Origin of the sequence: Nostoc mirabile CHAB5784 (genome assembly GCF_020829645.1) — a bacterium.
In the GTDB taxonomy this organism is placed as follows: domain Bacteria; phylum Cyanobacteriota; class Cyanobacteriia; order Cyanobacteriales; family Nostocaceae; genus Nostoc; species Nostoc mirabile.
In genome coordinates this window covers 115,344-158,187 of record NZ_JAIVFS010000008.1, presented here as the reverse complement: position 1 = coordinate 158,187, position 42,844 = coordinate 115,344, and the positions used below count along the sequence as shown (strand labels likewise).

The window sequence follows — 42,844 nt, the reverse complement described above, 5'->3', positions numbered from 1 at the left end:
CGGATATATTTGATTACTTCTCAATATTTCCGACATAGCAGCGCCTGTATTGTTCACAGTCTTCAAGGAATTTCAAAAATCTCAGCAAATCAGAGCATTTTTCTCTCACCAGAGACATAAAAGAGCGCTAATGACAACCCTCACGAGTAAATATACAACTTAAATGCGTAACAGCTTATCAAAAGATGAAGCACTAAAATATTATCAATCACTAAAAGAAGAAAATGTGGCAAGTTGAATATACTAAAAGGTTCTTGAAAGAACTTGCTGCTTTACCAATTGAGATTTAAAGCCGCATAGAACCTATTGTCTTTCAAGAACTTGAATCAGAGAATCCCTTTGAATTAGGATATCTTGAAAAACTGAAAGGCTATAGTGATAAATATAAAATTCGAGTTGGTGATTATCGGATTGGCATTACTCTTGATCAAGCAACAAAAACATTAATCTGCCAACGAGTTGCTCACCGCAAAGACATCTACAGAATTTTTCCTTGAAGCACTGTAAAACTTGTTAGCATTAATGTATACACACACTAATAGCAGGAAAGCGGCAAATGCTGTGTAATATTTGTGGAAATAAAGGTGTCAAAATCCGCCAAATTACTAGAACCTATGGTAAGGGTAAAGACCTGCTAGTAATAGAAAATATTCCAGTGATAACCTGTACTCATTGCGGCGAAACTTATTTAACTGCTGAAACTCTTCACAAAATTGAACAAATCAAAACTAACCGTAAAAAATTAGCTGTTGAACGTCCTGTAGCTCAAAATGATACCACACTTTGAGTATATCAAGGTACTCGCCTTTGAAAAAACACCAAATACTGAGCCAAAAATGTATTTTATAAAACATGATGTTTACTCGTAATTAAAGATAAATGTTTTCTTCACAAGTTCCTCAAATTGTTTTGCTATAAACATAGATAAGGGGCGAAAACCTTTAAGAAATTTAAAATTCACAAGTCGCTAAACATAGTTGAGGGATTAGTCGTTTTTGACAATCCAGCATTTGGAAACCCGAAACCGTAAAGACCAATTACCAATGAAATCGGAGGTCTATTATGATGTTTAAAAAGATTCTAGTTGCATTAGATCGCTCAGAAATAGGGCAACAGGTTTTTGATGAAGCGTTGGGTTTAGCAAAGTTAACACAAGCTAGCTTAATGCTACTGCATGTCCTATCTCCCGAAGAAGAAGGCAGTCCTTACGGCCCTATGCTGTCTAATTTGGACTACTATCCGGGATTGAGCAGTCAAAGCTTTGAATTATACCAAACGCAGTGGGATACCTTTAAAAATCAAGGCATCCAGATGTTGCAATCTTTCTGTGCCCAAGCTAACACAGCAGGTGTAACTACGGAATTTACACAAAATATTGGTAATCCTGGTCGCATCATTTGTGATTTAGCCCGCAGTTATGGCGCTGACCTAATTGTCATGGGGCGTCGGGGTCGTTCTGGGCTAATGGAAATATTTCTCGGTAGTGTAAGTAACTACGTTCTTCACCATGCTGCTTGTTCAGTGCATGTTGTGCATCTTTCACTTACTCCTCTAACAGATGAACTTGTCAAAAAAACTACAAACACTTTCAAGGTTAACTAACTACTAACATTACATAAATCTTAGCGAACCAAATTCTGAATTTGGTTTATTCTCGCCTACCTATTTACCTGACTGATGACTTCTATAGAGTCTAGGACTTACACAGAAGAGATCCCCCAACCCCCTTAAAAAGGGGGCTTTTCAGATCCCCCCCTTTTTAACCCTGTTTTGTCACTCTCGGAAAACAATAATCGAAGTCAAACTCTGGGACTTTGATTTCATCAAGATTTGATGCTTTATTTTCTAATATCAACTAAAATTTATAGACCAAAACTCGAAACTAAAGCCCCGTAACCCTTTGGGCTATTGCATTCTCCCAAAGTGACAAAACAGGGTTAAGGGGGATCGAGGTTTCAGGTTTTCAGTGCGTAAGTCCTAGAGTCAATCTTCACAACCGATCCTTAACTGCACGGTATTGGGCTAAAATTGAGCGATGCCTACGGCGGGGCAAAGCCCAACGCTTTTTCAGTGAAAAAGAAAAAGTCCCCTACCTAAAATTAGAGTTGAGAGCGAAAAGTGGATCTATGAAAGAAGATACTATCGAGATCACTGGTTTTCACGCTCATGTTTACTTCGATCCTGCCAGTAGGGACGTAGCTGCGCGTGTACGTGAAGGATTGGGCGCTAGGTTTGATGTGCAACTCGGACGCTGGTTTGACAAGCCCATCGGGCCGCATCCAAAAGGAATGTATCAAGTTGCTTTCTTACCGAATCAGTTTGATAAAGTCGTTCCCTGGTTAATGCTTAATCGTCACGGATTAGATATTCTCGTCCACCCTGAGACAGGCGATGCTGTGGCTGACCACGCGGTTCATTCTTTGTGGTTAGGAGAAAAGCTAGATTTGAATATTGAGTTTCTTCGACAGCTTAATTCGACTTTATCTAATTAAGAGAAGTGGCCCACTTTATTGGGTAAAAGTTATTGCCTGGGGCGTAGTACTTTTTCTGTTGATTTATTTTAAGGAATATTAAACCGATTGGGGTTGAACAAAATTTAAATTATGAATTATAAATTATGAATTATGAATTATGTTGACTTTAATATTTAGTCAATCGGCACTTGCTTGAGTAAAGCTATCCACATATCGGACGGATCTGAGTAATAATCAACTTCCTCAACTTGATATTGATAAGATTCACAACCTTCTTGTAAAATAATGCGATCGCAGGGTTTAATGCCTTTCCCGATTCCAGTCATATACCCGATCGTTCCTTCATTGAGGCGCTCAAATACGTAGTCGCTTCCATAAACTAGTTGGCTATAATCGTGTACTTTATGCTTTTGTTTTAATTCGTTTACTGGAAAGCTAACTAGGGGTAACTTACTTAAAAAACTAAAACTTAAGTTCATACCTGTTCTGATCAAAGACATAAGTGAGTTCTCCCCAAGAAGAAATCTATAACGAAGAATTCTGGACTCTAAGTGAATCTCAATTCCTTTCAATCACCAATCCAGAATTGAACAGGTGGACAATCTAGTTAGTAATCAACCACATTGACAGCTAGTAAAGGCAATTTATCACCCAATGTCTAATTAAGCAGTTCGTTGAGAAGATAATTAATAATAATTTTAAAATAAGATCAATGATTTTCAATTATTTTTTCTTAAATCTTAATTTTTAATTATTAATGTTTGAATTAATGTTTGAATTAATGTTTGATTTTACTCCATGATATCTTTTGCCCAACAACTATTTAAATTTACAGTACCATCAATTGCAGCTTCAACTGTAAAACCACCGAATTATTGGACAAGAATAGGTCAGATATGACATTCTTTTACTTAACTAGATAATCCTAAAATTTATAAAGCTTTTATGTCTTGAGAATGTCATCTATGTATCTTTTTTAAGATAAATAGCATCTAGTCCTTACTAATGGTTTTTAGGGCTACATCTACCTGCTCTAGTAATACTTCTAGGGTGGAGGAGTTATCTAAAACGACATCTGCATGAGTCACTTTTTCTTCGATAGATAATTGGCTGTTGATCCTGGCTCGTGCCTGTTCTCTATTGAAATGGTTTCGTTGTATCAATCTTTGTAGCTGTTGTTCTTGAGAACAACGCACTACCCAGATTTCTGTAACTAAATCAGTCATCCCAGCTTCAAATAATAGAGGCACTACTAACACGAGTGTTTGTGAGGAAGATAGGGCGATCGCTTTCTTGAAGCGATCGCGCACATCAGGATGAATCAAATTGTCTATCCAGTTGCGTTCATCTTGACGATTAAAGATAATTTCCCCTAGCTTTTGGCGGTTGAGGCTGCCATCTGGTAGTAAAATTTGTTCGCCGTAACGTTGAGCGATCGCATCAAGAATAGGCGAACCTAAAGATACTGCCTCTCTAGCATAAATATCTGCATCCAGAATCGGCAGCTTATAAGCGCTAGCCAAATAATTAGTGACAGTGGTTTTGCCTGTGGCAATACCTCCGGTTAAGCCGATTATACGTTTAGTCATTAGTCAGTAGTCATTAGTCATTAGTCATTAGTCATTAGTCATTAGTCATTAGTCAAGAGTTACTCTCCCCCTGCTCCCTGCTCCCTGCCCCCTGCTCCCTGCCCCCTGCCCCCTGCTTCCTCTGCTCCCTCATCTAAGAATTTGTCGCCCATGTTATCAATGCTTGGGTTAAACCATCTAAAGTATATTCTTGGGCTTCTACATCCACACGCCTAAATAAAAAATGACAGGTTTTGGAGGTTTGCGGCCCGATAGAGGCAATACAAACGCCCTCTAACAATTGACTAGGATCAGAGTTGTTGGAAAATATCTTGTCAGTAAGTTGACAGAAAAATTGCACAGTTTTAGAACTGGCAAAAGTAATCACATCTATTTTGTGGTTTTGGAGAGCTAACTGTGCCTCTGGTGGAATACCACTAGGACAACAAGATTGATATGCGGCAACTTCTATCACCTTCGCTCCCTTGAGAGTTAATTCCTTAACCAAAATTTCTCTGCCGCCGCTTTCAACTCTAGGAAATAAAACCTTTTTACCATCCAGAACCTCTGGAAAATTTTCTACTAAAGAATCGGCAACAAAGTTGGGGGGAATAAAATCTGGCTGGAGAGAGTGTTGTTTGAGACAATGTGCTGTTTTCTCACCAACGACGGCAATTTTGACGCCTGCTAAGGCACGGCTATCTTTACCTTGGGCGTTTAGCCTTTCAAAAAAGTAGTCTATGGCATTGGTAGAAGTGAGAATTAACCAGTCGAAGTCAGATAAATGAGCGATCGCATTATCCAAAGCTTCCCAACTGGAGGGCGGGCCGATTTCTAAGGTAGGCATTTCGATGACTGTTGCACCTAATGCGATGAGGCGATCGCTAAATTGGCTCGATTGTCCAACTGAACGTGTCACCAAGATTGTTTTGCCACTGAGAGGAAGAGGAGATAAGGGGAAGTTACTTAACATAGGTTGGGGTATAAAAATACTCTCGTTCACAGCCGGAACCTGAGAATGCTTTTCTCCAGACTCCTGCTTGATAATTTGGTCTAAATATATATTCTCAGGTTGTAAGTACTTCCGTAGCCCAACAACTTCCCCAATAACAATTACTGCTGGAGAAAGGGATAATTCGGTGGTTTGTTCTACAATATTGCCCAGTTGCGCTGTCCAAATTTGTTGACGAGGAGTTCCTGCCCAACGAATGATCGCAATGGGTGTTAAGTGCGATCGCCCGTGTCGCACCAGTTGATGTACAATTTCTGGCAGATGTTGCCCTCCCATCAAAATTACCAGTGTCTCTAGCCGTGAGAGTGCCTCCCAGTCTAAAACTTCTGGTTCATGAGCTGTAAGCACTGCAAAAGTGCGACTCAACACCGGATCTGTGAGGGGAATTCCTGCTAACAAAGGTGCTGCAAGGGCTGAGGAAATTCCTGGTACTAGTTCAAAATCACAACCAGATGCTTTGAGCGCTTCAATTTCGGAAGTACAACGCCCAAAAATCAACGGATCGCCTGATTTTAGCCGTACAACTTGTTTCCCTTGCTGGCAATGCTTTACCAGTAACTTGTTAATCTCAGCTTGGCTTGTACTGGGTTTACCACCGCGTTTGCCGACATCCAACTTCAAGCAATCAGGTGGTACGCACTGCAATAATTGAGCATCTACCAGGGCATCGTAGACTAAAACCTGAGCAGCAGCTAAGAGATTGTAAGCTTTTACCGTCAGGTATGCCACATCTCCAGGCCCAGCACCTACGAGGTAGACTTTACCCTTTTGTTGAGTCATGGTCATTTGTCAATTGTCATTGGGCATGGGGAAGAGGTAGAGGGGCAGAGGAGATATGTTTTAGAATACAACTTGGTGTCAACATAGTTTTATGACTCTTTGATACTCATTAATGAGGTTCAGAACTCCGTTAATCAGTCTTTGATACTCATTAATGAGGCTTAGAACTCCGTTAATCAGTCTTTGATACTCGCGGACGAGTCTTTGATACTCGCGGACGAGTCTTTGATACTCGCGGACGAGTCTTTGATACTCGCGGACGAGTCTTTGATACTCGCGGACGAGTCTTTGATACTCGCGGACGAGTCTTTGATACTCGCGGACGCAGATCAGAACTCCACTCCTCTGCTGCCATGCCCCATGCCCCATGCCCAATGCCCAATTCCCAATTCCCTTTATTCAATTCGTTCGGGTATTAATTTTTTGGATTAGCTGATTAACTTGCTCAACCATCTCCTTGTTTTCCTCAGCTTGGAATAACTCTCTGGCTTTTTTGAGATTAACGATCGCTTCTTCTAGCTGTTGTTCTCTTCCCAAAGTAATCCCCAAATTATAGTAAGTGAATGCATCGTTGGGTACAAGGCTAATGGCTTTTTTGTAATGTGCGATCGCTTCTTGTGGTTTACCTTGATCGTCCATCGCATTTCCCAAACCCGTGTAAGCTTGTGCATGTTTGGGATCGAGGCGAATCGCTTCGGTATAGTCGGCGATTGCTTCTGCTAGCTTGCCTTGAGCGTAAAAAGCGCTTGCTAAATTATAGTGAGCGTCTGCATAGTTAGGAGCGAAGCTGATGGCTTTTTGGTAATGTGCGATCGCTTCTTCTAGTTTGCCTTGAGCGTACAGAGTATTTCCCAAGGCATTATAACCTGCGGGATTTTTTGGAGCGAGGCGAATAGCTGCTGTATATTCGGCGATTGCTTCGGCTGGCTTTCCTTGAGCATACAAGGCGTTCCCTAAGTAATAGTGAGCGTCTGCATAGTTGGGATCAAAGCTAATGGATTTTTTGTACTGAGTAACTGCTTCTGCTAGCTCACCTTGATCGTAAAAAACATTTCCCAGACGGGTGTAAGTTGGGGCATAATTGGGTTTGAGGCGAATAGCTGCTGTATATGCGGTGATTGCTTCTGTTAGCTTGCCTTGAGCGTAGAGAGCATTTCCTAAGTTATAGTGAGCGTCTGCATAGTTGGTTTCAAGGCTGATAGCTTTTTTATATTGTGCGATCGCAGCTTCTAACTGATTGAGTCTTGCTAAAGTCAAACCCAAATTAAAGTATGCTCCAGAGTTTTTCGGATCGAGGTTAATGGCTTTTTTGTAATATGCGATCGCTTCTTGTGGTTTACCTTGATCGTCGAGAGTATTTGCTAAAGCAATATAAGCTTGTGCAAAGTTCGGTTCTAGTTCAATTGCTTTCCGAAAAGCCGCCTCTGCGCCTTTGAAATCTCCTTGTTTGTAAAGATTGGTTCCTTGCTCAAAGTTAGCGACTGCGTTTTTGTTCTTAGCAACTGCGGACTGTGCATCATGAATTTTTGATAAAACAACGCCAACATTTTTACCAAAGGCACTATCCCCATTACTCAAACACAAGCAGATAATAGCTGCTACCAGTAGATTTTTGTTTTTCAGCATTTTTATTACTTTACCTGCTTGGTTTACATGTAATATTGAGTGCGAGTAATTGCCATCATAAAAACACCCCAGACCCTCCCTGTTTGCGGTGCTACACTATACCACACAAGTCTTGCCGCAGCCATATCTTTCTTAATAAACCTCGCACTAATTTTTTATCCCGCCTCGGAATGAATTCCGAGTCTCATAGCTGAAGTCCACTAAGCGTGGACTAAATGATTAATTCAGTCCACGCTTAGTGGACTTTCGCTATGAGCCGCTGAACTTCAGTTCTGGGCGGGATGTCGGTAAATCAATTCATTGTGGCTATGGAGCTTATAGCGCATCAAATTGCAATTTTAAGGACTATGAAGGAAAGGTCAACCCCTTCGGGGAATTCAAAATTCAAAACTTGTACTGAGCTTGTCCTGAATCTCGACTTCGCTCGATTACCGCGTAGCCGACTTGTACTGAGCTTGTCCTGAGCGTAGCCGAAGGGCGGCGTCGAAGTAAGGGCGGCGTCGAAGTATTCAAAATTCTTGCATTACAATCCCCATAAATAAATTTAGTTGCTCTGAAAACTTGGACTTTTTGGGGTTAAAGCTGAAGCATCGCGGCACAATTGTTTTTATATTTTCCATAGATGAATTTACTTGCTCTGTATCCTTTTTGTCTTCGGTCAAAATTGCGAAAATTGCGGATACAGTTGCGGCATAAACTAGTAAGTTGGTAAATTGTAAAACAAAAACCATTCTCCCCATTATGAGGGGAATGGTAAAAAATTAGGAGACGGAACAGGAAAATTTAATCTCCGCAATTCTGATTTAACTTAAGATTGACTTAACTTATTATTCATTTTATCTAACAGTTGAGTTATTTTTTTAGCTTTTTCAGGTTGGCGTTGTTTTTGCAATAAATCTTTAGCTTGTAGCAGGTTAGTTTTGGCTTCCTCTTCTCGCTCTTGCTGCATGAGAATATTTGCCAGACGCAAGTAAGCATCAGGATTTTTGGGACTGCGGCGAATCACTTCCCGGAATAATTCTGTTGCTTCTTCTACTTGGCCTTGTTGGTTTAAAACATCTCCCAAAAACAAGCGCACCACATCATTAGTAGAGTTGAGGGAAATCACTTTACGAAACGCTGCTTCTGCACCTTGGTAATCTTTTGCTTGAGAAAGATTGATTCCTTTTTGAAACAAGTCTGAGGTAATCAAAGTTTTCCAAGCGAAATAGCCCAGAATTGATAGACTAAGAACAACTACAACAGCAGCAATAATAGAACTAGTAGGGAAGGTTTCTAGCATTGTCTAAGCCAAAAGGCAGGCGATAGGGAAAATCAGATATTCGATAAAAAATAGTTTCCAGATAAATTGGTAGAATTGAGCGATCGCACTTTTATCTTGTAAGTCTACTGCTAAACTCCGCAACCACATCCAAACTAGCAACGCTAAATGAGTAATTACCAGAAATATGGGGTTAACTGAAGCCACATGTAGCACACCAACTAGAATTATCCCCAAATAGCAGACAGTTATCACCCAAAGAGCTAGATTAAACACAGCTTGCGAACCGAGTTTGATAGTGAAAGTAGAGATATTATAGAGGCGATCGCCTTCTATATCTGGTATATCTTTAAATATAGCGATCGCAAAGGTAAACACCAAGATAAATAACGTCAGTACCCACACCACAGGCGGAATTACTTGGCTTTGTTTCAGTACCCAACTATAGTGCAAATACAACCCTAGATTAACAATCGTGCCGCGCACCGAAAAAATGCATAGCGCTGCCCAAAATGGGAACTGTTTCAAGCGAATTGGCGGTAAAGAATAAGCAGTACCAATGGCCAAACTAATCGCTACCATGCCCAATAAAAATGGCCCAGTTAGCCACGCCACAACTAGCGCCAAAATCCCAGTAAAAGCAACAATTAATTGCCCCGTCTGTTGGGAAAACTCACCTGATGCCAACGGTAAATGAGGCTTATTAATCTTGTCAATATCAACATCTTCTAATTGATTCAGCCCCACAATGTAGACATTGCCACACAGACAAGCAATCCATGCACCTAAGACAGGGAGTAGGGAATGGGGAGTAGGGAATAAGGAATCAGTATGATTACTAATTGCAATGGCAATAAAATACAAACCCAACACACTCAGACTTGTACCAATAATCGTGTGAGGGCGAGAAAATTTCCAGAAAGCGTATAACCAATGGAAATATGATTGAACGGTTTTGCGTGGCAAAGGGCTGTTTTGAGAACTCTGGCTCATGAGTACCTTAGATTCAGTATTCCGGCTTATTGCTTATTGTTAACCATTGTCACAGAATTTGGTCATAAACAAGAAGCCGGGGAAGCAGGGAAAGCGGCAGCTTGGGCTACCGTACTCCTACTTTTAAAGCTTGATATGCATAGCGGACAGAGAATCAATCTACCTCATGCAAGCCTCATGCAAGACACTACAATCCCAAAAAAATTTCACAACTAACTATGAAATTACCTCTTCCCTGTTCCCTATAACGGTACAATCATCCAAAAAGCAAAGAATATAGCTAAATCCAGAGTGCCATTATGACAGCTGATTTGACATCTAAAACGACATTTGACTTTGTAACCGTGCTATCACAGGCTGCGGCTGCATATCAAGGACACAGAGGCACACCCCTTAGTGCTGAAATATTAGTAAATGCCTTGTTAGAAGCAGAAAAATCTGCCAAGCAGGAACGGTTAACTTATCCGTTTGAGTCTCTTCTGGGCAAATGGCAACTTTGCTTTGCCACTGGCACTAAGAAAGTCAGAGAGCGCGGTACAATTGTATTAGGTAAGGGTTTGTATGTACCCAAGTTTATAACAATCCATGTTTCCTTTAATGCCACTTTGGGACAGGATTCAGACAGAGGCGAAATTAGTAATCAGGTTGAATTTGGCTCCATTTTGTTGAACCTTACGGGGCCAGTGCAATATTTAGGTAAGAAAAATTTATTGGCGTTTGACTTTAACCAGATGCTTATCAGTTTGTTTGGTCGTATCGTTTACAACAGACCAATGGGTTCTGGTAAAGTTAAAGCAGAAGATTTCTACAACCAGCCCATAGCTCAACTGCCCTTCTTTGGGTTCTTTTTAGTGACAGAAGATTTCATTGCAGCTCGTGGCCGTAGCGGAGGATTGGCTTTTTGGATTCGAGAAACTTAAAGACAGTAGATTTCACATTTGTGCCAACCATCAAACTGGACGACAACTAGACAAGGGACTTCCAAATAAAAAAATACTCAAAAAACTCTCTCCTCTTTATTCCTCTGTGTCGCGCCAGTTGCTTCAAGTCGGGGAACCCGCAAGGGCGCACTGGCTTCTCTGTGTCTGGAGTGGTTCGTTTATTTGGATAATTTATTTCTTGGAAGTCCCCAATATATTGTGCATATTTACTACTTGTCCAATGACTGCGATCGCAGGCGCACCAAATCCAGTTTGCTCTACCTGCTCTACAATTGTTTCTAAAGTACCAATCAATTCTTCTTGTTCTGGGCGCGTACCCCAGCGCACTAAAGCAATAGGCGTTTCTAAATTCAACCCAGCGACACTTAACTGTTCCACAATATAAGGCAGATTGTGAATTCCCATATAAATTACAATGGTTTCAGAACCATGAGCGATCGCATCCCAATCAACTTTCGGTTTATACTTACCCGCCGCCTCATGACCAGTAACGAATGTAACTGAAGAACTATATAGCCGATGAGTCAATGGAATACCTGCATAAGCTGCGGCTGCAATCCCCGATGTGATACCGGGCACAACTTCCGTTGGTATTCCCGCGTTGACTAATTCTTCCATCTCTTCGCCACCGCGACCAAAAATAAAAGGATCGCCACCCTTTAACCGCACCACAATTGCATGATCCTGCGCTTTCTCAATCAGCAATTGAGTTGTTTCTTCTTGGAACAGCGAATGTTTCCCCCTCCGCTTCCCAGCGTTAATTTGCTCGGCTTGGGGATTAATCATTGCCAGAATTGGCGGACTCACTAAGGCATCATAGATAACTACATCTGCACATTCCAATAAACCTTTTGCCTTCAGGGTAATTAGTCCTGGATCTCCTGGCCCCGCACCTACTAAATAAACCTTTCCCAAATACTTGTTCTCCTGTTCTTGTTTGCGGTTCATCTATCTGTTAAATCCCAAATTATCTCGGCTAATTCTGCACTTGCTCCCAGTGGCTCCACCATTTGGAAATTCACCGCAGAAAATTGTAATTTTAGCTCCTCTATTGAGGCTGCGATCGCATCGGTTATTCCACCAGCGAATAAAAAGTATGGCAGAATTGCAATTTCTTTATAACCAGCAGCTACCAACTCTTTCACCCGTGATTCTAAACTAGGAGGTACAGACCAATAAGCAGCCACTGCTGGTAAACCCGCCGCCATTGCTTCCACAGTTTCTTTAGAACCTGGGCGACGGCTACCATGAGCTAAGAGAATCCATGCTTCTGCTTTTATAGCAGCTATTTGCTTTGCCAGCAATTTCTCTAAATTTGGGTGAGAGCCTAAGTATGGTTGCAACTCAATCATGATATCCTGACCAATAGCCTGTTGTGCTAGTGCTACTTCGGCGGGAATATCTGTCATTACATGCACTCCCGGCAGCAGAAATAGCGGTACAATTTTGAGGCGATTTTCGTTTTGAGATAATTTGCTTTGGCGTAGCCCGCCGCAAACATCGCCAAAAGCGCTCTTGGCAAATTCTTGAATCTGCTCGTGTAAAGGCTGAGGACTCATTTCCAAAGCAGCTATACCAACCTGATGGGCGCTATTTAATGCGTTGTGGTTTTCTGGCAATTTGTTACATACCAGCTTTGCTAGTTGCTGCATAGCAATTTCTGGGCGCGGGTCACGACTTCCGTGGAATACCAATAGATAGGAAGATGATATTGGCAATGTTTTAACTCTCAGTTGCTATTTTTCTGATCTTAGAGTCTATCCAGAAAAATTGGAGTATCCTACCTTTTTTTTGGCGTTGCATATTTGCGGCATAAATGTTTTTGATTTGTGCTATGCCCTTTTGACGCTCAGCGATCGCCTGTGTGGGCATCTGTTATTTTTTGGCTTTGCTTACGTAATACTTTTAGACTCCAGTTAACAGTAATAATACGATATACTACATATAGGAGTTTTTGTAACAATTATGAAAAAGCTATCAAGTACCCTGAAACATCATCTCTGCAAAGGATTGTCTGTAATTGGATTTATGTATTGTGCTGGTGGCGTGGGTTCACCTGCAACAGCCGCTCTTGCGACGTTCGATAGCTTTACAGAAGGTTTTGATACACCAGTACTTACGGATGGAGGGATTACATTCTCGGATTTGGATCAACGTATATCGGGTTCAACTCCTACCTTTATTATAGAAAGAGCTGACGAATCGCTCAGATCACCTTTCTCTCCACCAAACGTTCTCGGGTTTGGTGGCTATGCTCCTGGCCCGGGTGCCAGTTTTGGACGATTTGGTTCTCTTGCTATAAGCACAGGAGAATTAGCATCGGTTGCGAGTTTAGACATCTTCAACTTGCAGTTTCCTGCGACTGAGAATATTCTGACCCTGGAAGCATATTTGGATGGAACACTTGTTGGTAGTAATTCAGTAAATTTCAAAACTGATGATACAGGGATACTTTATCGGCAGCTTTCTATATCAGATGTTACCTTTGATAAACTTCGACTTGTAGCATCTGGATCTGAAGACGAGGGAGTTTTATTCATTGACATTGATAACGTCCGCATTGATCAGACTGCCATTGTACCTGAACCTTCCTCCCTATTAGGTTTATTAATGCTTGGGGTTTCAGGTGTAGTTTTCATGCTCAAGCGTCAGCCGAAATCACTCAGTAGCATTAATATTGCGAGTATCAAATAGAGGTATAGCAATCCGATTTGATTTTTGAAATTATTTGCGTAGGCAGGGAGACGCGATTAATCGCGTCTGTACTAGAGAATAGGAAATCAGCCGTCTGCCTTATTGTTTTTCGGCAGTGTAAGTATAAAATTGATCAAAAGCTCCCACAGTTTCAAATTTGTAAGAAGGTATCCAAGAGTTGATTTTTAAATCTGTACGGTAAATGCTAAAAATAATATAATTTTGTCTTTCTGTAGTCCTGGCAAGAATTTCTTGGATTTGCGGGTTAGCCGAGTCAACCAACTTATCACAATTAAAACGGATTAAATTTTCTATAAGATTGGTAGTTTTTTTGCACACATCTGTTTTTAAGTATTCTGTCAGCCGTTGCACCGCATATTCTTCATACTCAACCTGACTGGGATTGGTCTTTGCCATTGCCACACCCAAGGCGGCGAGTCCTGCTGCTGCTCCAGTATATGCAATGATCGTTAAAGGTTTCATGTTTGCCAAGTAAAATTCATTATAATTGTTAGATTCCAGAGACTCTAAATCAAATCAGTCCGTTCCTTGAAGAAAAACTCTTGATCGCTTGCCAAATTATTGCTATAATCGAAATTGTTGAATGGCGAGCGTAGCCAAGTGGTTAAGGCAGTGGTTTGTGGTACCACCATTCGTGGGTTCAATTCCCATCGTTCGCCCTACATAATTTAATAGTGATCCATAAGTTCCTATAAAAGATGGGTTGTGGTTCTGAACATTCGTAACCATTACTTTAGCAAGGATCTGCCATCTACGAGTTCATGGACTTGGAAGGGTCGCAAACTCACTATTAATCATTAGATTAGCTTATGATTAACTTTATGTATATAAATAAATCTACTTGCTAAATAAAAGTTAAGTGTGCGATGTCCACTTCTTTACAAAACGCTGCGCGTAGCCTGCTTCTTTGCAGAAGTAGGTTAGGACTCAATACAGTTCAGTTAACGCTAAAAACCTTAAACTATGTAGCGACTGTTTTATCGGCGTCGCACCTGTGTACTTGATCGCGGTGCGAAAAAGTTTGAAGTACTCCAACACGACTTTGAAGTACCTCAACACGACTTTTAAGTACCTCAACACGATGTTGAAGTACCTCAACACGACTTTTAAGTACCTCAACACGATGTTGAAGTACCTCAACACGATGTTGAAGTACCTCAACACGACTTTTAAGTACCTCAACACGACTTTTAAGTACCTCAACACGACTTTTAAGTACCTCAACACGATGTTGAAGTACCTCAACACGACTTTTAAGTACCTCAACACGATGTTGAAGTACCTCAACACGACTTTTAAGTACCTCAACACGATGTTGAAGTACTTCAACACGACTTCGAGGTATCTATTGCTTATATAGCAATACACTTGGCTTAACCCAACCTACAATTTTTCACAAAGCCAAGCGTATTGCTCTAAAGATGATTTGCGTTCACGTGTGCCCCACGGTACAAAGTCCTATCTAACGGTTAAGCGTCTGTAATCAAAAGTAATTATATTTTTTAAATTCCGAGTTTTGGTTAAAATTATATATATTTAGGACTTACGCATTGACAAGAAATATTAAATATGGATCAAGGTTAAAAACCATATCTTTCGTAAGGGCTAAGCATTGCTTAGCCCCTACAGCATGGTCTATTTACGATCGCAGAATAATTAAGAAAAGCCTAAAACAACCTATTTTAGGTAATGCACATCACGATGCATTTGTACAGTGCGTAACTCCTAATATTGTTTAGTTGAGGGCGTGAGATGTTGTACCCTCAGTATAATTATGCAGTTATTTACTAACCTCTATCAAAAGAAATAAAATTGTATTCCTTTAGTTAGAGCAAAAAATACTGAGTCATAGATACTTTAAGTAAAGAAGAACACGGTTTAAGTGCCTGCTGAAAAGTTGATATTTGTAGGTACACAGATAAATTATATTTATCTGTGTTATTTCGTGTTTATATCTGGTATCACAAAAGGTGGAGGCTTATTTGTCTCGCCTTAAAAGTCAACAATGCAAACATCGTCATCTACTGGAGTTGCCATGTCTGAATTGCTTCAAGCAGTCTTAGATAGTGAAGAAAAAAGTGATTTGCGTTCCTTTCTTAGTGAATTACGCCAACAAGAAAAGAAGTATTTGCTGCGGAACGACATACTGAATGTATATAGTGAGTATTGCTCAAAGTCCCAGAAATCAGAGGAATTTTCCACTTCCTCTGAGTTAGGTAAACTGATTTACTATACTCAAGAAATTATTCAGGAGGAATCAAACTTCTGTTTCATCATCCGTTCTAAGATTGCCAGCCAAGAAGTTTATTGGTTGACATCAGACTTGAGCATTGAGCCGATGACGGTGCAGGATTTGTTGGATTTGCGCGATCGCTTGGTGAATAAATATCATCCCAACGAGGGCGACCTGCTAGAATTGGACTTCGGCCCGTTTTATGACTACACCCCAGTCATCCGCGACCCCAAAAATATTGGTAAGGGAGTACAATTTCTCAACCGCTATCTATCCAGCAAAATATTTCAAGATTCCAAACAATTGCTGGAAAGCTTATTGAATTTCTTGCGCCTGCACCACTACAACGGTGTGCAACTGCTGCTTAACGATCGCATTCAATCACAGCAGCAACTTTCCGAGCAAGTTAAGAAAGCTATCAGTTTTGTTAATAATCGCCCCGAAGAGGAACCCTACGAACAATTCCGATTCCAATTGCAGTCAATGGGTTTTGAACCAGGTTGGGGTAACACCGCAGGGCGAGTCCGGGAAACTTTAAATATTCTCGATGAATTGATTGATTCTGCCGATCCCCAGACCTTAGAAGCCTTCATTTCACGGGTTCCGATGATTTTTAAAATCGTCTTGGTGTCAGCTCACGGTTGGTTTGGACAAGAGGGAGTGTTGGGGCGTCCCGATACTGGCGGTCAGGTAGTTTACGTCCTTGACCAGGCAAAGAGTCTAGAGAAGCAGCTACAAGAAGATGTCCTGCTTGCGGGTTTAGAGAAATTGAATGTCGAGCCAAAGGTAATTATTCTCACCCGCTTGATTCCCAATAATGATGGCACCCTTTGTAATCAACGGCTAGAAAAAGTCCACGATACCGAAAATGCCTGGATTTTGCGAGTGCCTTTACGGGAATTTAATCCTAACATGACTCAAAACTGGATTTCCCGGTTTGAGTTTTGGCCTTATCTAGAAACTTTCGCCATTGATTCAGAAAGAGAACTACGGGCAGAATTTCACGGCACACCTGACTTAATAGTTGGAAACTATACTGATGGGAATTTAGTGGCATTCTTGCTGGCGCGACGGCTAAAAGTTACCCAATGCAATGTTGCCCATGCTTTGGAAAAATCTAAATACTTATTCAGTAACCTCTACTGGCAAGAATTAGAGGACAAATATCATTTTTCATTGCAATTCACTGCTGACTTGATTGCAATGAATGCTGCCAATTTTGTTGTCAGCAGCACCTACCAAGAAATTGTCGGAACACCGGATAGTGTGGGACAGTACGAGTCTTATAAGTGCTTCACCATGCCGGAGTTGTATCATGTGACCAATGGCATTGAATTATTTAGTCCCAAATTTAATGTCGTACCGCCTGGAGTAAACGAAAATAATTACTTCCCTTACACCCGGACTAAAGACCGAGTAGAGAGCGATCGCCAACGTCTTGCAGAAACACTCTTTACTCTGGAAGACCCCGCGCAAATCTTTGGCAAACTCGACGATCCTAACAAGCGCCCTCTCTTCTCAATGGCGCGTCTTGACCACATCAAAAACCTCACAGGTTTAGCTGAATGTTATGGTCAAAGTAAACAATTACAAGAGCATTGCAATTTAATTTTGGTGGCGGGTAAATTGCGCGTCGAAGAATCAGGCGACAATGAAGAACGTGACGAAATTATCAAACTCTACCAAATAATTGACCAGTACAATCTCCACGGTAAGATTCGTTGGCTGGGTGTACGCTTGTCTAAAACCGATTCTGGTGAAATTTACCGAGTGATTGCCGATCATCAGGGAATTTTTGTACAACCAGCTTTATTTGAAGCTTTTGGTTTGACAATTTTAGAGTCGATGGTTTCAGGATTACCGACTTTTGCCACACAGTTTGGTGGCCCACTGGAGATCATTCAAGATAAAGTTAATGGCTTTTTGATTAACCCAACAAATTTAGACGAGACAGCCACAAAAATTGTGGATTTTATCACTAAATGCGAACAAAATCCTAACTATTGGAATGAAATTTCCGAGCGAGGAGTTGACCGAGTTTATAGCACCTATACTTGGAAAATTCACACTACCAAGCTGTTATCATTAGCACGGATTTATGGCTTCTGGAACTTTACCTCGAAGGAGAATCGGGAAGATTTATTGCGTTATCTTGAGGCTTTGTTCTATTTAATTTACAAGCCAAGAGCGCAACAGCTATTAGAACAGCATAAATACCGTTAGTTTGTCATTTGTCATTTGTCATTAGCTAAAGACTAAAGACAAATGACTAAGGACAATGGGCAAATGACTAAATTGTTAACGCCCGCCAAGTTTGTTGACCAACTACTCCATCCGTTGCTAAGTTCTGCTGATTTTGAAAGGCTTTAACAGCAGTCTCTGTCAGTGCGCCATAAATCCCATCCACTCTAACGGCATAACCGTTAGCCACTAACAGCCGTTGTAAGGCTCTGACAGCAACACCAGAGCTACCGAAAGAAAGAGTCGGCATAGGTTGGCTACTAAACTTTTGGAACTGCCCTGTAGCCTTTACACGGACTTGATCTCCAGACTGAGAATACTTATTAGACTCACCTAAGTTAAAAGAAGCTAGTCCCGGATTCTTTTTGCTGATTTTCTTAAGTATATGTTTTTTCTCTGGTGCGATCGCCCAGGAAGAACCCTGATAAATCCCATCTGTCTGCATGAATTCAGGTGGTGTAACTTGAGCAGTTATCTCTAACTGACTCTGTTTTGACTGGTTTACGTCATTCTCCATCTGAACTAATTGCTGCTGTGGCAAATTGGCCCCAGATGCTTGTCTTATTGTTAACACGTCCGTCATCATCAGGCCAATTTCAGTCATCGTAATTTATTTTACTTCTTTGTCGTATTCTTGGAAAACGCATAATTTGACCTGAATAAAATAAAAGCGTACAACGTTGTTGCACAGTCTTAAATTTTAACTATAATTTAGATTACTGCATGACAAAATTACACAGTAGGACTGAACATCCTGTCTGTGCAATTCTCTTACCTAACCTGTGTTAAATTTCATATCATTTTTAAATATTTAGAAAGAAGCACCTTAATAAAAAGCGCGACACCTAATAGTATGCTCAGTTGTGGATATTGAAAAAGTTTTTACCTTTTATCATCTCGCCACAAAGCAATACCGCCTAATAAACCAGTGATATTGGGAATGAGTTTGACATTTAACGGTAGCTGGAAATTCACTCTCACAGCTTCACCGCCGCCAATGTAAAGGTAATCATAATTGAACAGATGTTGCAAGGATGCGATCGCTTTTTCTAAACGCCTGTTCCATCTTTTCTCACCAATTTTTTCTAACTCTGCACGCCCCAACTGCTGCTCAAAAGTCTCTCCTTTGCGAAATGGATGATGCCCCATTTCCATATTTGGCACCAGCTTACCATCTACAAATAAAGCCGAACCAAACCCCGTACCCAAAGTAATCACCAGTTCGACACCTTTACCTGCGATCGCACCAAACCCCTGCATGTCTGCATCATTAATCACCCGTACAGGCTTGTTTAAGTGTTTTAATAATGCTGTTTGCAAATCAAATCCAATCCAATCTGGATGTAAGTTTACCGCAGTTTCAGTGACTCCATACCGCACCACACCGGGAAAACCGACCGAAACGCGATGAAATTCACCTTGAGCGGCTGCTAACACAACGATTGCATTAATTACAACCTCTGGTGTTGCAGGTTGGGGCGTATCTAAACGCGCCCTTTCCGTTACAGGATTCCCCGTAATATCCAAAACCATAGCTTTAACGCCACTACCGCCAATATCTACCGATAGGGTACGAATCGATCCGTTTTCGTCAACCATTGAGTTACATCCTTCTTACCGCTTAGTTACTACTTATTACTTCGTTATTATCCTCTGCTGCATCTTATAATATCTGGATGTTTGGAGAGTCTTCACATTGGTGGGAAGCGGGGAGGCAGGGGAGAGTAACTCTTGACTAATGACTAATGACTAATGACCAATGACTAATAGATTTGCTAATGTAGGAATAATGGAAATAGTAGTGGCGTAGCTGCTTAAAATCTATCGGGTAGCAAATTTCTATTAAAAGTAATATAAGAGAAAGAATTATGACGACATTTGAACCCAAGAGCCTCCGCTCTTATAGCCAAGATGATGTCCAACAAATTCTGCAATTAGCGATCGCTCGTCAAGCTGACGACAAAGATACAGAATTTTCTTATGAGCAGATATTAGAAATTGCTGCTGAGTTAGAAATTTCACCTGAGTCTTTAAAGTTAGCAGAACGCGATTGGCTAGTACAACAGGGGCAAGTTCAACAGCGAAAGGCTTTTGACGCTTACCGCATCAGAAGATTTCAGAAGCGTCTAGGGAATTATGCAATTTTTAATGGTTTTTTTATACTGCTAAATTTAATCACTGGTGGCGGAATTTCTTGGTCGCTGTACATTTTGCTGTTCTGCGGATTGCCTGTAGGGCTGGATGTCTGGAATACCTTTCAAATCAAAGGCGAAGAGTATGAAATGGCATTCCAGAAGTGGAATCGTAAGCATGAGATTAAGAAAACCATCAGCACAGTTTTGAATAAGTGGTTTAAGGCATTACAGGCTTAGTAGATTTGCTTGGCTTTAGCGTACCCCCACCCAGAAGCTAGCTTCGTGCAGCATCTCGTAAATAAGCTCGTCGTAAACATTGCTCATTCAAAAAAAAACCCCGCAGGAGAATTCGGGGTAATATTTACCGCAATATTTGTTGTGTAATACCACTAAAAATAAATTTTAATAACCCAGCAATTATCAGGGTTAATATTGATGTTATCTGATTGGTTGAAGTATTATTTCTATCTTTCTACGGATATGACACTCTATCAAAAGTCTGAAAGATGATTTTCTCTAAACAGAATTCAGGAGCAAAGCCGGAGACGTTTCCTGTCTTCTCCGGTCAGAATTCCGTTGGGCAATCAGCCAGTATAAAATAATTGAAGGACAGATTTTTGCTATATACTATAAATGCGCTTTGAGTGGGACGACAACAAAGCTGAGTCTAATTTTCTTAAGCATGGTATTACATTTGAGGAAGCCGTAACAGTTTTTGCCGATGCCTATCTCCTGTTTAGGGAAGACTCCAAGCATTCCGAGCAAGAATAAAGAGAATGGGCAATTGGAGAAGCAGAAAATGGCTCAATGATCGTGGTTGTCTTTACAATGGGCGGCGAACAGATCAGGATAATAAGTGCGAGAAAAGCAACAAAAATAGAGCGCCAAAGATATGAAGAAGGAATCTGAGTTCCCTTTCGAGAGGGCGAGGCGAGTCACACCAGAAGAAAGTGAGAAATTCAAAGAAGCAATTTCTGAACAGTTTGGCATGAAGTTGATAAAGCGGGGTAGACCACCAAAACATGAAGATGAGAAGTATGAATTAATTTCTCTCAGACTTCACCCGAAAATCCTAGCTTGGGCGAAAGAAGAAGCCCAAAAAAGAGGCATTGGCTATCAAACAGTTATTAATGAGGTACTACTACAGCGAATTAGCTGATATGCGATCGCCGTCGTAGTTAACAGCGATCGCTCGCCGAAATATATAATATTAGTCTTGGAATTCTATTCCGAAGCGGCATAGAAACGAAGCGGGGATTGTCATATATAGGTAATCACAAGCCCTACTAGCTTTGGGGAGCAAGATTCAAAGCCTCTGAAAACCTACACTATCCTATTTATTTAAGTTTTTCGTGAGCAGCCAAAATAATTTTTTCGGTTTCTTCCCAGCCAATGCATTTATCAGTTACAGAAATCCCATATTTTAATTCTTCTTTACCAATAATTGGTTGACTACCTTCATTCAAATGCGATTCTAGCATCATGCCAACTATTGATGTATTACCATCTACTATTTGCTGAATAATATTTTCTAAGACAGCACCTTGTAATTTGTAATCTTTATTGGTATTGCCGTGGCTACAGTCGATAACAATCCTCGGTGGTAAATCTGCCTGTTTTAATTTCTCTTCTACCAGTTTGACATTTGCTATATCAAAGTTGGGTTGACTACCACCCCTTAAAATTACGTGACCGTAGCCATTACCTTTAGTTTGAAAAACGCTGACCTGTCCGTTTTGATTAATTCCGATAAAATTATGCGGGTTTCTAGCTGATTGTAGGGCATTCAAAGCTACCTGAATATTGCCGTCAGTACCGTTTTTAAAACCCACAGGCATCGAAAGTCCGCTTGCCATTTCGCGGTGAGTTTGTGATTCGGTCGTGCGTGCCCCAATGGCAGACCACGTAATTAATTCACTAATGTATTGGGGTATGATTGGATCTAATGCTTCTGTACCAGCAGGTAATCCTAATTCTGTAATTTTTAATAATAGATCCCGTGCAATTAATAACCCATTCTCTACATGAAAAGAATCATCCATATCTGGATCGTTAATTAACCCTTTCCAGCCTACGGTTGTTCTTGGTTTTTCAAAGTACACTCGCATAATTAGTAGTAGCTTATCCTGGACTCGCTCGGCCAATCTTTTCAACCTTTGGGAATATTCGAGTGCTGCTTTTGGGTCGTGGATTGAGCATGGGCCAACTACTATAAATTTTCGGCGATCCTGAAAATCCAGAATCTGTTCTATTTCCTGCCTATATGCTAAAACTCTTTGCTCGGCTAATTGTGTTAAAGGTAATTTTGATTTAACTTCATTGGGAGTTAATAAAATGCGATCGTTCTCAATGTTAGCGTTGTCGATATTACTATTAAATAATTTGTTGTGCATGGGATGCTCTGGCAATTTTATATACGCACTTCAAATCAAAAGTGTAACACAAACCCATGAAATTTTAAAATAGCTTATTTTTTACTTGACAAATTTCCCACTAAACTGTATGTAAATTAAGTAATAACTGAAAAAAGGGAAATATTTTCCCCTTTTTTATTTACTATTGGACTACTTACTCAGTAGTATGTGTATATAATTACTGCCATACAAACACTTTAGCTTCGTATGGCCCCAAGTCAGTTATGATACCATCATCACCAGATTCGACATCATAATTACCTGTCCACTCATGCCATGTTCCAGGGCTAGGAAAGTTAGGAACATGATAGCCAGCTAAGAAGTTTTCTGAGAAATTTGCAATTACCACTACACGAGAACCTTCATCATTCCAACGAGTATAAGCTAATACTTTTGCCTCTGCATTTTCGTGGATAAAATCAATATTTTCTGTGTAGAGGGCATGATTGCTTTTACGCAGGTTGGTTAAGCCTTTGTATGAATCAAATAAACTACGATTTAGATCATTACCTAACAGCGTCCAATCGATTTTGGATGATTCAGGTTGTTTAGGTTTGTACTCACCAAATTCCTCTCCCATCCAAATCAAAGGTACGCCAATAGCAGTCATCAGGATGGCTACTCCTAATTTAACCCGCCTAAAGGCTTCTTCATCAAAAATCTCACGGTTTCCCAACTCAACCATGACATGGTTATGGTCATGGTTAGTCAGGTAATTTACTACATTGGTAGCACCCAAGAAGCCTTGGCGCTTGCAGTCAATGACATCTTTTAGACGCTCTAAATCAAATGTATCACCGCAGATATGTTCTAGAATGGAGTGATAGAAACTATCATGCCAGCAACCATCCATTGGCCCGTCTACATTGGTAATGCTGGTAGTTTCAGGAATGTGTTCGGCAACGTTGTAAAAAGGCTTCATGCTAGCAGTTTTTTTGGCTTCCTGAACAATCCAGTGCATGAAATCGTAGTTCGCAATTTGCCGCGCTGCATCATAGCGAATACCATCAAGATGATATTCTGATATCCAGAAACGGATTGTATCACCAATAAATTTCCGCGCTGGATAAATATCTAAATTTTCGTCATAATGTTCATAATTAAACTCAGGCCCCCAGTTATTATCAGGGTCACGAGGTTCATGATGATACCAATAATCGTGGTCAATTTGTGTTAAAGGAGCAGATGCTTCTGAGTGGTTATAAATACCGTCAATAATTACACGAATACCTCTGCCATGACACTCATCAATCAATTTTTTCAATTCAGCAGTAGAACCATAACTAGATTCTGTTGCAAAGAAGTGGCGGGGGTTATAACCCCAACTATAATCCCCAGGATATTCTTTAAGTGGCATCAACTCAATAGCGTTAATTCCTAGTTCGCATAGATAATCTAACTTTTCAATGACGTGTTTGTACTTGCCTCGTGCATAAGGATCATCCTCACCACCAGAAAAATCACCGACATGCAATTCATAAATTACCAATTCGTGGTCAGCAGGTAAAGGTTTCTCATCATGTTGCCAAAGGTATGTATCGGTAATCCTTTCGCCATCTTTGACCCGGATAACACCATCATCTTTTCCACTCAGTTCATCTATATCACTTGCATAGGGGTCAGTAACATCAACCCATTGTTCTGGTTCAAAAAACCATGAATTTGACTGGACGCGGAATTTATATTTATAAACGCCGTCCTCTAGTTCAACACTTGTGCGAAAATAACCATCATCACCTTTTTCCATTGGAATTTCTTGCCAATCAGAAAAAGAACCAATTAATGCGGCTCCCTTGTTGTAAGGTGCAAATAAATTAAATTCAATTGGCTTTGCCATAGAAGTGTTTGTAGTATCAAGGGTTGGTAGGAATATTCTCTGATACTCAATTTAATTTGCAAATCGCTCTAGAGAAATAATTATATAATCACTACCACTATCTTAAGGATGATTTTCTAAAACCCTTATAAATATTAATTATTATTGGGAGATTTTTGACTGTTTTTAGTATTTATTTTTTGGCTCAAATCCAGTTCAGTGTAGTACATATTTTGTTTATATACTACTAAAATTAAAATGTTATCGCATCTAACTGCAAATAATTAATGGAATTTTATGATCTTTTAAATAGCGAATATTAGTTAAAAATCAAATATATTTTTCTATAATAATTCTATTTCATTGGCGATAATTGCAACCCGCAAATCCCCGACTTTTGTGAGAAGTCGGGGATATTATTTCTCAGCGATTATTCAAGATTGCTATAAATATCTGTCGCATAATATTACTCAATTTTGTCGTTGGTTTGTTGCAGATAACTTAACAACCAATTTGCCGCAGTCGCTCTACGAGTTTGCCGAGGCCCAAATTCACCAATTTTGTAACCTTTGAAACCCAGTGTTTCTTTGAGCATTTGTTTATTTTCAGCAGGGATGGAACGAGTCAATTTTACTGTTGCGGGTCGAGATTCAATAAAATTTGGTGGTTGGGGGTAATCATCTTGCCATTCTGGTGCAACTTGGCTAGTGTCCCATTGTGCAGTTGAGGAATCATAGCGATAGCCTAAATAATGCCATAGCAACTGGTTGACTGTGACATCATCAAGTTTTTCGTCAAGAATTGCCCAAATTGTTTCTGTATTGAGTGGTGGCAGGTTAGACATAAGCAATTCAAAATTCCAAGTTGAAAAACTGACTACTGATTAATTAAATTCACTACAGTTAGTAGGTATTGAAAAATACTTTATCACTACTCTGCGACACTCCCAAAGATAGGGATAATTTTATTTTTATCTACACCTGCTGGAAGATTTATCCGCTACAAGCATTAGACAAACTACTAAAGTGACCCTGAATAAGGAGATTCGCTAACTCAGGAGGAAAATTATGGAAATAGGGGATATGTTCAGAAATATAATCGGTGGCAAGCAGAAAAAACGTGATGAAGAATGGGATAATCGCGATCGCCAGTACAAGCATCGTGGCGATGATGACGATGATCGCCAGTACAAACATCGTGGGGATGATGATGACGACGATGACCACCACTACAGACATCGCGGCGATGATGACGATGATGATGACCACCAGTACAGACATCGCGGTGATGATGACGATGATGAAGACCGGGATTAATTTCGCTAGTTGGAGTTAAAAACAGCTTGTGTATACACAAACTAGGTAGACTGGGAATCGTAAAGATTAGACCAGTCTATGCAGAATTCCACAGCACTGCCAAAGATCATCCGCGCCCATGTGTTCATTTCTGGCCGAGTCCAAGGAGTCGGCTATCGCTATTCCACTGTGGATACAGCTACCCAGTTGGGATTAACCGGTTGGGTGCGGAATCTCCCCGATAATCGAGTAGAAGCAGTCTTTGAAGGGGCGCGAGATGTTGTAGATGACATGGTTCGTTGGTGTCATTCTGGGCCACCTGCTGCTGTAGTTAAAGATGTTGTGGTTGAGTACGAAGAACCGGAAGGGTTGCGGGGATTTGAAGTTAAGCGAGTTGACTAATTCCTAATTCCTAATTCCTAAGCTGACGTAACCTTCACCACAGATTCAAATAGAGAACAGATTGAGAACCCTGTGACAGGCGATCGCATGACGATTCTTTGCTCAACTCATGATACCAATGGGGAGTATGTAAAATTCTATTTTGAGTTGCCACCAGGATCGCAAGGTAGCCCTCTGCATTACCACGATACTAAGACAGAAATCTTTGAAGTCTCGTTATCAAGTTTAAAATTAATCTTGGTTTAAACCACAACCCAAACATCGCATACAAACAAAGAAAGCCGCTAAAACTGAGATTATCTCAAATAGCAATTGAAATGACAAAGGAGCTAGAGCAAATCCCCAAACCAGGAAAATTGTCCCAACTACCATAGCCGCAATGCGATGAATTTCCTCTTTAGTCCTTAAAGCAAAGAATAAAGTCCCTAACCCAATTAATAATAAGACTAAGCTACTCATAAAGATATTTCTTAATTAGAAGCTGAAAGTAAATCATCCAAAGCTACAATGCTGACAAAAATCGCAGATGCCAATTCTCTAAAATTTAGCAAGCATATAAAGATTTTACAGCCTAGCCTATGTTCGGAGACATTTTTGATCAAATATCACTAGGCAAACACTAAGATTATTTTAAAATAATAATTAATTATTAATAATTAAAATTTGTTTATCCTGTCCATCCTGAGCTGCAATGAACAGCATCAAACTTTACAAAAGTTACAAGTTAGGCTGTTTTTAAGGAGCGATCGCCCTATCCTGGTAATCTCCTTGTTACCTGCTTTTAAAACTGCGATCGCTTAAATCATACTTTATAGTTTCAAGCGATACAGAAAGCAGTAATTTCCTAGCCTTGCAAACAGTAAAACGTTTATTTGGGATGATTAACACTGCAATTTTTATTACAACATTTGCTCTCTTGGAATTAAGTATTAATTTTTGTTTAATTTAAGTTTAAATTTTAATTAAATAGTGGCATCTACCTATCAATCTCTTTCTTAAGACGCAAGTCATAGAGGTTGAAAGCAGAGTACATTTTTAATGTCTAGTGATGAAGCAATTTCTGAGATTGATTGTATATAAATAAATCACAACTTTTATATCCTAACGCTAAGATTGAGCAAGTTTAAATCAGTTTGAAACTTTTTGTGCAAGATATTAAACTGCTGTTTTGCTTTCCAACATTTGACACACATATTGATTATCAATAGTACTATTCATAATTGAAAAAACAGTTATCAGAAACTATTATGTTCTTAAGTAAAAGTTTAAAAAAAGTGTTGACCGGGATCATTTGGAGTATTATAGTTGCAGCTTTTGTTGTTGCTCCTTCTATTTTAGGAAAGAATTTGCCTTGGTTTGATAGCCCGTTACCACCTTTAGAAATTAGTGTTAATGCTCAGACTCCTGCTGGAGTAGAAGAAGCACAACAGAGAAATAATAAGCACGCTCAGAATTCTGGGGAAGAAACGAAAAATAGTCAACAGGGCAAAAGCGCTGAGTCTAAAGGAGAAGAACAGGGATTAGATATTTTCAAAATCATCACGGGTGCGCTGGCGGGATTGGTGCTGTTTTTGTATGGTGTAACGCGAATGGCTGAAGGACTGGAAGCGATCACAGGCGATCGCGCCAAAAGTTTAATTAGCAAATTCACCACCAATCGCTATGCTGGAGTAGCAACTGGCGCGGTGGCGACAACAATATTAGATTCGTCCTCAGTGACAATTATTATTGTGATTGCAATGGTGAGTGCTGGTTTACTGTCATTTATAGAATCTCTGGGCGTGGTTTTGGGTTCCAATATTGGCACAACTATTGGCGCTCAAATAGTTGCTTTTAAAATTAGTGAGTATGCGCCAATAGCAATGTTTGTTGGTTTATTACTAATTCTTTTGGGTAAGAAAGAACGCTGGAAACAAATTGGATTAGTTACTCTTGGCATCGGCTTACTGTTTTTCGGACTTGATACAATTGAAACCGCAATGGAACCTTTTAAGGATTACAAGCCATTTATCAAATGGATGGAAACCTTGGGGAACAACACGCTCTTAGGTGCCGCAGTTGGGGCGCTGTTTACAGTCTTAGTTCAATCTTCCTCTGCTACCATTGCGATTATTATTATTTTGGCTAGTCAAGGATTAATCTCATTGCCCGCAGGTGTAGCGTTAATGCTGGGTGCTGAAGTTGGCACTTGTGCTGACACATTGGTAGCGACCCTTGGACGCAATCGCTCAGCGGTACGGACAGGTGTTTTTCATTTATTATTTAATCTTGTTTGCGCTGCTGTAGGTATTTTATTTGCCAGTCAATTGGCAGCACTTGCCCAGTGGTTTTCTCAGTTACTCGGTGCAGGGGATGATATTGCTCGTCAAATTGCAAATGCCCAATTGATATTTAACGTGCTGGGAGTGATCCTAGTGATCGCATTTTTGCCCTGGATTGCCCGTGCATTGGAACGGCTAATCCCTGATGAAAAAAACCAAAATCGGCAGACGGAAAGAGTGTAGGCGAACTGCTGACAAAAGTAATGGTAATTTTGAGTTATTCTCACCGACCTAGTTAATTCTACTTGACTTATCAATGTTTCCTGACCTATGTCAGCATTTTTTGTTTTAAAAACCAGTTAAAAAGCGCATTTTCAAGCTCCTAGCTATTTTTTGGGAATTTATTTCTGATTATTTACTCAGATGATCTCCATTTGCGGTGTACTCTCAATATACGGTAACTATCACACTCGACCTTTGAGATAAATTACACCCAGAGGTGAATACCATGAAAAATTATGCTACTCAACAGGAATTTATATTAAGTCAAATCACAAATAAATATTATCAGCGCCGAGATTTCAGTGGATGTGACTTGCGTGGAGTCGACCTGAAAGGAATTGATTTAAGTGGTGTTAACTTCATAGGAGCGGATTTGCGTGATGCAAATTTGTGTGGCTGTATCCTCACTCGTGCTAATTTAAGTGGCGCAAATCTGATGCAAGCTAACTTACGTGAAGCTAATTTGTATGAAGCATCTTTGTGCGAAGCTAATTTGATTAATGCTGATTTAACACGAGCAAATTTGTGTGGAACTTTCTTATGGCGGGCAAAATTCACAGGTAGTAATCTTTGGGGTGCTTCTTTATGTGATGTGGATTTGAGAGAAGCAGACTTAAGTGAAGCCAAATTAATTGAAGCATCACTGATTGAAGCTAATTTAGTTAGAGCTAATCTCACAGGAGCAAAGCTATGTGGAGCAAAATTACTTGAAGCTAATTTAACTGAGGCCAACTTAACTGGTGCAGACCTGACATGGGCAAATTTAACCAAGGCAAACTTGAATAAAGCAAACCTTTGGGAGACAAATCTGATTTATGCAAAGCTTCGGGATACTATTATGCCTGATGGCACAATTGAGCAACCTCAGATAATGATTTATTAGTCATTAGTCATTTGTCATTTGTCATTTGTCAGGAGAGAAGAAGTTTCTGTTTGCCCCAATGCCCAATGACTAAAATTCACGTTGTGAGAAGATAAAAATAGCGATCGCTAACAACATGGCACTATAAAGTAAGCCATAGCCAGCATTTGTAATCAGTGCAGTTGTGTCAGGTAGTGCTTGCAGACCATAAACGGCATTATTTTTCAAATCTAATCGAGATAAATCTGGCAAGATGAGAAACAAACCTTGAGTTAGACGTTCCATACCAGGGTTGCGGCTCAGACGACCAAGTTGCACTAAATCTTGAGTAATATTGCCGATTAAATATACCGCAAAGGTTAAAACAGTCGCCAGTAAAGAAGCCGTGAAAACACCAAAGGTAATAGCCACAGAGGTGATTAATGACAACTGCAAAAATAAGAAAATTGCAGCAATTAGAATGCTCGTCGTTGGATGAGGAATGTTACCAAATTGCAGAAATACCAGATAAATTGCTGTCATTGTGGCGACAAGCACAGCTAATACTGCGGATAAACCCAAGTATTTGCCGACGATAATTTCGCTGCGGCTGACAGGTTTAGCAATTAATACCAAAATAGTGCGTTTTTCAATTTCTTTATTAACCAGTCCCGTACCAATAAATATTGTCACAATTAACCCGATGGCGTTCATCGCCGCCATCCCAAAATCTAAAAACATTTTGTCTTCAGTCGTAGCTGCAAATTCAGGAAGGACGCGGAAGGCAGTGGCGAGCATTAGCGCATAAAAACCAATAATATATAGGATGCGATCGCGTACCACTTCCTGAAACACATTCTTTGCCAATACAAAAATTCTGTTGATAGTCATTTGTTATTAGTCATTGGTCATTAGTCATTAGTCAAGAGTTAGAAATTCTTCCCCTGCTCCCCCTACTCCCCACTACTTCGGCTTCTCTACGAGACGCTACGCGAACGCTCAGTACAAGTCCCCACTCCCCATTCCCTACCTTCACTGTTGCAGAGGCGGTGAGCCAGGAATCAATTTACTGCCGCGATCGCATTCAATTTCTGCAATTGTAATCTTATTGTCTGAGTTGGTAGTTGCTGCAACTGGTTCAATGCGACAAGATTTTTTCAAGTAATAGCCCCGTGGGTTAGAACTCGGGCCCATCCAAATACTTAATAAATCTAATATATATCCAGACTTAGCATTAGCTACACGCGGTTCAACGCGCCATAGTTCCTTTTCTTCATATTTACCCAAGTTCTTTTGAATTACTTCCCTACCCAGAGTTACTACCCGTGGTTCCACATCTTTTTTTAGGATCAACCATTTCTCTACTTCCGACCAAGGTCTTCCAGCTATTTCTTCTACTACTATTGGTTGAAGTTTCTCTAGAATTATAGCGCCGTTTCGGGGAATTTTTAGTCGTTCTTCTGTTCTGACAACAACGGTACTACTTCTAAAAGTATCTGCCTGCAAACTAGGATATTCTTGGAACCAATTATTCATCACAAAGTGAAACTGAATCCAGCAACTTAGCAGCATACTACTAGCAACTAAAATTACGATTCTTTGGCGGTCTTCTGGTTTAGGAATTCGAGCTTTTGCATCGGTATCATTTCCTTCAATAAATTCTGGTATAGCGGTAATTAGCGCTGAAATTGTCGGCCAAAAAACGATTGTTCTTGGTGTAATGACATCCTGTTGATTTCCAAATGCAAAAACACTCACTAAGAATCCAGTGATCACTGCCCCGACTGGCATAAAAGTACCAGGAACCCTCAAAGGGTCTTCAGTTGTATACCAAGCTGTGCCAGCAATTAAAAATAACCAACCGAAAAAGGCAATTATATCTTTGATATAACCTATAGCAAAATATGAAACTATCCAAGAAAAAACACTCAAATAAATAAATGTTTGCCAAGAATAAGCTTTGGGTGGAACTAATACCTTTCTAATTCCTGCATAAAGCCCTTCAGCAAATTTAAAAACCCCAAATACATCTTTAAGTAGCGTATTCATATTCTTACCTCCACCTGATTAATTAACTAGTTCCGTGGGTTTAAGTCCCCCGGTTCAATAAAAATTTTGTTTTGTGTTGGGGTTAAATCCCCATTAGAAAACTTAATTACGAATTACGAATTACGAATTACGAATTATTTAATCACTAGTCTTCCTTTAAATGAAGTAAGTTTTTCCTACTTTGAGCGAAATATTAAAATAATGGTTATAGCACTATAACTCAGAGAATTCGCTATTAATGTAGTAATCACTAAATTGGTATTTTGTAATTTAGCAGTGCTAAAACTACGCCATCGCCGCCGTTGAGATGTTTGAGGCTCCTCTTGTTTTTTAGCAACTGGTTCACTCAATGATAGTAGTAATACTCTTAAAATGAAAAACTTCATTATAAAAGTAGCAAAGAAAATTATACAAGCAGTTAAAATTAATAAACTTTGTGTATTCGCTGATTTAAAATTATTAAAAAACATATAGTTAATTAATTCTGATTTCAGTTGTATCGACAACATTGGTTCTGCTACAAAAAATATGAACCAACCAATTACACTAGAAAACAGATTCATAGAGATAGCATAAAAAATGCTAGTTTTTTTGTCAAATTTTAGTCGATTGTGCAAAACATACGCTTCAATCGGGATGGCAATCAGTACAAATAAAAAGTCAAACAGAATTCCACCAATAGGAAAAATCCTGGGAAGCATCCAATTTTCAGGCATAAATGGTCAAGGGTTAGGGTTAACTGTAGAGAGTATAACTGGGATAGTGAGGGTGATGGGGGAAATTATCTGATTGTTATTGTCTTTTACTATGTTGGTGTGCTAGTATTCCATTTTTGATATTATTTATACATGATACTGATGCATCAGAGGAGCAGTTTCTCTACCTAAGAGTATAAGACGTTAGGTAAGATTAAAGATTGCCACTTATAGCTTTTGAGAAATGACAAGGAACGGTATTGGTATTCGCACGGCGCAAGTGCGACAGGAACGGCTCGTTGGTCAAATTCACGTCTACGATGGCGTGGGTAAAGGTAAGTCCCAAGCGGCTTTGGGGGTGGTTTTGCGCTCTATTGGCTTGGGGATAAATACGCCTAGCAATTCTAACCGCGTTTTACTGCTACGGTTTTTAAAAGGGCCTGAACGTGATTATGACGAAGATGGTGCGATCGCAGCTTTGCAACGCGGGTTTCCTCATTTAATTGACCAGGTTCGCACTGGAAGAGCCGAATTTTTTGGTCATGACGAAATTACCACTTTTGACCGAGATGAAGCGATGCGGGGTTGGGATGTAGCCAAAGGCGCGATCGCTAGTGGTTTATATTCAGTTGTCGTTTTGGATGAAATTAACCCGGTTCTGGATTTGGGTTTGCTAGCAGTAGATGAAGTAGTGCGGACATTAAAATCCAAACCCCAAGAGTTGGAAATCATTGCTACCGGACGCGCCGCACCGCAAAAGTTGCTCGATATTGCAGATTTGCACTCAGAAATGAAACCTCATCACCACCCAACAGCTAAAGCTCTCTTCCTTGAGGGGATTGAAATTTATACTGGTGCTGGTAAAGGCAAGTCTACTAGTGCTTTGGGCAAAGCCTTACAGGCCATTGGTAGGGGAATCAATCATCCTGGGTCTACCCGTGTGCTGATTATGCAGTGGCTTAAAGGTGGTACTGGCTACACAGAAGACGCTGCGATCGCCGCCTTGCAGCAGTCATATCCAGAAGTGGTGGATCATCAGCGCTGTGGTGGAGATGCGATCGTCTGGCGAAATTCCCGGCAAGAATTAGACTACGTAGAAGCCGAACGGGGTTGGGAAATCGCTAAAGTTGCGATCGCCTCTGGTCTATATAAAACTATTATTCTTGATGAACTCAATCCCACCGTAGACTTAGAATTACTCCCCGTTGAACCCATTGTCCAAGCTTTACTCCGCAAACCCCGCGACACCGAAATCATTATTACTGGTCGCTGCCAAAATCCACCCGCATACTTCGACTTGGCTAGCGTCCACTCAGAGGTTTATTGCCACAAACACTATGCTAATCAAGGTGTAGAACTTAAACGAGGGGTAGATTTTTAGGCGTTGCTGATTAGTTGATATCCTAGATTCTCTAGAAACATAACAAATTTATTTACCAAAATGGTAAACTTATATTAGTCTGGTAACGCATGGAAATCACCTTCGCTGACGGCAAACTGCAAAAGCTATGCGAACAACAAAACCTAGCGCAAAGAAAATTGGGTACAAACTGTGCCAAGAAATTGACAGCCCGATTGGCTGACCTTGCAGCTGTTAGCTGTCTCAAGGAATTGTTTGCAGGTCATCCCCATCCCTTAAAAGGAGATAGGGCAGGTGAATTTGCAGTAAACCTAGAAGGTGGTAAACGACTTGTATTTAAACCAGACAACGACCCCATCCTCCTTACCGAGGATGGAAGCATTGATCGGTCAAAAGTTACGAGTCGTGATGCGTAAAGCCGCCTGCCTTTAGGTGGCGGATATAAGCGAACTTTCCTGAATTTATTCATCCGTGATGTGGATCATTAATATACTCCAAGACTTTCTGAGTACTAACTTTTCCAGTGGTGTCAAACATATATGAATGTGTCCTACAACAGCATTTTGGCTTAATCGTGAAGCCCAATATCGCGCTGGTTTAGCACGGATAGAAGAAGAAAACCGCTTAAAGGGGTGGACATCTTGGTTAGATCAGTTACCAGTCAAAGAATTGATGAACCAAGGTGTAATTCCTAAGTGCCGTCTAATTGCCAAGAATAAGCCTGGTTTGGTAAAAAAGTTACTGCAATTTTTCGGTGTTGCCTCGCCGGAAGATTGGCAGAATTATTATGCAGGTATGGAAGTTGCTTTTCGTCGTACACGCGAAGAGCAAAGTGATGTTGGTGCTATTTCCACTTGGTTGCGCTTGGGGGAAATAAAAGCAGAACAACTAGACTCTCCTAAGTACAGTAAACCAAAATTTGAAAAGGCGGTGCGGCAAATTCGCACTTTGACGGTGTTACCGCCAGAGGAGTTTGAACCACAGATGCAAAAGTTGTGCTGGGAAGCAGGGGTTGTGCTTGTTTTAGTACCATCAATAAAGAAAGCGCACGTCAGTGGTGTCGCACGGTGGTTAAACCCGCATAAGGCACTGATTCAACTTTCGCTTTACGGTAAAACCAATGACCGCTTCTGGTTTAATTTTTTCCATGAAGCAGCGCATATTTTGCTACATGATAAAGAAAATATTTTTCTCGATGAATGGAATAGTGGGGAAAGTTGGAAATCGGAGCAGGAACGCCAAGCAGATAAATGGTCGCGGGAATTTTTGATTCCACCTGAGTATGAAGGGGAATTAACGAAGCTTAAATCTGAAAATGATGTGATTGATTTTGCGGAACGTATCAGTATTCATCCTGGTATAGTTGTAGGTCGGCTGCAACATGATCATCTAATTGATCCGTCTTGGATGAATGGTTTAAAGTGAGGAAGAGCATTTTCAAGGGATAGAATAAGCAGACAATAATCCAAGCCGATACGTTTAAAACAGGCTGGAAATGTGTCGATTTTGGCGCACTAGCGGGAATTTTTACTTTGGGGTAGTAGAATATTTTGCACAAAGCGATCGCGTCCTGCTGCCTTTGCTTGATACAACGCCCGATCTGCGGCATAAATCATTTCTTCTAAGTTAGAATCTGGCTGAGGAATTTCTGTCGTAAACCCAGCACTAATGGTTACATGATGACTAACTTGGGAATTTTTATGAGGAATTGCTAGTGTTCGGACAGCATGGCAAATGTTGTCGGCAACATGAGTTGCACCCTCGGTGTCTGTGTTAGGTAAAATCACAGCAAATTCTTCCCCACCATACCGGGCAACTAAATCTCCGGGACGCTTAATAATATCTTTGAGCGCTTTAGCAATTTCTTGAAGACAGCGATCGCCTATCCGATGACCATAGGTATCGTTATATAATTTGAAGAAATCAACATCGCAAAGAATCAGGGAAAGAGGGCATTTTTCCCGTTTCATGCGCTGCCATTCTTGGTTAAAATACTCTTCAAACCGTCGGCGGTTAGCTACTTGAGTTAATCCATCGATAGTAACTAATCGCTGCAATTCCACATTAACGGCTTCCAGTTTTTGCTGTAACTGAGATTGCTCAATCAAGCGTTTTACCCGTTGTCGCAAAACTGGCCAGTGGACTGGTTTGGTAATATAGTCCATTGCCCCCACAGCAAATGCCCGGTCAACAGACTCTTGATCCTCAAGTCCTGTAATCATTAAAATTGGAGCGTGCTTGCTAGAATCAAAATTCTGTAACTGAGTGCAGCACTCGAACCCATCCATATCTGGCATCATGGCATCAAGAAGTACTATATCAGGATGCAATTGCTTAAAAACTTTTATTGCCTCTATGCCATTTTGAGCTTCTGCTATTTGATAGCCTTCCCGCTCTAAGAAATGCCGCAGTATCAGGCGGATAAAAGGTTCATCATCAACAATTAGAACTAAAGATTGGCTTTCTTGAGCATCGGCTTTCATGGTAATTCCTTCGCAAGTTCTTGTTCTAAAGCAGTTTTAACTTGTTCATATTCCTGATATAGTTGTGAGATTAATTCTAGGCTGTTTTCTAATTTACTGCTGCATCCCTGTGCTTCTAACACCTTGCAAAGCTGTGCCAGGGCGATCGCTCCAACAGAAGCACTGCTAGACTTAAGTTGGTGGGCTGTGTACCATAGAGTCTGGGCATCCTGAGTTGTGATAGCTGTGCTGATATCTTGTACCAGTCTGGGTGTCTCTGTAAGATAACACTCAATCAGTTCAACAAATGCCACACGATCTCCTCTGAGCATATTCTGCAAGGATTGGAGAATTTTGGCATCGATTTTAGCGGTTTTTAATGTCTGGTTTTGCTCTGACTGGATGATATTTTGCAAAGGTTGCAATTCTAAGGACATCACTTTACCTTGTTTTCCTCTCGAAGTAAATTCAAAACTTCTTTGAGGTGGGCATTTGCTGAGTGCCTCGGCTAACTCTTGAAGCTGAATTGGTTTGCTAATGTAGTCATCCATACCAGCAGCAAGACAGACTTCGCGATCGCCCCGCATTGCATTAGCAGTTATCGCAATGATATGGGGACGAAAGCCCACTCCCCATTCTTGATAGATTCTCCGAGTTGCTTCTAACCCATCCATTTTGGGCATGTGGACATCCATCAACACTACGTCATAGGGTTGTTTTTGCAAAGCCTTGAGCACTTCTACCCCATTGGCTACGACATCCGCCACATAACCCATTTTCTGTAGCATCCGTAGGGCAACTTTCTGATTGACAACTGTATCTTCTGCCAGAAGAATCCGCAGTGGCAGTCGATGAGCTAAATGCCGATCAACCAATGGAAAATGAGAAATACTCGCTGGGATTGGCTGATTTCCCAAAACACGGGTAATAACATCGTAGAATTGAGACTGTTTGATCGGTTTGCTCAAAGAGGCGGCAAACTGGACATCATTAAAATCAGAGGAAGTTTCTAGTCTACCCAAAGAAGTCAGAATCACCAAAGGCAGATTTTGACAACTAGGTTGCTTGCGGATTTGACGAGCTAGGGTTATACCATCCATTTCCGGCATCTGCATATCTAAAATGGCAATATCAAACTGCGTTCCCTTAGCAAGTTGAGCTAAAGCTTCTTTACCAGATTTGGCAGCATAAGCTTGCATCTTCAAAGACTCTGCTTGTAAGGTGAGAATTTGGCGATTGATCAGATTGTCATCCACAATCAACAGGCGCTTGGACGCAAGCTGCACTGATGAACTGCTTAATTCAGCTTGTTCTAACACAGCAGCCACTTTCGTCGTAATAGTGAAGTAGAATGTTGAACCTTGGGAAAATTTTCCACCTTTCCATAGAGGTTTAGGATTGCCACCGACAAACCCTTGACTTTCCACCCAAAGAGTGCCGCCCATCATCTTACTGAGCCGCTTACTAATGGCCAGTCCCAATCCTGTGCCGCCATAGCGTCGAGTCATGGAAACATCAGCCTGAGTGAAGGGTTGAAACAATCGCTCTATTTTCTCTGGTGCGATACCAATACCTGTATCTTTGATAGCAAATTGAATTTCGCAGAGAAGTTGCGGCTCTCCAACAGGTATAGGCGACTGGGAAGGGTGCAGAAAAGAGGAATTTTCCTCCTGCTTTCCTTGTCCCCAGTCCCCAATGCCCAGATCAACAGAGAGTAGCACTTCTCCATTTTCAGTAAATTTAATGGCATTGTTGAGAAGATTCATCAAGACTTGACGCAGACGTGTCATATCGCCGATGATTTGAGTCGGAACTTGCGGCTGGATCAGGTAAGCTAGTTCGATATCCTTTTGGGCAGCTTTCTGAGCTAATAGAGAAATAGCCTGCTCCACACAAGCTCTCAAATCAAAAGGTTGTTCTTCTAATTCCAGTTTGCCTGACTCAATTTTAGAGAAATCTAGAATGTCGTTGATGATGGTGAGCAAAGCATCTCCGCTACTGCGAACTGTTTCCACTAAGTCTTGCTGTTCAGGCGTGAGGTCAGTATCCAGCAATAAATTAGTCATGCCAATAACAGCATTCATTGGAGTCCGAATTTCGTGGCTCATCATCGCCAAAAACTCACTTTTTGCCCGATTTGCGGCTTCTGCCTGACGTTTTGCCTGCTCTAAGGCAAAGTTTTTCAAGGTAAGTTCTTCACGTTGGCGGGTTTCTTGCTCCAGTAAGTGAGCCTGTGCTAGAGCAATACCCAGTTGAGCCGCCACTGCTTCTAGTAATTCGATTTCGTCTTGTGTCCACTGGCGAAAATAGCTGTACTGATGTAAGCCGATCGCACCATTGGGTTCTCCTTGATAGGAGGTGCGAATTGACAGCATAGACTTCAGCCCAATTTGTCGGCAAATAGGTTCAACCGCCTGGAGTAAAGGATCAACGTACACATTGGGAGAAGCGATCGCTATTTCTTGTGCCATCATCTGCTCCGCATGAGGATTATTGGTCATGGGAACTTCCAATTTCAACATGGAGCAATAACCAGGGAGTGTACTATACTCTGCTACTAAAGGAATTTGGGGTGTGGGGTCGCTAATCGAAGAATGGATCAGACAGCGTTCAACTCCAAATGCTTTGCCAATTTGGGTAGCAGCCGTCTCAAATATTTTTCTGCTATCAAGACTTTGACGAATTTCTTGAGTAATTTGTTCAAGTAGTAGAGTTCGATGTAATTGCCGTTGCAGTGCTTCTTTGGCTCGTTTGTTTTCGGTAATGTCGTGATTAATGCCAACAGTGGCAACAGTTTCCCCCTGTTCATCCTGTAAAGAGATTATGGTTGTTTCGGAAATCCCCTCACTGCCATCTTTGCGAATAAAGTGGATTTCCCCTGACCAGCGTCCTTGCTGGTTGAGTCTTTCAAAAATTTTGTTGGTCAGCACTGCGGCTTCTTCCGGTTTATACAAAATACTGGGAGTTTTAGCTAAAACCTCTGCTTTGCTATAGCCAAACATGCTTTCGGCAGCAGAATTCCAGTCAATAATATTTCCGGTTAAATCTGTGATTATTACGCCATCATGCATGTTTTCAAAGGTGAGGGCTTGCCGATGCAGACTGGCTTCGGCAAGTTTGCGTAAGCTAATATCTGTCTGAATTCCAATGAAGTGGCTTAAGTTACCATTTTCGTCATGGATAGGAGAAATACTCAATTCATTCCAGAATAAAGTCCCATCTTTGCGATAGTTGCGGAGAACAACTTTGCAACTTGTTCCACCTTGAATAGATGAGCGCAGTTCATTGAGTGCTGGTTGCTGGGTATCTGTGCGTTGCAAAAATCGACAGTTTTGCCCAATCACATCAGTAGCACTGTAGCCTGTTATTTGCTCAAAAGCTGAGTTGACGTAAATAACTGGATGATCGGCGAGTCTGGCATCGACAATAATAATTCCATTACTGGTAGCAGCAAGTGCCCTCTCTCTCAGCCTCAAGGTTTCTTCAACCAGCTTCAAATCAGTAATGTCAAACATAAACCCTCTCAGCATAGTAGGACTTCCTGCTTGCTCAATTACGCTAACAACATCTCGCAGCCAAACAACTCGCCCATCGGCCGCTAACATCCGGTATTCAAATTCGTGATTTTCGCACCTAGCAGTTGCTTCTTGGCAAAAACGAAGAGACTTTTCCAAGTCATGTGGATGTAGATGATTGATCCAAAAATTTTCTTCGTACCACTCTGCGATCGGATAATTTAGCAAGTTTACCGCTTGCGGCCCAACGTAAATAAATCGCCAAGTTTTCAAGTCTAATTCCCAAGGGATGACTTTAACAGTTTCCAGCAACTGCCGCAAACGATTTTCGCTGGTGCAAAGGGTAGCTTCTACCTGTTTCAGTTCAAAAATCTTGTGAGTTAAATCCTGATTTTCTGCTGTTATCTGTTGGTTATTTGCCTGCATTATCAAGACAAAATAGATTGATAATGTCAGTGTGACAATAACCAATAACCCTGCAATCAATACTAATTGTGTTAATAACCCCGGAGTTTGGATTAAAAGTCTCTGCCAGAGTAAAACTATAGAAATTGAGAAGAAAATCCCCAGCAACAGCGCTAGTAATTCTCGTTTGCGGAAAAATTTCACAGCTTTGAACCAGTTATATCGGTGCTGTTTGACCACTATTAACCCTCCAGCACTTTCAGGGCTTATTGCGCTAACCTTTACTTTTAAGTAATCTCAAATATCAATAGCAAGGGGGCAATTACGGAGTTTACTTATAAGTTAGATATTTGGATATAATCTTCTCAGGAAAACTTAATAATTTATGGTTATAATTATTGCTTTTTTGATAGCAGGAAATTGTCTGTACTAAGTAGGTGGGCGCGGAAATAAACATACCATTTCAAATGGCGCAAGAGGTTGGAATACAATTCATACAATTATGCGTGAATGCGTGACCAGAAATAAAAAGGTACAGAGCAACTAAATTTATTTATGGGGTTCAAAATTTTTGAATGCGTGAATGCGTGATATCATGTCCGCTTGATTACTTATTAAACCCGAAGAACCCCACACGCTATCCGGCTCCACTTGGGGAGACCCCAAGACCGCACTGGCTCCCCTTAATCCCCTCCTCGCAAGCAGGAGGGGAGACAAAGCGACGATTGTCGGGGTGGGGTGCAATGACTGTGGGAATCATAACTAATTATGCGGACATAATATGACTTCCCCGAACGCGAGTGCGTCCCGTAGGGAAGGGGCTGACTTCCGCCAAGCGGTACTAGGCTTCTGTATGAGACGCGATCGCTAATGTGGTGCTGACGCGAATAAACTTAAAGTTACTGGCTTACCAACACCCTACGCGCAAAGGCTTACTGTCTGCTGAATTGGCAAGGGCGGCTCGGAAACTGGGATTTGAAAACGTAAAATACAAAGGTCGATATGCCAATACGCTTGGCTTTGTGAAAAATTGCTTTGTTGGGTTAAGCAAAGCGCAACCCAACAAAGCCCCGGAAATGTTGGGTTACCCTGCGGGATCTTGCTACGTTCCTCAACCCAACCTACACAGTTTAAGGTTTTTAGCGTTAACTCAACTGTATTGGTCGATATGCTCGTTGACAACATCGAGAATTTTTAAGTGAAGCGTGAATTGCAATCTGGAGTTGTAAGCGATGTCTTTGATGGGCTACGCCTACACATTTTTAATTTTTTTACCGAGGAAGGCAGAGGGCAGTTCGAGCTTACGAAAAACTGCCCTCTTTATAAGATAGGTCTATTGCCTATACTTATACCTTAAATCACAACTTCTTGGCGTTGACAATCAAAAACAACCATGTAGGAAGCATTTGCTCTTTCCTGGGGGAGGTGCCGCATATAGCCTTCGGCATCAGAACGGCTGCGGAAGCGAGCAACAATCTCGCGTTGCGTATTAGGAAGTAGACGCGCGATCGCCCAAGAATTGAGGCGTTCTTTATAGGCAATAGCTTGATTGTCTGATTTGGAAGCTTTGTAATCCGTATTTTCTGGCATAATTATGTTAACCGTATGAAGTTTAATGAAGGGCGTTAATTAGTTTCTAGGTAGGAATGCACTAACGCTTTTTTTAATGCTGCTGCCACCTTGTTATTCGATTCTTGAAAAATTGTCAACACTAAGCGCTATATTTTAGACCAATTAAGTTGGAATTTTTAGCTGGCTATAATCTCAAACCCTGAATTTGCAATTGTTCTAGGGCACAACAATCCTCAAAAAGAAAGTTTGGCAAATATTGGGTTTGTATGATTTGTATGCATACACATAAGTAAAATCTGCATCAGTGTTAAAATGAACGCCAACGTCTTAAAAAATACTATTAAAAAATTTATATCTCAAAGTTCTCAAAGCACTTGAAAACGAGAACAATAGAAAAAAGCGTGCATTCTCACTGAAGGCGGAGAAAGAGTTGCTCCGCCCCTGAATTTTTTTTCAATTTAACCTATCTCTTCACCACTCCTTATCTAGTAAAGATTCAAATTCAGCTTGTAAGGCGGTTATATCCGCCAATCTTGCGACTAGTAAATTATCCTTACCAGCATCAGTTAAACGTACTTTCCAATAACGAATGCTGTCTGAGTTATTCAACCAAAACTGAATCACGGTATCTACCACTTGATCGAGATTCCAATCCCACTTTGCTGGAACTGATTCCACTGATTCTAGAAACGTATCTAGTGTACAGGTATGCATTCCCAAGTATTCCACGCCTTGGTGGGGTGGTTTTTGCCCATTTTGCTGTTGGTGATTAAAAAACTGCAAAAGTGGAGATACTCCGACAATATCAAAAGTGTATTTCATGCTAGCACTCCCAATTTTAAATTACTTGCAGTAAAGCTTTAGTTTTTTCTAACATAACGTCTAATAAATAGCTAAAGCATCTAGAAAAAGTATAGTTTATATCTATATCATAAGCATTAAATCTCAGTCAATAATTAGCACTCAAAGCTTGTTAGTGCTAATTTATTTTAATAGTTTGATTTATTGTGAAGGAGTTTAAGTAATTAATTAATGAGTGGATACAGGAATCGCAAATTATTTTTTAAAATTCCTTTTATTGTGAGTTTATTTGCTGATGGCAATAATAATGCACTAGTTGGCAATTAGCATAATTGTTTTTACCTTTCTTATGACGAAAGACAAAAGCAAAAAAGGAGAGCCACTTGGGTCGCTCTCCAGATCATTACGGTGCATCTTTTTATTACACCATATCACTTTTTGTGTAAGGGTTAATACTTATCTATTCCAATTATTTCTAAAAATTTGATGAAGCTTTTACGTAAATACCACAGAACTCAAATAAAAAAGAGAGCCACTTAGGCAGCTCTCCAGATCATCAGGGTGCATCTACTTAGCACAGCATAGCATTTTAGGTATGCGAGGTGTCACCAGTTTTTATATGAAGATTTGGTGAAGAATCACCGGGAAAATACTTACTTGTGAATTGGTGAAAGACTTACTGCAATTCCCTTCTG

At 40.6% G+C, this 42,844-nt stretch carries 39 protein-coding genes, 1 tRNA gene and 3 pseudogenes; 17 read left to right on the top strand and 26 right to left on the bottom strand.

Going from position 1 to position 42,844, the window contains the following annotated elements:
• Positions 1–556: 556 nt before the first annotated feature.
• From LC653_RS08560 to LC653_RS08550, 3 genes are all read left to right on the top strand, one after another.
• Positions 557–787, top strand: coding sequence for a type II toxin-antitoxin system MqsA family antitoxin (locus tag LC653_RS08560; protein ID WP_229494079.1), 231 nt, complete (start codon positions 557–559; stop codon positions 785–787).
• 278 nt (positions 788–1,065) lie between these two features.
• Entirely contained in the window at positions 1,066–1,602 is a 537-nt protein-coding gene (locus LC653_RS08555; RefSeq protein ID WP_229494086.1) for a universal stress protein, read from the top strand.
• Between the two features lie 524 nt (positions 1,603–2,126).
• On the top strand, positions 2,127–2,492 hold the full coding sequence (locus LC653_RS08550; RefSeq protein WP_229485512.1) for a DOPA 4,5-dioxygenase family protein: 366 nt from the start codon (positions 2,127–2,129) through the stop codon (positions 2,490–2,492).
• 155 nt (positions 2,493–2,647) lie between these two features.
• On the opposite strand, the gene LC653_RS08545 is transcribed toward LC653_RS08550, so the two are convergent.
• The 7 genes from LC653_RS08545 to LC653_RS08515 form a co-directional block, all read right to left on the bottom strand.
• Positions 2,648–2,974, bottom strand: coding sequence for a hypothetical protein (locus tag LC653_RS08545; protein WP_229494078.1), 327 nt, complete (start codon positions 2,972–2,974; stop codon positions 2,648–2,650).
• Between the two features lie 492 nt (positions 2,975–3,466).
• Positions 3,467–4,063 (bottom strand): dephospho-CoA kinase, encoded by a 597-nt coding sequence (gene coaE / locus LC653_RS08540; RefSeq protein ID WP_229494077.1) that lies wholly within the window; start codon positions 4,061–4,063, stop codon positions 3,467–3,469.
• 133 nt (positions 4,064–4,196) lie between these two features.
• Entirely contained in the window at positions 4,197–5,834 is a 1,638-nt protein-coding gene (gene cobA / locus LC653_RS08535) for a uroporphyrinogen-III C-methyltransferase (RefSeq protein WP_229494076.1), read from the bottom strand.
• Between the two features lie 78 nt (positions 5,835–5,912).
• The gene (locus tag LC653_RS08530) at positions 5,913–6,203 is read right to left on the bottom strand and encodes an OmpH/Skp family outer membrane protein (RefSeq protein WP_229494075.1); all 291 of its coding nucleotides are present in this window, start codon (positions 6,201–6,203) and stop codon (positions 5,913–5,915) included.
• A gap of 30 nt (positions 6,204–6,233) precedes the next feature.
• Positions 6,234–7,460, bottom strand: a complete 1,227-nt coding sequence (locus tag LC653_RS08525; protein WP_229494074.1) for a tetratricopeptide repeat protein — start codon at positions 7,458–7,460, stop codon at positions 6,234–6,236.
• A gap of 808 nt (positions 7,461–8,268) precedes the next feature.
• Positions 8,269–8,742 carry a tetratricopeptide repeat protein gene (locus tag LC653_RS08520; protein WP_229494073.1) on the bottom strand — a complete coding sequence of 158 codons (474 nt, stop codon included), beginning with the start codon at positions 8,740–8,742 and terminating at the stop codon, positions 8,269–8,271.
• 3 nt (positions 8,743–8,745) lie between these two features.
• Complete coding sequence (locus LC653_RS08515; RefSeq protein ID WP_229494072.1) at positions 8,746–9,714, bottom strand: homogentisate phytyltransferase; 969 nt, start codon at positions 9,712–9,714, stop codon at positions 8,746–8,748.
• Positions 9,715–10,013: 299 nt separating this feature from the next.
• On the opposite strand from LC653_RS08515, the gene LC653_RS08510 reads away from it, so the two are divergent.
• The gene (locus tag LC653_RS08510) at positions 10,014–10,634 is read left to right on the top strand and encodes a hypothetical protein (protein WP_229494071.1); all 621 of its coding nucleotides are present in this window, start codon (positions 10,014–10,016) and stop codon (positions 10,632–10,634) included.
• A gap of 192 nt (positions 10,635–10,826) precedes the next feature.
• Here LC653_RS08510 and cobA (LC653_RS08505) read toward each other — a convergent pair whose 3' ends face one another.
• Positions 10,827–11,603, bottom strand: a complete 777-nt coding sequence (gene cobA / locus LC653_RS08505) for a uroporphyrinogen-III C-methyltransferase (RefSeq protein WP_229494070.1) — start codon at positions 11,601–11,603, stop codon at positions 10,827–10,829.
• Entirely contained in the window at positions 11,600–12,367 is a 768-nt protein-coding gene (locus tag LC653_RS08500) for a sirohydrochlorin chelatase (protein ID WP_229494085.1), read from the bottom strand. Before LC653_RS08500 ends, cobA (LC653_RS08505) begins: the two co-directional genes overlap by 4 nt.
• A gap of 253 nt (positions 12,368–12,620) precedes the next feature.
• On the opposite strand from LC653_RS08500, the gene LC653_RS08495 reads away from it, so the two are divergent.
• Positions 12,621–13,349: a PEP-CTERM sorting domain-containing protein gene (locus LC653_RS08495; RefSeq protein WP_229494069.1), complete on the top strand. Its 729-nt coding sequence runs from the start codon at positions 12,621–12,623 to the stop codon at positions 13,347–13,349.
• A gap of 99 nt (positions 13,350–13,448) precedes the next feature.
• Here LC653_RS08495 and LC653_RS08490 read toward each other — a convergent pair whose 3' ends face one another.
• Positions 13,449–13,832, bottom strand: coding sequence for a DUF4359 domain-containing protein (locus LC653_RS08490; RefSeq protein ID WP_229485496.1), 384 nt, complete (start codon positions 13,830–13,832; stop codon positions 13,449–13,451).
• Positions 13,833–13,956: 124 nt separating this feature from the next.
• On the opposite strand from LC653_RS08490, the gene LC653_RS08485 reads away from it, so the two are divergent.
• Positions 13,957–14,029: transfer RNA gene (locus LC653_RS08485), tRNA-His, on the top strand.
• Between the two features lie 268 nt (positions 14,030–14,297).
• Here the strand turns inward: LC653_RS08485 and LC653_RS08480 are convergent.
• Entirely contained in the window at positions 14,298–14,738 is a 441-nt protein-coding gene (locus tag LC653_RS08480) for a hypothetical protein (protein ID WP_229494068.1), read from the bottom strand.
• Between the two features lie 667 nt (positions 14,739–15,405).
• Between LC653_RS08480 and LC653_RS08475 the strand changes: the two genes are divergently transcribed.
• The gene (locus LC653_RS08475; RefSeq protein ID WP_229494084.1) at positions 15,406–17,826 is read left to right on the top strand and encodes a sucrose synthase; all 2,421 of its coding nucleotides are present in this window, start codon (positions 15,406–15,408) and stop codon (positions 17,824–17,826) included.
• Between the two features lie 67 nt (positions 17,827–17,893).
• Here LC653_RS08475 and LC653_RS08470 read toward each other — a convergent pair whose 3' ends face one another.
• The gene (locus LC653_RS08470) at positions 17,894–18,448 is read right to left on the bottom strand and encodes a peptidoglycan-binding domain-containing protein (protein WP_229494067.1); all 555 of its coding nucleotides are present in this window, start codon (positions 18,446–18,448) and stop codon (positions 17,894–17,896) included.
• Between the two features lie 278 nt (positions 18,449–18,726).
• Positions 18,727–19,443, bottom strand: coding sequence for an ROK family protein (locus LC653_RS08465; RefSeq protein WP_229494066.1), 717 nt, complete (start codon positions 19,441–19,443; stop codon positions 18,727–18,729).
• A 269-nt stretch (positions 19,444–19,712) separates the two neighbouring features.
• Here LC653_RS08465 and LC653_RS08460 point away from each other — a divergent pair, with 269 nt between their 5' ends.
• The 3 genes and pseudogenes from LC653_RS08460 to LC653_RS08450 all read left to right on the top strand — a co-directional run bounded on the left by LC653_RS08460 (position 19,713) and on the right by LC653_RS08450 (position 21,138).
• Entirely contained in the window at positions 19,713–20,216 is a 504-nt protein-coding gene (locus LC653_RS08460; protein WP_229494065.1) for a 2TM domain-containing protein, read from the top strand.
• A 396-nt stretch (positions 20,217–20,612) separates the two neighbouring features.
• Positions 20,613–20,888, top strand: a pseudogene (locus tag LC653_RS08455) (BrnT family toxin).
• Positions 20,872–21,138, top strand: coding sequence for a BrnA antitoxin family protein (locus tag LC653_RS08450; protein WP_229485487.1), 267 nt, complete (start codon positions 20,872–20,874; stop codon positions 21,136–21,138). The pseudogene LC653_RS08455 and the gene LC653_RS08450 overlap by 17 nt, the downstream one beginning before the upstream one ends.
• Positions 21,139–21,316: 178 nt before the next feature.
• Here the strand turns inward: LC653_RS08450 and LC653_RS08445 are convergent, their stop codons facing one another.
• The 3 genes from LC653_RS08445 to LC653_RS08435 all read right to left on the bottom strand — a co-directional run bounded on the left by LC653_RS08445 (position 21,317) and on the right by LC653_RS08435 (position 25,053).
• Entirely contained in the window at positions 21,317–22,372 is a 1,056-nt protein-coding gene (locus tag LC653_RS08445) for a 3-deoxy-7-phosphoheptulonate synthase (RefSeq protein ID WP_229494064.1), read from the bottom strand.
• A 199-nt stretch (positions 22,373–22,571) separates the two neighbouring features.
• Complete coding sequence (locus LC653_RS08440; RefSeq protein WP_229494063.1) at positions 22,572–24,230, bottom strand: alpha-amylase family glycosyl hydrolase; 1,659 nt, start codon at positions 24,228–24,230, stop codon at positions 22,572–22,574.
• A gap of 445 nt (positions 24,231–24,675) precedes the next feature.
• Positions 24,676–25,053, bottom strand: a complete 378-nt coding sequence (locus LC653_RS08435; RefSeq protein WP_229485484.1) for a DUF1823 family protein — start codon at positions 25,051–25,053, stop codon at positions 24,676–24,678.
• Positions 25,054–25,291: 238 nt separating this feature from the next.
• On the opposite strand from LC653_RS08435, the gene LC653_RS08430 reads away from it, so the two are divergent.
• Positions 25,292–25,525 carry a polyribonucleotide nucleotidyltransferase gene (locus LC653_RS08430; protein WP_229494062.1) on the top strand — a complete coding sequence of 78 codons (234 nt, stop codon included), beginning with the start codon at positions 25,292–25,294 and terminating at the stop codon, positions 25,523–25,525.
• Positions 25,526–25,603: 78 nt separating this feature from the next.
• The gene (locus LC653_RS08425) at positions 25,604–25,906 is read left to right on the top strand and encodes an acylphosphatase (RefSeq protein ID WP_229494061.1); all 303 of its coding nucleotides are present in this window, start codon (positions 25,604–25,606) and stop codon (positions 25,904–25,906) included.
• 231 nt (positions 25,907–26,137) lie between these two features.
• On the opposite strand, the gene LC653_RS08420 is transcribed toward LC653_RS08425, so the two are convergent.
• Positions 26,138–26,365 (bottom strand): hypothetical protein, encoded by a 228-nt coding sequence (locus tag LC653_RS08420; RefSeq protein WP_229494060.1) that lies wholly within the window; start codon positions 26,363–26,365, stop codon positions 26,138–26,140.
• Positions 26,366–27,153: 788 nt separating this feature from the next.
• On the opposite strand from LC653_RS08420, the gene LC653_RS08415 reads away from it, so the two are divergent.
• Together LC653_RS08415 and LC653_RS08410 are read left to right on the top strand one after the other, a co-directional pair.
• The gene (locus LC653_RS08415) at positions 27,154–28,410 is read left to right on the top strand and encodes a Na/Pi cotransporter family protein (protein WP_229494059.1); all 1,257 of its coding nucleotides are present in this window, start codon (positions 27,154–27,156) and stop codon (positions 28,408–28,410) included.
• A gap of 265 nt (positions 28,411–28,675) precedes the next feature.
• Positions 28,676–29,332, top strand: coding sequence for a pentapeptide repeat-containing protein (locus tag LC653_RS08410; protein WP_229494058.1), 657 nt, complete (start codon positions 28,676–28,678; stop codon positions 29,330–29,332).
• A 69-nt stretch (positions 29,333–29,401) separates the two neighbouring features.
• On the opposite strand, the gene LC653_RS08405 is transcribed toward LC653_RS08410, so the two are convergent.
• From LC653_RS08405 to fraC, 3 genes are all read right to left on the bottom strand, one after another.
• Complete coding sequence (locus LC653_RS08405) at positions 29,402–30,181, bottom strand: ABC transporter permease (protein ID WP_229494057.1); 780 nt, start codon at positions 30,179–30,181, stop codon at positions 29,402–29,404.
• 141 nt (positions 30,182–30,322) lie between these two features.
• Positions 30,323–31,339 (bottom strand): septal junction protein FraD, encoded by a 1,017-nt coding sequence (gene fraD, locus LC653_RS08400; RefSeq protein WP_229494056.1) that lies wholly within the window; start codon positions 31,337–31,339, stop codon positions 30,323–30,325.
• 176 nt (positions 31,340–31,515) lie between these two features.
• The gene (gene fraC, locus LC653_RS08395) at positions 31,516–32,055 is read right to left on the bottom strand and encodes a filament integrity protein FraC (protein ID WP_229494055.1); all 540 of its coding nucleotides are present in this window, start codon (positions 32,053–32,055) and stop codon (positions 31,516–31,518) included.
• 223 nt (positions 32,056–32,278) lie between these two features.
• Between fraC and LC653_RS08390 the strand changes: the two genes are divergently transcribed.
• Together LC653_RS08390 and LC653_RS08385 are read left to right on the top strand one after the other, a co-directional pair.
• Complete coding sequence (locus tag LC653_RS08390) at positions 32,279–33,415, top strand: cob(I)yrinic acid a,c-diamide adenosyltransferase (RefSeq protein WP_229494054.1); 1,137 nt, start codon at positions 32,279–32,281, stop codon at positions 33,413–33,415.
• Positions 33,416–33,504: 89 nt separating this feature from the next.
• The gene (locus LC653_RS08385) at positions 33,505–33,810 is read left to right on the top strand and encodes a type II toxin-antitoxin system RelE/ParE family toxin (protein ID WP_229494053.1); all 306 of its coding nucleotides are present in this window, start codon (positions 33,505–33,507) and stop codon (positions 33,808–33,810) included.
• Positions 33,811–33,859: 49 nt separating this feature from the next.
• On the opposite strand, the pseudogene LC653_RS08380 reads toward LC653_RS08385, so the two are convergent.
• Positions 33,860–33,943, bottom strand: a pseudogene (locus tag LC653_RS08380) (IS200/IS605 family transposase); the annotation flags it as partial.
• On the opposite strand from LC653_RS08380, the gene LC653_RS08375 reads away from it, so the two are divergent.
• Complete coding sequence (locus tag LC653_RS08375; protein WP_229494052.1) at positions 33,938–34,819, top strand: ImmA/IrrE family metallo-endopeptidase; 882 nt, start codon at positions 33,938–33,940, stop codon at positions 34,817–34,819. The pseudogene LC653_RS08380 and the gene LC653_RS08375 sit on opposite strands and share 6 nt — an antisense overlap.
• A gap of 89 nt (positions 34,820–34,908) precedes the next feature.
• Here LC653_RS08375 and LC653_RS08370 read toward each other — a convergent pair whose 3' ends face one another.
• The 5 genes and pseudogenes from LC653_RS08370 to LC653_RS47260 all read right to left on the bottom strand — a co-directional run.
• Positions 34,909–35,877 (bottom strand): GGDEF domain-containing protein, encoded by a 969-nt coding sequence (locus LC653_RS08370; protein ID WP_229494051.1) that lies wholly within the window; start codon positions 35,875–35,877, stop codon positions 34,909–34,911.
• A complete protein-coding gene (locus tag LC653_RS08365) occupies positions 35,874–40,016 on the bottom strand; it encodes a PAS domain S-box protein (RefSeq protein ID WP_229494050.1) in 4,143 nt (1,380 codons plus the stop codon). The genes LC653_RS08370 and LC653_RS08365 overlap by 4 nt, the downstream gene beginning before the upstream one ends.
• Before the next feature lie 1,113 nt (positions 40,017–41,129).
• Positions 41,130–41,366, bottom strand: coding sequence for a hypothetical protein (locus tag LC653_RS08360; RefSeq protein WP_229468434.1), 237 nt, complete (start codon positions 41,364–41,366; stop codon positions 41,130–41,132).
• A 453-nt stretch (positions 41,367–41,819) separates the two neighbouring features.
• Positions 41,820–42,170 carry a hypothetical protein gene (locus LC653_RS08355; protein ID WP_100900965.1) on the bottom strand — a complete coding sequence of 117 codons (351 nt, stop codon included), beginning with the start codon at positions 42,168–42,170 and terminating at the stop codon, positions 41,820–41,822.
• Between the two features lie 253 nt (positions 42,171–42,423).
• Positions 42,424–42,495, bottom strand: a pseudogene (locus LC653_RS47260) (HNH endonuclease); the annotation flags it as partial.
• Positions 42,496–42,844 lie beyond the last annotated feature (349 nt).

Bases quoted from the DNA above. Each gene is read 5' to 3' on its own strand.
- LC653_RS08530 (WP_229494075.1), bottom strand. From the start codon at position 6,203: ATGGGGCATGGGGCATGGCAGCAGAGGAGTGGAGTTCTGATCTGCGTC.
- cobA (WP_229494076.1), bottom strand. From the start codon at position 5,834: ATGACTCAACAAAAGGGTAAAGTCTACCTCGTAGGTGCTGGGCCTGGA.
- LC653_RS08360 (WP_229468434.1), bottom strand. From the start codon at position 41,366: ATGCCAGAAAATACGGATTACAAAGCTTCCAAATCAGACAATCAAGCT.
- LC653_RS08550 (WP_229485512.1), top strand. From the start codon at position 2,127: ATGAAAGAAGATACTATCGAGATCACTGGTTTTCACGCTCATGTTTAC.
- fraD (WP_229494056.1), bottom strand. From the start codon at position 31,339: ATGAATACGCTACTTAAAGATGTATTTGGGGTTTTTAAATTTGCTGAA.
- coaE (WP_229494077.1), bottom strand. From the start codon at position 4,063: ATGACTAAACGTATAATCGGCTTAACCGGAGGTATTGCCACAGGCAAA.
- LC653_RS08375 (WP_229494052.1), top strand. From the start codon at position 33,938: ATGTGTCCTACAACAGCATTTTGGCTTAATCGTGAAGCCCAATATCGC.
- LC653_RS08490 (WP_229485496.1), bottom strand. From the start codon at position 13,832: ATGAAACCTTTAACGATCATTGCATATACTGGAGCAGCAGCAGGACTC.
- LC653_RS08415 (WP_229494059.1), top strand. From the start codon at position 27,154: ATGTTCTTAAGTAAAAGTTTAAAAAAAGTGTTGACCGGGATCATTTGG.
- LC653_RS08370 (WP_229494051.1), bottom strand. From the start codon at position 35,877: ATGAAAGCCGATGCTCAAGAAAGCCAATCTTTAGTTCTAATTGTTGAT.
- LC653_RS08450 (WP_229485487.1), top strand. From the start codon at position 20,872: ATGAAGAAGGAATCTGAGTTCCCTTTCGAGAGGGCGAGGCGAGTCACA.
- LC653_RS08355 (WP_100900965.1), bottom strand. From the start codon at position 42,170: ATGAAATACACTTTTGATATTGTCGGAGTATCTCCACTTTTGCAGTTT.
- LC653_RS08560 (WP_229494079.1), top strand. From the start codon at position 557: ATGCTGTGTAATATTTGTGGAAATAAAGGTGTCAAAATCCGCCAAATT.
- LC653_RS08425 (WP_229494061.1), top strand. From the start codon at position 25,604: ATGCAGAATTCCACAGCACTGCCAAAGATCATCCGCGCCCATGTGTTC.
- fraC (WP_229494055.1), bottom strand. From the start codon at position 32,055: ATGCCTGAAAATTGGATGCTTCCCAGGATTTTTCCTATTGGTGGAATT.
- LC653_RS08525 (WP_229494074.1), bottom strand. From the start codon at position 7,460: ATGCTGAAAAACAAAAATCTACTGGTAGCAGCTATTATCTGCTTGTGT.
- LC653_RS08460 (WP_229494065.1), top strand. From the start codon at position 19,713: ATGACGACATTTGAACCCAAGAGCCTCCGCTCTTATAGCCAAGATGAT.
- LC653_RS08515 (WP_229494072.1), bottom strand. From the start codon at position 9,714: ATGAGCCAGAGTTCTCAAAACAGCCCTTTGCCACGCAAAACCGTTCAA.
- LC653_RS08465 (WP_229494066.1), bottom strand. From the start codon at position 19,443: ATGGTTGACGAAAACGGATCGATTCGTACCCTATCGGTAGATATTGGC.
- LC653_RS08410 (WP_229494058.1), top strand. From the start codon at position 28,676: ATGAAAAATTATGCTACTCAACAGGAATTTATATTAAGTCAAATCACA.
- LC653_RS08435 (WP_229485484.1), bottom strand. From the start codon at position 25,053: ATGTCTAACCTGCCACCACTCAATACAGAAACAATTTGGGCAATTCTT.
- LC653_RS08440 (WP_229494063.1), bottom strand. From the start codon at position 24,230: ATGGCAAAGCCAATTGAATTTAATTTATTTGCACCTTACAACAAGGGA.
- LC653_RS08430 (WP_229494062.1), top strand. From the start codon at position 25,292: ATGTTCAGAAATATAATCGGTGGCAAGCAGAAAAAACGTGATGAAGAA.
- LC653_RS08405 (WP_229494057.1), bottom strand. From the start codon at position 30,181: ATGACTATCAACAGAATTTTTGTATTGGCAAAGAATGTGTTTCAGGAA.
- LC653_RS08390 (WP_229494054.1), top strand. From the start codon at position 32,279: ATGACAAGGAACGGTATTGGTATTCGCACGGCGCAAGTGCGACAGGAA.
- LC653_RS08420 (WP_229494060.1), bottom strand. From the start codon at position 26,365: ATGAGTAGCTTAGTCTTATTATTAATTGGGTTAGGGACTTTATTCTTT.
- LC653_RS08475 (WP_229494084.1), top strand. From the start codon at position 15,406: ATGTCTGAATTGCTTCAAGCAGTCTTAGATAGTGAAGAAAAAAGTGAT.
- LC653_RS08470 (WP_229494067.1), bottom strand. From the start codon at position 18,448: ATGACTGAAATTGGCCTGATGATGACGGACGTGTTAACAATAAGACAA.
- LC653_RS08445 (WP_229494064.1), bottom strand. From the start codon at position 22,372: ATGCACAACAAATTATTTAATAGTAATATCGACAACGCTAACATTGAG.
- cobA (WP_229494070.1), bottom strand. From the start codon at position 11,603: ATGAACCGCAAACAAGAACAGGAGAACAAGTATTTGGGAAAGGTTTAT.
- LC653_RS08510 (WP_229494071.1), top strand. From the start codon at position 10,014: ATGACAGCTGATTTGACATCTAAAACGACATTTGACTTTGTAACCGTG.
- LC653_RS08495 (WP_229494069.1), top strand. From the start codon at position 12,621: ATGAAAAAGCTATCAAGTACCCTGAAACATCATCTCTGCAAAGGATTG.
- LC653_RS08385 (WP_229494053.1), top strand. From the start codon at position 33,505: ATGGAAATCACCTTCGCTGACGGCAAACTGCAAAAGCTATGCGAACAA.
- LC653_RS08545 (WP_229494078.1), bottom strand. From the start codon at position 2,974: ATGTCTTTGATCAGAACAGGTATGAACTTAAGTTTTAGTTTTTTAAGT.
- LC653_RS08520 (WP_229494073.1), bottom strand. From the start codon at position 8,742: ATGCTAGAAACCTTCCCTACTAGTTCTATTATTGCTGCTGTTGTAGTT.
- LC653_RS08555 (WP_229494086.1), top strand. From the start codon at position 1,066: ATGTTTAAAAAGATTCTAGTTGCATTAGATCGCTCAGAAATAGGGCAA.